Source organism: Acinetobacter sp. 228, assembly GCF_048147885.1.
Map to the genome: position 1 here is coordinate 1 of NZ_JAYWYV010000015.1, position 57,671 is coordinate 57,671.

The 57,671-nt window shown below is 41.3% G+C and carries 49 protein-coding genes and 1 pseudogene; 20 read left to right on the forward strand and 30 right to left on the reverse strand.

The window, feature by feature from the left end; translation table 11 throughout:
- The first annotated feature begins 213 nt into the window (after positions 1 to 213).
- Positions 214 to 486: a hypothetical protein gene (locus VXQ92_RS11380; RefSeq protein WP_416681725.1), complete on the forward strand. Its 273-nt coding sequence runs from the start codon at positions 214 to 216 to the stop codon at positions 484 to 486.
- A gap of 64 nt (positions 487 to 550) precedes the next feature.
- Here VXQ92_RS11380 and VXQ92_RS11385 read toward each other — a convergent pair whose 3' ends face one another.
- Positions 551 to 1,741, reverse strand: a complete 1,191-nt coding sequence (locus tag VXQ92_RS11385; protein WP_416681728.1) for a phospholipase D family protein — start codon at positions 1,739 to 1,741, stop codon at positions 551 to 553.
- 224 nt (positions 1,742 to 1,965) lie between these two features.
- Between VXQ92_RS11385 and VXQ92_RS11390 the strand changes: the two genes are divergently transcribed.
- The 3 genes and pseudogenes from VXQ92_RS11390 (at position 1,966) to VXQ92_RS11400 (ending at position 3,687) form a co-directional block, all read left to right on the forward strand.
- Positions 1,966 to 2,832, forward strand: a complete 867-nt coding sequence (locus tag VXQ92_RS11390; RefSeq protein WP_416681730.1) for a DUF2971 domain-containing protein — start codon at positions 1,966 to 1,968, stop codon at positions 2,830 to 2,832.
- A 42-nt stretch (positions 2,833 to 2,874) separates the two neighbouring features.
- A pseudogene (xseB, locus tag VXQ92_RS11395) lies at positions 2,875 to 2,982 on the forward strand (exodeoxyribonuclease VII small subunit); the annotation flags it as partial.
- 15 nt (positions 2,983 to 2,997) lie between these two features.
- Positions 2,998 to 3,687, forward strand: coding sequence for a hypothetical protein (locus VXQ92_RS11400; protein ID WP_416681732.1), 690 nt, complete (start codon positions 2,998 to 3,000; stop codon positions 3,685 to 3,687).
- Between the two features lie 20 nt (positions 3,688 to 3,707).
- Here VXQ92_RS11400 and VXQ92_RS11405 read toward each other — a convergent pair whose 3' ends face one another.
- The 7 genes from VXQ92_RS11405 to VXQ92_RS11435 form a co-directional block, all read right to left on the reverse strand.
- Positions 3,708 to 4,841, reverse strand: coding sequence for a hypothetical protein (locus VXQ92_RS11405; protein WP_416681733.1), 1,134 nt, complete (start codon positions 4,839 to 4,841; stop codon positions 3,708 to 3,710).
- 124 nt (positions 4,842 to 4,965) lie between these two features.
- Positions 4,966 to 6,048 carry an ImmA/IrrE family metallo-endopeptidase gene (locus VXQ92_RS11410; protein ID WP_416681735.1) on the reverse strand — a complete coding sequence of 361 codons (1,083 nt, stop codon included), beginning with the start codon at positions 6,046 to 6,048 and terminating at the stop codon, positions 4,966 to 4,968.
- Between the two features lie 20 nt (positions 6,049 to 6,068).
- Positions 6,069 to 6,689, reverse strand: coding sequence for a hypothetical protein (locus VXQ92_RS11415; protein WP_416681737.1), 621 nt, complete (start codon positions 6,687 to 6,689; stop codon positions 6,069 to 6,071).
- Between the two features lie 649 nt (positions 6,690 to 7,338).
- Positions 7,339 to 8,466, reverse strand: coding sequence for an ABC transporter permease (locus tag VXQ92_RS11420; RefSeq protein WP_064095703.1), 1,128 nt, complete (start codon positions 8,464 to 8,466; stop codon positions 7,339 to 7,341).
- Position 8,467: 1 nt separating this feature from the next.
- Entirely contained in the window at positions 8,468 to 11,224 is a 2,757-nt protein-coding gene (gene rbbA, locus VXQ92_RS11425; protein ID WP_416681739.1) for a ribosome-associated ATPase/putative transporter RbbA, read from the reverse strand.
- The gene (locus tag VXQ92_RS11430; RefSeq protein ID WP_064101585.1) at positions 11,221 to 12,282 is read right to left on the reverse strand and encodes an HlyD family secretion protein; all 1,062 of its coding nucleotides are present in this window, start codon (positions 12,280 to 12,282) and stop codon (positions 11,221 to 11,223) included. Before VXQ92_RS11430 ends, rbbA begins: the two co-directional genes overlap by 4 nt.
- Before the next feature lie 123 nt (positions 12,283 to 12,405).
- Positions 12,406 to 13,824: an efflux transporter outer membrane subunit gene (locus VXQ92_RS11435; protein ID WP_228138643.1), complete on the reverse strand. Its 1,419-nt coding sequence runs from the start codon at positions 13,822 to 13,824 to the stop codon at positions 12,406 to 12,408.
- 1,013 nt (positions 13,825 to 14,837) lie between these two features.
- On the opposite strand from VXQ92_RS11435, the gene VXQ92_RS11440 reads away from it, so the two are divergent.
- Together VXQ92_RS11440 and VXQ92_RS11445 are read left to right on the forward strand one after the other, a co-directional pair.
- Entirely contained in the window at positions 14,838 to 16,127 is a 1,290-nt protein-coding gene (locus VXQ92_RS11440) for an OmpP1/FadL family transporter (protein ID WP_416681741.1), read from the forward strand.
- A 314-nt stretch (positions 16,128 to 16,441) separates the two neighbouring features.
- Entirely contained in the window at positions 16,442 to 17,623 is a 1,182-nt protein-coding gene (locus VXQ92_RS11445; protein ID WP_416681743.1) for an OmpP1/FadL family transporter, read from the forward strand.
- Between the two features lie 72 nt (positions 17,624 to 17,695).
- Here the strand turns inward: VXQ92_RS11445 and thrH are convergent, their stop codons facing one another.
- A complete protein-coding gene (thrH, locus tag VXQ92_RS11450) occupies positions 17,696 to 18,313 on the reverse strand; it encodes a bifunctional phosphoserine phosphatase/homoserine phosphotransferase ThrH (protein ID WP_004646225.1) in 618 nt (205 codons plus the stop codon).
- 203 nt (positions 18,314 to 18,516) lie between these two features.
- On the opposite strand from thrH, the gene VXQ92_RS11455 reads away from it, so the two are divergent.
- Both VXQ92_RS11455 and VXQ92_RS11460 read left to right on the forward strand, forming a co-directional pair.
- A complete protein-coding gene (locus VXQ92_RS11455) occupies positions 18,517 to 19,251 on the forward strand; it encodes a phosphoadenylyl-sulfate reductase (protein WP_064101588.1) in 735 nt (244 codons plus the stop codon).
- A 172-nt stretch (positions 19,252 to 19,423) separates the two neighbouring features.
- Positions 19,424 to 20,806: a WS/DGAT/MGAT family O-acyltransferase gene (locus VXQ92_RS11460; RefSeq protein WP_416681745.1), complete on the forward strand. Its 1,383-nt coding sequence runs from the start codon at positions 19,424 to 19,426 to the stop codon at positions 20,804 to 20,806.
- A 208-nt stretch (positions 20,807 to 21,014) separates the two neighbouring features.
- Here VXQ92_RS11460 and VXQ92_RS11465 read toward each other — a convergent pair whose 3' ends face one another.
- The 6 genes from VXQ92_RS11465 to VXQ92_RS11490 form a co-directional block, all read right to left on the reverse strand.
- Positions 21,015 to 21,188 (reverse strand): PA1571 family protein, encoded by a 174-nt coding sequence (locus VXQ92_RS11465; protein WP_005096185.1) that lies wholly within the window; start codon positions 21,186 to 21,188, stop codon positions 21,015 to 21,017.
- Positions 21,189 to 21,320: 132 nt separating this feature from the next.
- A complete protein-coding gene (gene rng / locus VXQ92_RS11470) occupies positions 21,321 to 22,775 on the reverse strand; it encodes a ribonuclease G (RefSeq protein ID WP_064095710.1) in 1,455 nt (484 codons plus the stop codon).
- 39 nt (positions 22,776 to 22,814) lie between these two features.
- Positions 22,815 to 23,381, reverse strand: a complete 567-nt coding sequence (locus VXQ92_RS11475) for a Maf-like protein (RefSeq protein WP_144724652.1) — start codon at positions 23,379 to 23,381, stop codon at positions 22,815 to 22,817.
- Complete coding sequence (gene mreD / locus VXQ92_RS11480) at positions 23,369 to 23,860, reverse strand: rod shape-determining protein MreD (RefSeq protein WP_064101591.1); 492 nt, start codon at positions 23,858 to 23,860, stop codon at positions 23,369 to 23,371. The genes VXQ92_RS11475 and mreD overlap by 13 nt, the downstream gene beginning before the upstream one ends.
- The gene (mreC, locus tag VXQ92_RS11485) at positions 23,847 to 24,704 is read right to left on the reverse strand and encodes a rod shape-determining protein MreC (protein WP_064101592.1); all 858 of its coding nucleotides are present in this window, start codon (positions 24,702 to 24,704) and stop codon (positions 23,847 to 23,849) included. Before mreC ends, mreD begins: the two co-directional genes overlap by 14 nt.
- A 16-nt stretch (positions 24,705 to 24,720) precedes the next feature.
- Positions 24,721 to 25,767, reverse strand: a complete 1,047-nt coding sequence (locus tag VXQ92_RS11490; protein ID WP_064095714.1) for a rod shape-determining protein — start codon at positions 25,765 to 25,767, stop codon at positions 24,721 to 24,723.
- Positions 25,768 to 25,899: 132 nt separating this feature from the next.
- Between VXQ92_RS11490 and gatC the strand changes: the two genes are divergently transcribed.
- The 8 genes from gatC to yddG all read left to right on the forward strand — a co-directional run bounded on the left by gatC (position 25,900) and on the right by yddG (position 33,565).
- On the forward strand, positions 25,900 to 26,214 hold the full coding sequence (gene gatC, locus VXQ92_RS11495) for an Asp-tRNA(Asn)/Glu-tRNA(Gln) amidotransferase subunit GatC (protein WP_064095715.1): 315 nt from the start codon (positions 25,900 to 25,902) through the stop codon (positions 26,212 to 26,214).
- A 52-nt stretch (positions 26,215 to 26,266) separates the two neighbouring features.
- Positions 26,267 to 27,745: an Asp-tRNA(Asn)/Glu-tRNA(Gln) amidotransferase subunit GatA gene (gatA, locus tag VXQ92_RS11500; RefSeq protein ID WP_416681748.1), complete on the forward strand. Its 1,479-nt coding sequence runs from the start codon at positions 26,267 to 26,269 to the stop codon at positions 27,743 to 27,745.
- A complete protein-coding gene (gene gatB / locus VXQ92_RS11505; protein WP_416681750.1) occupies positions 27,745 to 29,226 on the forward strand; it encodes an Asp-tRNA(Asn)/Glu-tRNA(Gln) amidotransferase subunit GatB in 1,482 nt (493 codons plus the stop codon). The genes gatA and gatB overlap by 1 nt, the downstream gene beginning before the upstream one ends.
- Positions 29,227 to 29,337: 111 nt before the next feature.
- Complete coding sequence (locus tag VXQ92_RS11510; protein ID WP_416681752.1) at positions 29,338 to 29,742, forward strand: hypothetical protein; 405 nt, start codon at positions 29,338 to 29,340, stop codon at positions 29,740 to 29,742.
- Positions 29,742 to 30,347 carry a hypothetical protein gene (locus VXQ92_RS11515; protein WP_416681753.1) on the forward strand — a complete coding sequence of 202 codons (606 nt, stop codon included), beginning with the start codon at positions 29,742 to 29,744 and terminating at the stop codon, positions 30,345 to 30,347. Before VXQ92_RS11510 ends, VXQ92_RS11515 begins: the two co-directional genes overlap by 1 nt.
- Positions 30,337 to 31,482, forward strand: a complete 1,146-nt coding sequence (locus VXQ92_RS11520) for a hypothetical protein (RefSeq protein ID WP_416681755.1) — start codon at positions 30,337 to 30,339, stop codon at positions 31,480 to 31,482. Before VXQ92_RS11515 ends, VXQ92_RS11520 begins: the two co-directional genes overlap by 11 nt.
- Complete coding sequence (locus tag VXQ92_RS11525) at positions 31,475 to 32,155, forward strand: uracil-DNA glycosylase (RefSeq protein WP_416681756.1); 681 nt, start codon at positions 31,475 to 31,477, stop codon at positions 32,153 to 32,155. The genes VXQ92_RS11520 and VXQ92_RS11525 overlap by 8 nt, the downstream gene beginning before the upstream one ends.
- 474 nt (positions 32,156 to 32,629) lie before the next feature.
- Complete coding sequence (yddG, locus tag VXQ92_RS11530; RefSeq protein ID WP_416681757.1) at positions 32,630 to 33,565, forward strand: aromatic amino acid DMT transporter YddG; 936 nt, start codon at positions 32,630 to 32,632, stop codon at positions 33,563 to 33,565.
- Between the two features lie 43 nt (positions 33,566 to 33,608).
- On the opposite strand, the gene VXQ92_RS11535 is transcribed toward yddG, so the two are convergent.
- The 5 genes from VXQ92_RS11535 to sbmA all read right to left on the reverse strand — a co-directional run bounded on the left by VXQ92_RS11535 (position 33,609) and on the right by sbmA (position 41,838).
- Complete coding sequence (locus VXQ92_RS11535) at positions 33,609 to 34,103, reverse strand: hypothetical protein (RefSeq protein ID WP_416681759.1); 495 nt, start codon at positions 34,101 to 34,103, stop codon at positions 33,609 to 33,611.
- A 164-nt stretch (positions 34,104 to 34,267) separates the two neighbouring features.
- Positions 34,268 to 36,319, reverse strand: a complete 2,052-nt coding sequence (locus tag VXQ92_RS11540; protein WP_416681761.1) for a M13 family metallopeptidase — start codon at positions 36,317 to 36,319, stop codon at positions 34,268 to 34,270.
- Positions 36,320 to 36,510: 191 nt separating this feature from the next.
- On the reverse strand, positions 36,511 to 38,517 hold the full coding sequence (locus VXQ92_RS11545; RefSeq protein ID WP_416681762.1) for a M13 family metallopeptidase: 2,007 nt from the start codon (positions 38,515 to 38,517) through the stop codon (positions 36,511 to 36,513).
- A 463-nt stretch (positions 38,518 to 38,980) separates the two neighbouring features.
- The gene (locus VXQ92_RS11550; protein ID WP_416681764.1) at positions 38,981 to 39,955 is read right to left on the reverse strand and encodes a hypothetical protein; all 975 of its coding nucleotides are present in this window, start codon (positions 39,953 to 39,955) and stop codon (positions 38,981 to 38,983) included.
- 689 nt (positions 39,956 to 40,644) lie between these two features.
- A complete protein-coding gene (gene sbmA, locus VXQ92_RS11555) occupies positions 40,645 to 41,838 on the reverse strand; it encodes a peptide antibiotic transporter SbmA (protein WP_416681800.1) in 1,194 nt (397 codons plus the stop codon).
- A gap of 507 nt (positions 41,839 to 42,345) precedes the next feature.
- Here sbmA and VXQ92_RS11560 point away from each other — a divergent pair.
- From VXQ92_RS11560 to VXQ92_RS11570, 3 genes are all read left to right on the forward strand, one after another.
- Complete coding sequence (locus tag VXQ92_RS11560) at positions 42,346 to 42,540, forward strand: hypothetical protein (RefSeq protein WP_064095723.1); 195 nt, start codon at positions 42,346 to 42,348, stop codon at positions 42,538 to 42,540.
- A 1,008-nt stretch (positions 42,541 to 43,548) separates the two neighbouring features.
- A complete protein-coding gene (otsB, locus tag VXQ92_RS11565; RefSeq protein ID WP_416681766.1) occupies positions 43,549 to 44,412 on the forward strand; it encodes a trehalose-phosphatase in 864 nt (287 codons plus the stop codon).
- Complete coding sequence (locus VXQ92_RS11570) at positions 44,387 to 45,820, forward strand: trehalose-6-phosphate synthase (RefSeq protein WP_416681768.1); 1,434 nt, start codon at positions 44,387 to 44,389, stop codon at positions 45,818 to 45,820. Before otsB ends, VXQ92_RS11570 begins: the two co-directional genes overlap by 26 nt.
- 26 nt (positions 45,821 to 45,846) lie before the next feature.
- Here the strand turns inward: VXQ92_RS11570 and VXQ92_RS11575 are convergent, their stop codons facing one another.
- The 7 genes from VXQ92_RS11575 to katE all read right to left on the reverse strand — a co-directional run bounded on the left by VXQ92_RS11575 (position 45,847) and on the right by katE (position 52,826).
- Positions 45,847 to 47,094 (reverse strand): MFS transporter, encoded by a 1,248-nt coding sequence (locus tag VXQ92_RS11575; RefSeq protein ID WP_064101602.1) that lies wholly within the window; start codon positions 47,092 to 47,094, stop codon positions 45,847 to 45,849.
- Between the two features lie 205 nt (positions 47,095 to 47,299).
- A complete protein-coding gene (locus tag VXQ92_RS11580; RefSeq protein WP_416681770.1) occupies positions 47,300 to 48,013 on the reverse strand; it encodes a glycosyltransferase in 714 nt (237 codons plus the stop codon).
- Complete coding sequence (locus VXQ92_RS11585) at positions 48,010 to 48,624, reverse strand: class I SAM-dependent DNA methyltransferase (protein ID WP_416681772.1); 615 nt, start codon at positions 48,622 to 48,624, stop codon at positions 48,010 to 48,012. The genes VXQ92_RS11580 and VXQ92_RS11585 overlap by 4 nt, the downstream gene beginning before the upstream one ends.
- On the reverse strand, positions 48,614 to 49,399 hold the full coding sequence (locus VXQ92_RS11590) for a PIG-L deacetylase family protein (protein WP_416681773.1): 786 nt from the start codon (positions 49,397 to 49,399) through the stop codon (positions 48,614 to 48,616). Before VXQ92_RS11590 ends, VXQ92_RS11585 begins: the two co-directional genes overlap by 11 nt.
- Positions 49,387 to 50,373 carry an acyl-CoA dehydrogenase gene (locus tag VXQ92_RS11595; protein WP_416681775.1) on the reverse strand — a complete coding sequence of 329 codons (987 nt, stop codon included), beginning with the start codon at positions 50,371 to 50,373 and terminating at the stop codon, positions 49,387 to 49,389. Before VXQ92_RS11595 ends, VXQ92_RS11590 begins: the two co-directional genes overlap by 13 nt.
- Before the next feature lie 48 nt (positions 50,374 to 50,421).
- On the reverse strand, positions 50,422 to 50,631 hold the full coding sequence (locus VXQ92_RS11600; protein WP_004646201.1) for a hypothetical protein: 210 nt from the start codon (positions 50,629 to 50,631) through the stop codon (positions 50,422 to 50,424).
- Positions 50,632 to 50,702: 71 nt separating this feature from the next.
- A complete protein-coding gene (gene katE, locus VXQ92_RS11605; protein WP_416681777.1) occupies positions 50,703 to 52,826 on the reverse strand; it encodes a catalase HPII in 2,124 nt (707 codons plus the stop codon).
- Positions 52,827 to 53,590: 764 nt separating this feature from the next.
- Between katE and VXQ92_RS11610 the strand changes: the two genes are divergently transcribed.
- A complete protein-coding gene (locus VXQ92_RS11610) occupies positions 53,591 to 54,091 on the forward strand; it encodes a Dps family protein (protein WP_064095732.1) in 501 nt (166 codons plus the stop codon).
- Between the two features lie 349 nt (positions 54,092 to 54,440).
- Here the strand turns inward: VXQ92_RS11610 and VXQ92_RS11615 are convergent, their stop codons facing one another.
- Genes VXQ92_RS11615 through VXQ92_RS11625 form a run of 3 tightly spaced genes read right to left on the reverse strand, consistent with a single transcriptional unit; the run spans position 54,441 to position 57,599 of the window.
- A complete protein-coding gene (locus VXQ92_RS11615) occupies positions 54,441 to 55,157 on the reverse strand; it encodes an ABC transporter ATP-binding protein (protein ID WP_144724633.1) in 717 nt (238 codons plus the stop codon).
- The gene (locus VXQ92_RS11620; protein WP_191731118.1) at positions 55,150 to 56,373 is read right to left on the reverse strand and encodes an ABC transporter permease; all 1,224 of its coding nucleotides are present in this window, start codon (positions 56,371 to 56,373) and stop codon (positions 55,150 to 55,152) included. The genes VXQ92_RS11615 and VXQ92_RS11620 overlap by 8 nt, the downstream gene beginning before the upstream one ends.
- Entirely contained in the window at positions 56,370 to 57,599 is a 1,230-nt protein-coding gene (locus tag VXQ92_RS11625) for an efflux RND transporter periplasmic adaptor subunit (protein WP_416681802.1), read from the reverse strand. The genes VXQ92_RS11620 and VXQ92_RS11625 overlap by 4 nt, the downstream gene beginning before the upstream one ends.
- Positions 57,600 to 57,671 lie beyond the last annotated feature (72 nt).

Below are 57,671 nucleotides of genomic sequence, written 5' to 3' on the forward strand. Positions count from 1 at the left end.
GTTTTAGGTGCAGGCTTCTTCATCTGGAAATTATATTGCTAAAGAAGCCCTCAAGAATAGCTTTGTGCAACAAAGCCCCTTAAAACTAACACTAAATTTAGAAGTCAATATGTCATTAAAACAATTCAAATTGCTTTTATCAGACCTAGGAGTCTACATAAATATTTAGGAAAAGAATCAGATATACAGCTATGCCATAAGGTTTGTTATCGCTTGGCTGAGTTGGTCATTACTGGGGTAATCGGCCTAAGTGAACAAGATATGAATTCTATAATGCAGAAAGAATATAGCCGAGCCATAAATGGAGGCAAAGCTTTCACCAGACAATTGGAAGTGTGTGCTGCTGATATTCACCAGGTACAAAGATCCAGCCTACCGAAAAAGAATCTGGGCCAAATAAAAAGCTCATTTTCAGTAAAGGAAGTTAAAAAAAATAACAGTAAAATATCAATCAAATTGAAAGCATGGAATTATTTATATTCGTAACCCACTTAATTGATAGAAAGATCCGAGGACCTTTCTTATATTGTAACTAGGCACTTAACCAGTTTTATTGCTCATAATAGATAGCATCAAGCATAGCTACTCGATATTTCCATAAAGCATAGTCTGGATGGTTCTCATCTAATTGTGTGGTGTACCAAGGTTGTTGGTGAATTAACTGCAGTAGATCCCAGTAACTTTCGACCGATGGCTTTTGATCAAAGTTCAATGCTTCTGCAAGCTGGGTGAAATTTTTATGGTTAATCGATACAAAAAAATCAGGACGTTTGATCCCTAAGAAACGAGTTAAAGTGAAGATAGTAGGTGTACGGGCAAACTTATACTTACTGAATTCGTTTTCGAATACCTGGATAAAACGATTAAAGCATTGCTTTGTGATATCACCAGTTAATGGGATCTCGTCAAGAGGCTTAGAAAACACCTCCGGATAGTTCTTAATAATTTGTCTAGCTACACCATTTGGATTCAAACTACCAAACCAACCGCTATTCATAGTCGCTTCTATATCACTTAAGCCTGAAATCAACCTCCTATCCGCATAGCCCATATCATTTAATGACTGACAGGTAAGCAAATCCTGGCAATGATCCAATAACTCGATACGCTCATCCAGCCCATTTACGTCACGATTAAGCTTAATAAGGTCGCTAAACTTATCCCATTCAATACTCACGTTTAAATCTGGTAGGATCTTTTCAGCACTATACGTGCTATCAGCATCTTGGATCTTTTTCACTGCGCGGTTATATGCTTTGGCTTTTTCTGTATAGAGCTCTAACCACTCATCATCAACTTTAACCAGATTCAGTTCCGAATAAGACTCAATGGTATCAATTAATTCCTGAACAGCTTTATCGTCTTTATTTGCGTACCAGTTAAGGCAAAGCTCATCATTAGTAGTTAAGGCCCCATTTGTCATATTGGCACTACCCAGCACCACCGCATATAGACTACCTAGATCAAATACATATACTTTAGGATGGAATACGCCTTTTTTAGATGAATCAACAAAGTAAACAGATCCATGGTTCGAAAATTGTTCGATAAATTCCGGACTGGTCTGGAAAAAGTGCAGACCTATATAGCCTGCCTCGATCTTATCTTGATGTTCTACCAGTTCTTTAAAGAACTCATGCTGGTGTGTAGCCCAAGCAACAGCAAAATGCATTTTTTCGCACTGTGACAGCAAGTCAGAAAGTTTTTGTCTAATCAGTTTAGGACTATTCAGAATATTCATAATAGACAACTCTTATAGAAAGAAAATTTTGTTTTTTAAGGAATTTTTGATATATCAAGCCACACTTTATGCATGAGTAAGCCGCAAGTAAAGTGCAAAATTTAAATTTTAAAAATTCATTTTCATTGTCTTTTATTTTTATATTTAATAAGGAATAAACCTTACAAAAAATATCTTATACTAAGCATCGAATATTAATAACAAATCTAATTAAAGAGGTTTACTTGAACGATTTGAAATCCGTAGCAATGGGACTGTTATCAATAATAGACGCTGATGAGGCGTTTTCAGACTATGAAAACTTGAGATGTGACAAAGATTTTTACTACATATATAAACATCTAAGCTTTGACCAATATTTTAAAGTATTAGAAATATTCACAGACTGTCATTTAAAGTTTACTCCTCCTGCTCGTTTCAATGATCCTTATGACTGCGTAGCAGTAACTGAAATTGAAGGTGACAAAACTACTGACTTACTTCAAAAAGCTCTCACTGAAAAATTAGCAGTTACATGCTTCAACAATAATCCTTTAAGTATTCTAATGTGGTCGCATTATGCGCAATCACATCAGGGATTCGTTATCGAATTTAGAATACCGCAACCTTTCATTTACGGTCCCGCTCCTGAAGCCCTTACTCTATTAAAAGTCATATATACGGATAAATTTCCTAAAACAATCTTACCATCTGTCCCATTTACGCCATGGTCGAATGATTTTTTTAGAATTATGGATAAAATGGTAAAAAATCAATTCTTGACGAAATCTATTGAGTGGGAATATGAAGAAGAATTTCGGGTGCTTAAACATGATTATGATCCCAACAATGAAAATTCATTGTTAGTAAAGTTTCCACCCTTAAGCATAGCGTCAGTCATTTTAGGTGCTAAATTAAATTCAGATGATGAAAAATACAACAGGCTCTCAAACGCTATAAATCAATATAACGTATCAAACAAATGTAATTTACCTGTGTACCAAGCCCAGTTACAGCCAAATAGTTTCAAATTAGCAGTTCCTGATCATCCACGCCTTAGTAAAGAAGCTTTTACTATTCGTCATTTCGAGGAAAGCTTAAGAGCACAATAATCAAATATAGTAATGTGGAAATTCAATAGCGGTTTTCGAAAAATTGATAATTTTATGAAAATCGTTGAAGAATCCATGTCTGCTTACAAAGCTTGTAAATCACGTGTGGATGCAGTACAGCAGGCTTTGAATGAGACTTTTAAGGAATAATTTTGGATAGAAAAAATGGTATCTGAAATAGTTGAATTGACTAAATATCTAACAGAAAAAAACTCATCATCTGTAATCATTTTATGTATTATTTTAATCTTGGCATTTAAATCTCGTTCACTTGTGCATTTCTCTTTAGAATTAAAGGATTTAGGCAAAAAAAGACTTTTAGAGAAATTTGAGCGTGAATCAAAACTAAAAGATCATACATTTTTATCTCAAGACCTAAATAATGACTACCTTCGTTATTGTGAAGAGCTCCAACTTCATACAATTATTGGGGATAAAGATTGCATACCTGCAATGGCAGCATATATTCTCTCCAGAGAAAACATCTCGGGTGCAATCTCTAAATATCTTAGAATTAAAGATATTATAAAATATGATGATGTAAAAAAAAGGCCTGTGACTTGTACAAATTTTAGTAAAAAAAGAGAACAGTTAAATGCTTTTGGGGGATTTATTTTTTATTTGGTGTTTGTATTTTTAGCAGTATCACCTTACTTTCTATTTACTTTACTTTCGGAAGAAGAACAGCAAATCTTAATTAACAAGTTAACTGTTTCTCAGGTAATAGTTTTAATATTGCTATTTATTACTTTCCTTTACTTTGCTGTATCAACTCTAATTAGTGGGTTAAAACCTACGATTGCTAATAAGTTTTGTAGTCTGCCAAGTAAAAATGAAATTTTCATTGATATGTAAAGCACCCTAAGGTGCTTTTTTTAGTCAATATTTACGTCTAATCTTAGGGCACACTCTCTACAGATATAAGGTTGGAATCCGCGATCAAAATCTAGCCCTTTTTTATATTTTGTTTTTCTTTCTTGTGGCTCAAAATCTCTTATGCATTCATCACATCTAGAATCCAAAATAGCCTGATGTTCATCTATTTCTTTTTGTTTTATTCTCGCCTTATTTAAAGCAATATCTATTTTCTGTATTTCACTGCCATAATCAGATATATATTCTTTCAAATCATTGATTTGATTAGAAAGTGTTACAGCATATTCTTTATATGCTTCTAGTTGATTCTTTGCTCTACTAAACTCTTGTTTATGCTGTTCTAATCTTTCTATTGGTGAATATCTATATATACCTGATGAAAAATTATGTTGCCGACTCTTCATAAACTCAACAACTTCATTATATTCTCCCCATGTACTTACAAACTTAATATTTCTAGAAAAGCTCCCTAATTGTTCTTCTATAGCTGATTTCTCTGATGGGGGGCAACATATAATTTCTATATCTTCATATGAAAACTTAAATCCCATCGACTCTGCATTAAAATAGCGCCATTCACGTTCCCATGTATAACCTTGTCTATTTTCATCTTGAAAAACCGGTGTGATAAATGGAATTAAATTATCTAAAAGCCGTTTAACTTTTATATTTTCACTAGTGAAATTCTCAATGGATTCAGGAAGATTAGCTTCTAAAGAAGCTAAATCTCCAATTGTATTTTTATCTATATATAAAGCAGGCCGGATTCTCTCATGAAGTGCTAATTTTTCTTTCGAAAACCCTATTCCATAGAAAAGATTAGATTTAAAACGGTTGAATGCGATATATCGAAAAGAATCTATAGAATGTAATACAGATTCTGTAAAACAGACTACTTCTCTCTTATACCATGAAGATTGCGATTGCGATGGTACTGAAGATTTTATCAACCCATGTTCGTCATCTTCACCAGACTTTAGAATTTCTAAAATTTGATTCTTTCCTGTCATATGAACCAAGAATGGAGACATATCAGGCTTTTCTATCGGAGAAAGTTGTAATGATTTTTTTAAAACTTTAAAATAATTCCAAATATTATTATTTAGGCCATTATATTCAGGAAGTCGCTTCATAATTTATTTTAATAAATCAAATTGCATCAATGATAATTGAATTCTTAAATTTTGCATTAAATTAATATGCTATCGCATAAATATCCCAATAAAAATTGAATAGTTGAATATAAAAAAAGCGCCATCAGGCGCTTTCTTCCAAAACCCTTAACTTAGGTCTCTTTGGTATATCTATTCCAACCAAATTTTTAAGAAAACTCACATTAACATCTAAAGCAGCTGCAACATCTTCAGCAAAGATTTTCTTTTTTGCCAGCATGGTAAAGCAAGCTTGAAGTAGCTCAGGCTTCTCCTTTGAGATTAAATGGTCTTCTTTTTCAGTAATTGACTCACTACTCTTCCTTAAAGCTATTACACCACTAGTGTATTGCTCTTGAGTAAGTAAACCTAAGGACTTTGCTCTATATAGAATTGCAGCCTTACTCACCTTCCAAGTTTGTTTAAACTCACTTAGTTTTGCCCAATTATAGCGCCCACCTCTAAACCATGTTGGGAAATGAGTTCGCATCATCGTCTGAGGAATCAATAAAGCTGATGCAAATTGATTTGCTTCAGATTCAGTAAGGCGATCTCCGGTGACCATTCCATCATGAAGTACAAGATGGCCAAGCTCATGCGCAAGATCAAAACGCTGTCGACATTCACTCTCTTTTGCTTCATTACGTACAAAAATTGGACGTACTGTGGCTAAAGAAAGAGCATCAACTTCTGTCGACACAGATTGGAAAGTTGTAACGACTACCCCATGTGACTCACATAATCGAATCATATTACTAATTGGACCTAAACCAAGCCCCCAGTCAGCACGACATTGCTCCGCAATTGCTTCAATAGAACCAGAGCGATTTGGATCATGAATATCATATTTAGGTAATCTAAGCTTAGAATCCAAATACTCAGTTAAACGTTTTATGTATTCACCACGGGCCATCACAACCTGCTTGGTCGCTACCTTGGTAGTTCGGTTACTTCTAAAATGGATTTGTTCTTCCTGTAAAACTGGTTTTACATTTGTAAACAGTGCTTCGGGAACATTAAAAAAATTGGCGATTTGTTCAATGAATTGAGGACTAGGAATACTCTGCCCAGTTTCAACTTTGTGAACATATTGCCGTGTGCACTCAAGGTGCTGACCTAACTCCTCTAAAGACAGTTCATTAAACTGTCTAAGAAGCTTTAGTTCTAATCCATTAAAAGGCGTGTTCATAATGACATTGCTTGTTACTACTAATTAAACTTGGTATCCAAATCTTCATTTTCGAGATCATCTAAATCAGGATCTTCAATAAATGGAGCATTTAGCTCAACAGATTCAGGTGTAATTGGGTCTATTAAATGTAGCTTATTGCCATCTAAATTGTCATTAGATCGCCAATAAGCAACTGGTACAGTAGCTAAATTAAAACCAACAAACTCAACAAATGCTTCATCCTCATCCGTTTTAGGTTCGTTAAGAATAAATTTCCAAATAACTGGCTGGTTATCATCCATTTGGAATAGGTCGTAATTTGTAGGTGTATATTTTCTAAGTTTTAATGATTTTGGATCAGTAGAGCTTCCTTTGCAGAAACCAATCTGAGCATAGCCAATTTGAAAAATGAATCGGAATGTTCCATCTTTAAGATGAACTTTTACAGGGCAATCCTGTGATGCAATTAATTTTTTAAACTGTTCGTATGTTCGACCAAATATTGCTGTACCACGTGTATAGTTATCATCATTTTCACTATTTAGAATCGAGTGAACATCACAATAAATTTCAAGCATAGGTATGGCGAAATACTCAAGTACTTCATTTGTTAATTGAGGTTCAAATACGGAGGGAGGATGTAGCTTTTGTTCATTCATCAAAATAAGTCCAAATTGAATTTGAGATGTTGGTTAAAAACCAAAATAGGACTAATTTTAAAATTTGTCAACCAACATTTGCGACTATATTTATGATTTGTCAACCAATCTAACTTTATGCGATTTCTACTTATACTCAATAAACCTATAAGTACTATTTAAAGTTACTCAAGACTGTTTACTACCTTCTCAACAAATACCTCAATACAGCAAGCAGACTTGAATCATAATTGAACTTTATCATTCTTCCAAAATCAATTCACCATACTCTTCAGTTCGAATCCCTGTTTAGAATTCGAACCCACGTCCCTAATGATATTTCACCACTACAAAGTACTTAAGAAAATGAGGATACAAATAGGGATACAATTCAAAAACATGAAAGCTAAAACACAATATCTACAAGTATTTTAGCTTATAGTTCTATTCGCGCAGGGCGTACCATTAATTTTCATTTTTTTAGATTGGCCCGTTATTTTTATAGAATGGCCTTCCCCGACACTGCTCTATCAAGTACGCCCAGAGTCAGTGCTATTGGTTTAGAGTACAATTAAGCAAGACAAGTCCACTGGTCTGCCCTCCCTATACAATATCCGCTTGCCCATAGCCCCCAGATACTTTTTCAAGATATGACATATTCGATGTATGGCTAAGCCATGGTATGAATAGTGTCCTTAAAGCGTTTCCATGCTACATAGAAAAATACCGTGCCAATGCCAATGAGCCAGAGAAATGCCGGCCAGACCACACTCAGCCCGGCATTTCTATACAAAATGGCCTGAGCAAGTTCGACAAAGTGTGTGGTCGGAGCAATCAGCATCACATTTTGCAGTACTTCAGGCATACTTTCACGTGGCGTCATTCCACCAGACAGCATTTGCATCGGGATCAGAGTCAACATCATCAAAAGGCCAAATTGCGGCATTGACTTGGACATGGTCGCCAAATAAATGCCCATCGAAGTAGTCGCGAACAAGGTCAATAATGCTCCGAAAAAGAACAGCCACAGATTTCCCTCTATCGGTACCTTCAAGATGATCTGTACCACCAGTTTCAAACCTAAAAATGCTGCAAGCAAAACCACCAGGCTCATCGACCAGACTTTGGACATCATAATTTCAAATACGGTGACCGGCATGACCATCAGATGTTCTATCGTACCGTGTTCACGTTCACGGATTAAAGCTGCGCCAGTTAGAATAATGGACAGCATTGCCACGTTATTGATGATTTGCATCACACTCCCAAACCATTTCTGGTCAAGCACAGGGTTAAAACGTGCCCGCATTTCCAGTTCTACTGGCAGGGTGCTTATTTCACGGTGACGCAAAACGTATTCATTGACTTCGGACAGTATAATCTGCTGAATATAACCCGCCCCGACCATGGCCTGAGTCATCCGCGTGGCATCAACATTGACCTGAATCGTTGCCTCTCTTCCTGCCAGTATATCTTCCTGAAAATTGACCGGAATATTCAGGGCGAAGGTAAATTCTCCGGCATCCATTCCGGCATCCATATGATTCAGTTCAGTCGTCTGGGGCAGAAAGTAGGGAGGATAAAAAGCCGAGCTTATCCGCTCCGACAAGGTTGAATGATCTTCATCCACAATCGCGATGGGTGCCATATTCAGACTGTCAGGCATAGCGGTTGCAGCCGTATAGACGGCGACGGTAAAAGTATAGACAATCAGAATCAGCATGACCGGATCACGCCATAGACTCCACAGTTCCTTGCAACCGAGCAGATAGATATTCTTTATTTTCTGGCTGACCATGCTAGGACTCCTGTTTCTTCAGGGCAAGAATTGCTGCACCCATAATCACAGGGACTGACAGCAGAATCACCCAAAAATCCTGATGCAGTGCATTAAAGCTCAATGCCTTGTTAAATACCCCGCGGCTGATATTCACCATATGCGTAGTAGGATAGATTTCACCAAACCAGCGACCAAAACCTTCCAGAGAGGAAACAGGATTGATAATACCGGCGAACTGCACCGCAGGTATAAGCGTACCGATCAACACCAGAAACATCGAGGCAATCTGGCTTTTGGTCAATGAAGATGCCAGCAGTCCCAAGCCGGTAGAAAAAATAATAAACAGGAAGGATGCCAGGGTCAGCGTTATGAAACTGCCCTTGATCGGCACATCGAATATCGCCACAATGATCAGGCACATCAGGAAATAGTTCAGCATGGCCAGAACTACATAAGGAATTTGCTTGCCAATCAAAAATTCACTGCGGGTCACCGGAGTTACATACAGGTTCACAATTGAACCGAGCTCTTTTTCCCGCACCACAGACAGTGCTGTCAGCATGGCAGGAATCAATAAAATCAATATGGGAAATACAGCGGGCGCGATTGCAGGCAGGCTCTTGATGTCGGGATTGTAGCGGAATCGGGTTTCTATATTTATGGTACTCGAGGTTTTATATCCACTTCGCTCTAGTTCCTGCTGCATCAACCAGTGAGTATGAATTCCCTGTACATAGCCCTTCACTGTTTCAGCACGCTGTGGCATGGCACCATCAATCCAGGCGCCAATCTTAACCTCTTCTCCGCGATTAACATCCCGGGCAAAATCAGGTGGAATTTCAATGGCCAAAGAGATATCGCCACTTCGCATGCGTTGATCCAGATCCTCATAATTTTGCAGCGGTGGCTTTTCAACAAAATAACGTGAACCCGCAATGCTCATGCTGTAATTCTGGCTAAGACCACTCTGGTCACGATCCAGTACTGCAAAGGTCAGATTATCTACGTCCATGGTGATTCCATACCCCATCACAAACAGCAGGATAATCGACCCGACCAGCGCCATGGTGGCACGTATCGGATCACGTGCCAGCTCCAGCGATTCACGCCAAGCATAGCTAAGCATCCGTTGCAGGCTAAATCGGCTGGATATCCTGGTTTCTTCTTTCACTGTCTGGTCATTGGAAATACTGCCTTCTAGCTCCTGTTCAGGTGGCGTCTGGCTGGCTGCTCCAGCATCCATTAGGTAGCCAATAAATGCTTCTTCCAGAGTGGCAGCCTGCCTATTTTTGATCAACTGTGCGGGTGCAGCACTGTCCAGAACCCGGCCGGCATGCATCAGGGAAATCCGGTCACAGCGCTGTGCTTCATTCATGAAATGCGTTGAAATAAAGATGGTGACCCCGTCCTTGCGAGACAAGGAGATTAAAAAACGCCAGAAATTGTCACGAGCAATCGGGTCTACCCCCGAAGTCGGTTCATCCAGAATCAGGATTTCCGGGTTATGTACCAGTGCCACAGCAAGAGACAGACGCTGACGGATACCCAGCGGCAAGTCATCAGGCAGCTTGTTTTTCACTTCGGCCAAGTCAAAACGCTGCAGCATCTGCTGTACACGCGTGTCAATCTGTTCAGCCGGCACATGAAACAATTTTGCGTGAAGTACCAGGTTCTGGGTAATAGTAAGTTCACTATAAAGAGAGAATGACTGTGACATATAACCAACACGGCGGCGGGTCTCAATATTACTGCCTTCCACTGGCTGGCCAAATAGCCAGGCTTGCCCTTCCGAAGCTTCGAGCAATCCGGTCAGTACTTTCATGGTGGTGGTTTTACCACAGCCATTCGATCCCAGAAAACCGAAGATTTCACCCTGCCGAATCTGGAAATTGACGTGATCTACAGCGGTAAAATCACCAAACCTGACCGTCAGATCCTTCGCTTCCAGCGCATAGCCATCTGAATCGTAATCTGGTAAAGGCGGAATCACTACAGGGGTATAGCCCTGTTTCTTTTCTTCCGGTAATAGCTTGATATAAGCATCTTCCAGACTGTTACTTTCTGTCTGCGTTAATAGTTCTTGCGGAGTTCCGGTTTTCAGGATTTTGCCTTCATCCATCATCGCCAGCCAGTCGAAGCCTTGGGCTTCATCCATGTAGGCAGTGGCGACAATTACACTCATCTGGGGACGAACCTGACGGATACGGTTAATCAGCTCCCAGAACTGTGCCCGTGCCAAGGGATCGACTCCCGTGGTGGGCTCATCCAGAATCAGAAAATCCGGATCATGAATCAGGGAGCAGCATAATCCAAGTTTCTGTTTCATGCCTCCGGACAATTTTCCTGCCGGCCGATCAAGAAATTCATATAGTCCTGTACTTTTAGTCAGATCATCAATGCGTTTACGGCTTTCTGTACGACTATGCCCAAACAATCGCGCAACGAACTGCAGGTTTTCCTCGACAGATAGGTTTTTGGACAGATTGCTGCCCAGACCTTGAGGCATGTAGGCAATATGCGGACAAACTTTTCTGCGATGCTTCGGGTCAGCAATATCTCCACCAAGCACGATCAGGCGGCCCGCCTGAACGACCTTGGCACCGGCCAGTAAGGCCAGCAAACTGGATTTCCCCACACCATCCGGTCCGATCAGTCCAATCATGCAGCCCGCAGGAAGCGACAGGGAAATGTCCTGTAAAGCTTGGGTCTTGCCATATTTCAGACTGACCTGCTGGATTTCGGCAACTGCCGCTCCGGCAACAAATTGCGGCATCATGATTTAACCTGATTTCTTAAGAACGCGGGCCAAGGCAGATTGGAATCAAGTTTGATATAGGCCACGCCTGGAAGACCGGTTTTGACTTGCTGGATATGTTTTCTCAGCAATTCAGGATCAATTTTTGCCTTGACACGGAACATTAATTTCTGGCGTTCACTTTCAGTCTCCACGGTTTTTGGAGTGAACTGGGCCGTGTCGGCAACAAAAGACACCCGAGCAGGAATTACCAGATTTTTGGCCACATCCAGCACAATCCGGACTTCAGTACCGATTGCGATACGGCCAGCCACGGTTTCCGGCAGGAAAAACGTCATATAGACATCGGACAGATCAATCAGGTTCATGACCCGCCCCCCCGCAGCAATCATTTCGCCTGGTTGTGCGACCAGGAACTGCACCCGTGCCTTCAAGGGTGCCTTAAGCTGGGCATCCTCAATATCGAAATTGATCCGGTCAATGGTTGCTTTGATAGCATCGACCTGAGATTGTGCGCTCGAAACCTGGCTGCGTGCGGCCACGATAGCTCCTTCAGCGCTGTCCACTTGCGCCTGGGCTGCGCTGAGTACTGCTGCTACACGCTTGGCATCTGCCCTCTCATCATCCAGCTGCTGCCTGGAAGATGCGCCTTCCTTGGCTAGAATTTCCGTCCGTGCCAGACGGTTTTTTGCTGCAATAAGTTCTGTTTCACGTTGCAGCACCATCGCTTCGGCGGCTGATTTTTCACTTTTACGCATTGCCAGTTGCGCTTCTGCGGTCGCAATACCATCTTCAGCCTGACGTTGTTGGGCCTGGATTTCGCGCAGTTGAGCTTCGAGGGTAGAAACTTTTATTCGCGCCAGAATCTGCCCTGGCTCGACAAAATCTCCTTCCCGCACCAGAATTTCTTCTAACTGGCCAGCGAACTTACTGGAAATATTGACTTCAGTCGCCTCAATCCGTCCATTCCCACTGACCAACCCATCGGTATCAGGCTGATTCATGTTTTTCCAGATCAGGTAGCCCACCAAGATGGCGACAACGACTGCTCCCACAATGGATATTTTTTTTATATTCATAGATCTGCTTACTCAACATATTCAATCGGGCTGTTACTCACCCTTTTTATAATTTTTAGTAAAATCAAAACATTAATTCTTTTATTTTGTTCAATTTATAATAAGTGTATTCAACAAATAAATTTAGCCTGGCTGTACCAGTCTGCTATCACCGCCCAGTGCAAAATACAGGGAAATATAAGACTGCATTAAGGCACTTTGGGTTTCAATCCACTGCTGTTCTGCCGTCAGCAAACTTCGCTGTGCATCTAGCACATCGAGATAACCCACGGCACCATTATCATAGCGTAACTGTGCCAGTCGTGCTGTTTCCCGAAAAGCAGCCAGTCCCTGATCCTGTATTTGCAGTTGCTGGCTTAAATAGCGCTGATCAACCAAAGCATCAGCCACTTCCCGGAAGGCATTCTGTACAGTTTTTTCATAGTCAGCCACAGCAATATCCTGTCTCACCTCCGCCAAGATGACATTATTTTTTAACTGACCTGCGGTAAATATGGGCAAAGTGATACTGGGAGCAATCGACCATACTGAACTACCGGATTTGAACAGACCCTCCAGTTCTGTACTGGCTGTTCCAAAACTCCCCGTGAGCGCAATACGCGGAAAAAATGCAGCACGGGCAGCCTGGATATTGGCATGCTGGGAATACAGTAAAGCTTCAGCAGCCCGAATATCTGGCCGGTTCAGCAGTAACTCCGACGGAAGTCCGGTCTGTAATACGACTGGCTTAAAATTCAGCTGATCCAGGCCTAATCTTGGGACTTCTACAGGCTGACCTATCAACTGGATCAAATAATTGGCTGTCATGTCCTGAACATTTTGCAGCTGGGTTAGCAACGCCCGGCCATTACTGAGCAAGGTTTGTGCCTGCATATATTCTACTTTTGAACCTGCCCCAACCTCGTAACGCCGTTTAAAGATACGTACAGATTTTTCATAATTTTGCACAGAACCTTCGGCATAATAAATCCGTTTTTCTAGTTCAGCCAGGGTCAGATAGGTCTGAATCGACTGCTGAATAATGCTGTTTCGTACCGCCAGCTGATTATATTCAGAAGCGAAAAACTGCTGTAATGCTGCTTCATTCAGGCTGCGTATACGTCCCCACAAATCCAGTTCCCACTGGCTTATTCCCACACCTACCGTATACTGTTCTGTGGTTACAGCACGGCCCACAGGAGATAAATCTGCTGGTACCCTGCTGCGTTCATAACTACTGCTTCCCAATATACTCGGCCACAATTCTGAACGCTGAATACCGTAGGCAGCCTGGGCTTCACGAATCCGGAGTGCTGCAATTTTCAGGTCATAATTATAGGTCAGGGCAAGACGGGCAATTCTCACTAAAGTAGGATCACCGACATAATCAGACCACGGCAAAGCATGATATGTACCGCCCTGCTGAAATGGATAGTGTGCTGGCAAGACAGGCTCTGGTTTGATCAAAGGGGCTGTATTCTGACAGCCTGTCAATAGAGCTAAAATGGGAAGTATCGCCAGACTGCTATGTAGATAAAATCTGCAAAAAATATTCAGTTTCAACAATTGACCCTCCTGTCAGCTGAGCCTTTTCTAAAAATATGCATGACTGTCTGAGATAAATATCTGCTTAAGTCATCAGAAAAAGGTGGCGATATCGTTCGCCTACCCGGTCACATTGCTTTTAATTCTTTTGAATTTCTAGTCAGCATCATGACCTGATATCAGGACTTATCCGATATTATGCACTAAGTATTTATTTTATTTAGTTTTTATATTATTCTTTTAACCTGTTACAGGCTTAAAACCTGACTTCTGAATCAGGCCATTTCGTCTCCTTATTTCAAGGATTAAATATCTAACTTCTAACCATCATTATATGGGCAAGACTTTCTGCAATCTGCAACGTGTGTTTGCCTATTGCAATCGTGTATTTCTACACAATACACGGTTCAGTCTAAGCTGCACATATCCCTCTCTGTATTCACGCATCTAATGTAGTAACAAATTGAAACTGGCTTTCATGGTAGAAGATTTAAGGTACCCTATCGCACTGTTACCCCTGAAAAAATCAATTAATTAGTCCAAGTATTCCTTTGATTCTAATAAATATATTATATAAATTTCACCCTAATGAGCTACTTTATCTATCTTAAACACTCTTCTTCATACATTTTGGAGGTGCGTATATGTAACGCTCATGTAACAGAATTTTGTCGTTCTCGCTCAAACTGAGCGGAACACAAGGGTAGAAATATGCGAATTAATTAACAAATTAGTTGTGCAATCTTTCATTAAATTTAATTTTTTTAAGAATCAATTTATCTGTAATTAAAAATAATAATTTCAATCACTTAAATTTTAAATTAAAGCCACTAATTAGTACTTTTACTCTATTTTGATGTTTTTTTGAACTGTCTATTTAAACTAGAGCATTTACTCTTATTTTATTTGTGGTATTTTTGGCACATGGAGTAACAAATGATTGCGGTTTAGTAACCAAACTCTCCAAAGAATTAAATTTAAGTGCAAACAACAACGCTAGATATAAATTTGTACCTCAAGGAAAGACGTAAATGAAATTAAAGACATTAACTACTGCAATGATTCTCGCGACTGTACCTATGACAGGTGCATTTGCTGCTGCAATGGATCGTTCGGGGCAATCTATCGCAGCGTTTTTACAGCCAGGTAATTACTTTGAAGCGGGTATTACTGTATTAGATCCTTCTGTATCTGGTACCACTTCTAACGCACCATCCCTAAACTCACCTACACTAGGTGTAGGTACCAATAAGGCAACAGGTGATATGGCGGGTGATTATCATTCTGTATCAGCTGCGTTGAAGCTCCAGTTAACAGACAACTTTTCTTTTGGTCTTATTTTTGATCAGCCATTTGGTGCTGAAGCAGACTATAAAGACCGCTCTGTTGCCTTTAATCCTACAGGTAATGATGGCACCCGGGCTGAAGTGACGACAGAAAATTTAAGTTTCGTGTTTGGTTTCCAGCCAACTGAAAACTGGAATATTTATGCAGGCCCAGTTTATCAAGAAGCTAAAGGTAATGTATCTTTACGTGGTACCGCTTATGGATTATTAACTGGATATGATGCCACCATGAAAAAAGATGGTGGTACAGGCTGGTTAGCAGGTCTGGCTTACCAAATTCCTGAAATTGCCTTGAAAGCATCTTTGACTTACCGTTCAGAAATCGAACACCAACTTGCTTCAAGAGAGAATGTTAATACAGTAGTACCAGGCTTCGGCATTCCTGGAGTATTACCTACTCAATTATTTGCTTATGCTCCTGGCAAAACTGATGTTACTACTCCTCAATCTGTTAACCTAGACCTACAATCAGGGATCATGGCTGACACGGTTGCCTTCTTAAATGTTCGATGGGTAAATTGGGATGGATTCGCAATTCGACCAACTCAATTCGGCCAAGCTTTAGATCAACTTGCTGCTGCGGGAAATGCTCTTCCTGCTTTACCAGCATTAGCTCCAACTAAAGCTCTCTTGACCTCGTTAGAGGGTGGGAATCTTGTTGAATATAATGAAGATCAATGGTCTGCTACAGCGGGCGTAGGCCGTAAATTCAATGCAAAATGGGCAGGTAATGTCTCTGTAGGCTGGGACTCTGGTGCAGGTAATCCTGTTACAACACTTGGTCCAACAGAAGGTTACTGGAATGTGGGTGTAGGGGTTCAGTTCTCTCCTGCTCCAAACTATTTCATTGCAGGCGGAATGAAATATTTCTGGCTGGGCGATGCTGATGCTCTGACTGTAGCAAATCCAAATGTAGGTAGCTTTAAAGACAATGACGCAATTGCTTATGGCTTGAAAATGGGTTACCGCTTCTAAGTTCTCATAAAATAAAAAACCACTTTCGGGTGGTTTTTTATGTTTGAATCCTAATTTTATACATTTGCATAGCATTTGTTTATTTTACCGCCAATCAATATTTTACTCACTTTCATTTCTATAGAAATTTTTATCTTTTTTATTTTGTTATTTTTCATCTATTTAATCTTAAAATTCTAGTATAAATACTCTAAGCAATCCCTATATTTAACCGCTCTAGTTCATTTCTCATGCGAACCTGAGTATTTACTCTTTTTAAATTTATGTTACTTTTCCTGCACATTTTTGTTACAGATGGCATCAGGGACCGTACCATGAAGCTCACTAAAATTTCTTCAGCTATTTTACTTAGCACTTTCTCCCTCTCAGCAGTTCAAGCAGCTGGCCTAGATCGTTCTGGTCAGTCAATTCATGCTTTTTTACAACCTGGTAATTATGCAGAAGCAGGTATTTCTGTTTTAGATCCAACGGTAAAAGGTAAGGATGTATTAAAAAATAATGTCGATGACATGGGTGAAGATTATTATTTTCCATCTGCAGCAATCAAAGTCCAAGCAACAGATCAAATATCTGTCGGTCTCCTATATGATCAGCCTTATGGTGCAGATGCCATCTACTCAACAGCTGCAAGCGTTTTCACAGATGGAGTTGAAGGTACTTCTGTAGAGGTAGATACAAATAACTTAACAGCATTGATCGGCTACCAACCTAATAAAAACTGGAACTTTTTTGCTGGTCCAGTCTGGCAAACCGTAGAAGCAGATATCCATTTACGTGGTGCTGCATATGGCAATACAGGCTACAACATCAAAGTCGAACAAAAAGAAGCATGGGGTTGGCTCGCTGGTTTTGCCTATCAAATTCCTGAAATCGCATTAAAAGCTTCTGTGGCTTATCGCTCTGAAATTAGCCACAATGCAACTGCTATACAATCATCAAAAATCACAGTGCCAAGCGGAATGTTACCGCATCTCCCAAATGGTATTGAATCTCATCGTACAGATGCAGTAAATGCAACTACTCCTCAATCTGTAAATATCGACTTACAGACAGGGATAGCTCAAAATACTTTAGCCTTTGTTAATATGCGCTGGGTACATTGGAGTGAATTTGCAGTTAAACCAACACTATTAGGGGATATCTCAATTATCAAGAACCCTAATGGCACGCGTCAGAATCTAATTGACTACTCAGATGACCAGTGGTCAGCAACTGTTGGTTTAGGTCATAAATTCAACAATAAATGGTCAGGTACTGCTGCTGTTGGCTATGATTCTGGTGCCGGCAACCCGGTCACTACACTTGGACCAACTGAAGGTTACTGGAGTGTAGGCGTGGGTGGTCAGTATAGCCCTGCTGAAAACTATTTCATTCAAGCCGGTGTGAAGTATTTCTGGCTTGGTGATGCACACGCACAAACTGGAGGCAATGTAGTAGGTGAATTTGAAGATAACCATGCTCTAGGTTATGGCATGAAGATCGGCTATCGCTTTTAATTACTGGATTCGATAAAGAAAGAGCGCTATAAGCGCTTTTTCTTTATTTCGGTTAACTTAAAATCTTAAGTCTTAAGCTGGAATATCACGGACAGATGCATTACGAATCGCTTCTTTCAAGGCATCATAACCACGAATTGGCGGGAATTGCGGAAATTCGGCAATAACGTTTTCAGGTGCGTCAAATAAGAAACCATGATCTGCTTCACCTAGCATCGTGGTATCGTTATAAGAATCTCCTGCTGCAATCACACGGAAGTTCAAGCCATGTAATGCTTTTACGGCTTGACGTTTTTGGTCCGGCTGACGAAGTTTATAAGCAGAGATCATTCCTGCTTCATCTGTTTCCAGTTTATGGCAGAAAATAGTTGGCCAATCCAGTTGTTTCATCAGTGGATGTGCAAATTCATAGAAGGTATCTGAAAGAATAATCAATTGAAAATGTGTGCTCACCCATTTCACAAATTCTTTTGCTCCTGGAAAAGGACCCATTTCTGCAATCACTTCCTGAATATCGTTCAAGCCTAAACCGTGCTGTTTTAAAATATTCAGACGTTGAGTCATCAGTACATCATAGTCAGGAATGTCACGAGTCGTCGCTTCAAGCTCTTTAATACCGGTTTTTTTTGCAAAGTTAATCCAGATTTCTGGAACCAACACGCCTTCTAAATCTAGACATACGACTTCCATGAACATCCCCTCTGAGTTGTATTGAAAAAATTTGCATTATGATAGCTGAAGAAACAGATTTTGCACCGTACTTTTTTAAATCTATTTTTTTCATAACTATTTATTTTTTAGTGATAAGTCTGGTTAATCAATTCTATTAAAATAAAGGTGAAATTAATTTATATAGGCCATGTCTTTTCCAAGCCTATATCGCCAGGACTCTCATGACCATTATTCCTACTATTGATCGTATCGATGCACTTGCTTCCGAATATGCAGACAAATCACCTAATGAAATTTTGGCACTTGCCCTGAGCCAGCAAGGTGAAATCGCGATTTCATTTTCTGGTGCCGAAGATGTGGTATTGATTGATATGGCCTCTCATCTGGGGAAACCGTTCCGGGTATTCAGTCTGGATACTGGCCGTTTACATGCAGAAACCTATCAGTTTATTGAAAAGGTTCGTCAGCATTATAATATTGATATTGAGATCTGTTTCCCGGAAACTGAGGCTATCCAGCAACTGACTACTGAAAAAGGCCTGTTCAGTTTTTACCGGGATGGCCACCAGGAATGTTGTGGAATCCGCAAGGTGCAGCCATTACGTAAAAAGCTGGCCACGCTGGATGGATGGATTACCGGTCAGCGTAAGGACCAAAGTCCGGGAACACGCAATGAAATTCCTGTAGTTCAGGCAGATCCAGGTTTTTCCGGTCCCGGAAAGCAGCTAATCAAATACAATCCTCTGGCAAACTGGTCCAGTGCTGATGTCTGGAGTTATATCCGCATGATGGAAGTGCCTTATAATGCCCTGCATGAAAAAGGTTTCGTTTCAATTGGCTGTGAACCCTGTACCCGCCCTGTCCTGCCAAATCAGCATGAACGTGAAGGTCGCTGGTGGTGGGAAGAGGCCACCCACAAAGAATGCGGGCTGCATGCCGGCAACTTGAAAAAGTGATCTAGCATAACCACCGACTCATCGGTGGTTTTTTTGTAAACGAAACATCTACAGAAAAATCAGTACCTTTCCACGACAAAACCGCTATACTTTGTAATGTCTATATTAATAATTCTAACAAGGTTGTTCGGATCAGAGCAGCTGAAGAAACTGCAGTGAGGCAATTTACGCTATGCGTCCATTACACCCGATTGATCTTATTTTCTTGACTTTAGAAAAACGACAGCAGCCTATGCATGTAGGTGGGCTATTTTTATTCCAGATTCCCGATAATGCACCCACTTCTTTTATTCAGAATCTGGTGAGGGATATTCAAAATTCAAAATCTACCCCTATTCCACCTTTTAACAACTATTTAAACGGATTATTTTGGGATGAAGACCAAGAGTTTGATTTAGACCATCATTTTCGTCATATTGCGCTACCAAAACCGGGCCGTATCCGTGAACTGCTCACCTATATCTCACAAGAGCATAGTGCCTTGATTGATCGCGCCAAACCTTTATGGACCTGCCATATCATTGAAGGTATTGAAGGTAACCGTTTTGCCATGTATTTCAAGATCCATCATGCCATGGTGGATGGAATTGCCGGCATGCGTCTGGTAGAAAAATCACTTTCATTTGACCCCCATGCCAAGAGTATTGTACCGCCGTGGTGTGTAGAGGGGCCACGTGCCAAACGCTTGAAAGCACCCAAAGTGAGTGGCTTTAAAAATGTCTTGCAAGCCATTAAAGGACAACTGGAATGCGTGCCGCGAGTCGCTTATGAGCTGTCGCAAACCGTCATGAAAGATATGGGGCGTAATCCAGATTATGTGTCCAGCTTTCAGGCGCCAAGCTGTATTCTGAATCAACGCGTCAGTGCTTCTCGTCGTTTTGCCGCCCAGTCTTTTGAGTTTTCACGTTTACGCCATATTTCCAAGACATTAGGCGTGACCATTAATGACATCGTCCTCGCCATTTGCTCTGGTGCATTACGTGAATATTTATTATCACAAGATGCCCTGCCGAAAAAACCTTTAATTGCTATGGTTCCGGCTTCGCTGCGCAGTGATGATTCCGATATATCCAACCGTATTACCATGATTCTGGCCAATCTTGGTACCCATGAAGAAGACCCGCTGGAACGGCTCAAGATCGTACGTCGCAGTGTACTCAGTGCCAAAGAACGCTTTAAACGTATGAATGCCAATCAGATTCTAAACTATAGTGCCTTTGTTTATGGTGCAGCAGGTCTAAATATTGCATCCGGTTTAATGCCGACACGTCAGGCTTTTAACGTGATTATTTCCAATGTGCCAGGACCACAAGAACCACTTTACTGGAATGGTGCGCGCCTTGAAGCGCTGTATCCTGCCTCCATTGTGCTCGATGGTCAGGCACTCAATATCACCATGACCAGCTATTTAGACAAACTGGAAGTCGGCTTGACCGCATGTCGGAATGCCTTGCCGAAAATGCAGAATTTGCTAACGCATCTTGAAGAAGAAATTCAGCGATTTGAATTCATTATACAGGGCGAACCCGCCCCAAAGTTACAGGCGGTGAGCTAACCGCAGATGAATAAATAAAATAGCCAGGCTGACAAAGGGAATGATAATTTTTGCCAGTCCTTGCCAAAGAATAAAGGGACCAGATTGGTCCCTTTTCTTTATTTTTTAAATCTTTTTGATTTTTTTAGAATTTTTTGAGGATTTTCCTAGGTAGAAGAAAATCTCTTCAAATGATTTTTGCCCGCTTAGAAACCCGAAACCAAGGTCATCAGCTTTTAATGGTACGGCACTGTTGCAGTAATTGATGACAGGCATTACGAATCATACTCGCGGTAATCTGAACTTCATTACCGCGTTCATCTACGATATAGCCTGCATGTACAGTCTTTGGTTCTAATACGTGTTTTAGGCCTTTATTGATTACTGCTTTACTCATATTCATCACACACTCCTTTTGCTAAGCCTGAAACTGGGAGAAACGGCTTTGGCTAATTCATACATCTAGTATTGTAAATAAAGACCCCGTTGTAAAATTTCAGATGTAACAAGTGTTTAACGATATTCTGTTACAATTTCAGCTGAGAATGATATCGTATTGCTCTTGCGTATAGAGATTTTCCACCTGGAACTTAATCACGCGATTAATAAAATGCTCCAGATCAGCGACAGCCGGCGCTTCCACTGTTAACAAGCGATCAATAACAGCTGGATGCGCGACAACAGTAAAGCCACTCTGTGACTCATAAGCACGGGCATAGCGTAGAATTTCCCTGAATATTTCGTAACATACTGACTCGGCTGTTTTGACATACCCCCTCCCCTGACAAGTCGGACAAGACTCACACAGCAGATGCTCCAGCGATTCACGGGTCCGTTTCCGGGTCATTTCCACCAGGCCCAGTTCTGACACCTGAGTAATCTTGGTTTTGGCATGGTCACGTTCCAGCATACGTTCAAACTGTTTCATCACTTCTTCACGATGCTGCGCTTCCTGCATGTCAATAAAATCAATGATGATAATGCCACCGAGATTACGCAAACGTAACTGACGTGCGATAACCTGCGTTGCTTCCATATTGGTTTTAAAGACGGTGTCTTCCAGCGAACGGCCACCAACATAAGAGCCGGTATTGACATCAATCGTAGCCATGGCTTCGGTCTGGTCAATCATTAAATAGCCACCAGACTTGAGTGCAACCCGGGTTTGCAATGCCTTCTGCAGATCTTCTTCAACATTATACAGGTCGAAAATCGGCCGTTCCCCCGGATAATGCAGCAAACGGTCTTTCATGTTCGGAACGAATTCTTCGACAAATTCCTGCAACTTGGCATGAATCTCTCGTGAATCTACATAAATTTTGGCCGTTTCTTCATTGGCCAGATCCCGAATGACGCGTTGCGGCAAAGGCAATTCTTCAAAAATTAAAGAAGGTACCGCAATAATCTTTTGCTTGCGCTGGATGTATTCCCAGAGTTTGGCCAGATAAGCCATATCCTGCGCGATGGCTTCTTCTTCAATCCCTTCTGCCGCAGTACGCACAATCACTGAGCCCGGCAGCTTGTGCTCCACCTGAATCCGCTCAATGATAGAACGCAAACGATTACGCTCTTCTTCGGATTCAATCCGTTGCGATACCCCAATATGATTGCCATATGGCATCAAGACCAAATAGCGTGAAGGAATAGACAGGTCAGTAGACAGGCGTGCGCCTTTGGTACCGAGCATATCCTTCATGACCTGAACAGTGAGGGTCTGTCCCGGTTGCAGTAGCTCAAAAACATTCGGGGTTGGCTGATTGCGTGGCCAGACCATATCATTGATATGCAAAAATGCAGTACGCGAGAGTCCGATATCTACGAAAGCGGCCTGCATCCCGGGTAAAACCCGCACCACTTTTCCTTTATAGACATTTCCTACCAGGCCACGCTTGGCGGTACGCTCGACAAACAGTTCATTGACCGTGCCGTTTTCAATTAACGCGACCCGACATTCCATCGGTGTGACGTTAATCAACAACTCGTCAGACATAAATACACTCAAAACATTATAAGAATTCTTTTTCAGCAGTTAATTTAGTGCCTTAACCGTCTGTAATAACTGTACTGTTTCATATAAGGGCAAGCCCACCACATTGGAATAACTGCCCTGTATTTTTGGAATATAACGTGCAGCAATTCCTTGAATTGCATAAGCCCCGGCTTTACCCAAAGGCTCACCTGTCGCCCAGTAACTTTCCATATCTGCAGCGCTCAGGATTTGAAATTCGACCTGTGTACGCACCACTATACTGTATTTTTCACACTTTGTACGAACACAGACGCCACTATACACATCATGCCATCGACCAGAGATTTTTGTCCATATTTCAATCGCATGTTCTTTAGATTCAGGTTTGCCCAGAATCTCCTGATCGACCCCTAAACTGGTATCCGCAGCAATAATGATGGCATCCGGATAGCGTTCGGCCACGGCATCCGCTTTGGCTCGTGCCAGACGCTCGACATAAGCAGCGACTGTCTCGCCCTCTTGTACCGATTCGTCAATTTCTGGACTATAAATATCAAATTGTAGCCCGAGTTGCTGTAACAACTCGCGACGTCGTGGTGAGCTGGAAGCTAGAACTATATGCGCCATTTTTTCAGCATATAATAAATTACTGGCCAGACCAGAATACTGGTGAGCATCGGAATCCAGTGCCGTGCAAAAGAAAATTGCATCCCGGCCATAATCTGGGCAAAAAAGATTATCAGCAAATACGCCACAATCGCCAGCCCCATAATCACCCAGAGATTATTGAAGGTCAGGATACGGCGTTCGCGGGTCAGAAAACGGGCTAAAAAGGCGATAATGATAAAGCTGAGTGCATTCAGACCCAAGGGGGCATCTAGCAGCAAATCCATAAAAATACCGGTGCCGAAGGCAAACCAGATTCCGCACCAGGTTGGCTGGCACAGCACCCAGAATAGCATGATCATCAGCATGAACAGCGGACGCCAGCCCGAGAGATTATAGGAAAGTGGATAGACCATTAAAATGGAAGCTACAATCACCGAAATGACAATAGCCATTAAAGGATCACGATGCTTTCTAGACTTCATCCTAGCGATTGACATGCGGTTGCTCCATCGCTAATGAATCGGAAAATAACACCACCACGTGATGTCCACCGGCCAGCTGGGCGGCAGGTGTGACATCAATCTGGGCAAACTCTCCGGAATTATGCCGTTGTACTTTAGACACCTGCCCCACCAGATAACCTGCCGGAAAATGTTGTCCCAAGCCCGAACTATAGACTTTTTCACCGACCTTGATATTGGCACTGGTCGGCACATATTCCATTTTCAAACGTCCCAGATCACCTGTGCCCGAGACAATGGCACGCATGCCCGTACGTTCCAGACGCACTGACAGTGAATGCTCTTTATCAGACAGCAGCATGACCCGGCTACTATGCGGATAGACATTGATAATCTGTCCCATGATACCCTTGTCGTCCAGTACCGTTTGCCCGACTTTTAGCTGGCTTTTAGCACCCCGGTTGATCACGATAATATGCCGCAATGGATCGGCATCGGTGCCAATCACTTCCGCAATTTCGATACGTCCATCAATGATTAGCGGTGTGTCCAATAGACCGCGCAAACGGGTATTTTCGGCAGAAAGTTCAGAGATTTTTTGTAAGCGTACCTGTGCCTGTAACAGCTCGGCCTGCATCGCGGTATTTTCCCGGCGCAACTGAGCTTCAGACTTGGTTTGTTGATTTAACCACTCTCGCGACAATACCGGATAACTGGCCACCGCATAAATAGGATTATAAGCAGCGTACAAGACATCCCTTGCAGGTTGAACAACATGTGGCATGCGCCAATCAAAGAAAAGCACCACCAGGCATGTCACCAATGCAATGATAAAAGAGCGAAAAGATGGCGGTTGTCGAGAAAACAGATGTGCTTGCACCCGCCGGATCCTTTTCTTAGCCTACGAATAACATGTCATGATTTGGGTTGTCGAAAAATTCGAGGACCTTGCCGCCACCGCGTGTCACACAAGACAGTGGATCTTCTGCAACCACAACAGGCAAACCGGTTTCTTTAGCCAGCAGCTTGTCCAGGTTACGCAGCAATGCACCACCACCGGTTAACACGATACCGCGTTCGGCAATGTCCGAAGAAAGCTCAGGAGGCGTGTGTTCTAGTGCCGATTTCACCGCAGCAACGATATTTTGCAATGGATCAGAAATGGCTTGGGTAACTTCGTCAGAATTAACCACGATTGCGCGAGGCACACCTTCTGCGAGGTTACGGCCACGAACTTCAATTTCAAGCGGTTTAGCGCCTTCATCTGGCAACGCCATACCCACTTCTTTTTTGATCACTTCAGCCGTGGTTTCGCCGATCACACAGCCATGCGCTTTACGCACATAGTTAATGATCTGCTCATCAAATACATCACCGCCAATACGTAAAGAATCGGCATAAACACAACCCTGCAGCGAGATAATTGCAATTTCAGTGGTACCACCGCCCACATCAACCACCATCGAACCACAAGCCTGCTCGACTGGCATCCCTGCACCAATCGCTGCTGCCATTGGCTCTTCGATTAAACGCACATCACGTGCGCCCGCATTAAACACGGCTTCACGAATGGCACGGCGCTCAACCAGGGTCGATTTACATGGCACACAGACCACGACACGCGGTGCCGGAGTAAATAAACGGTTTTCATGTACTTTGCGAATGAACTGATTCAGCATGGTCTCAGTGACTTCAAAATCCGCAATCACACCGTCTTTCATCGGACGGATCGCTGAGATATTGGCTGGGGTACGACCTAGCATTTGCTTCGCTTCAAGACCGACTGCCGCAACAATTTTATGTGAACCACTATGACGGATGGCTACAACCGTCGGTTCATTTAATATAATGCCTCGTCCTGGCGCATAAATAAGTGTATTTGCTGTACCTAAATCAATGGCAAGATCGGGCGAAAACAAGCCTATTAGTCGTTTTAGAATCACGGGGACGTTCTCAGTTAAACTTTATATGGACGCAAGGTGGCCACTTTAACTAAATGTGATGATTTGGACAAGTCAATCGCTTATCATAACGCATGATAATTTGAATTTTTTTAATACTGATTAGGTAATATTATGTCTACATCGGATGCACAGCATTCTGCAGATTTAAGTGCAGAAACAGTTTCAGCTATTGCCAACCTTGCACGGTTATCTCTCAATGATACGCAATCTGCTGAATATGCTCAAAGTTTAAATAAAATTTTAGGCATGATGGAAACCCTGAAAGGCATCAATACCGATGGTGTTGAACCCCTGAAAAGCCCTTTCGACCACCCTCAGCCGCTACGTGATGATGTGGTTACCGAAACCAATCATCGTGAACAATACCAAGCAGTTGCACCAGCTGTTCAGGATGGCTTGTACCTCGTACCGCGCGTGATTGAGTAATTACTACCCAGTTCATTCTTTTTATTAAATTAAACGTAAAGAATTATTTCTCATGACAGATTTACACCGCTTATCCATTCGTGAACTTAGTGAAGGTCTGGCAAATGCCCAGTTTTCATCTCGCGAATTGACTGAACACTACTTAAAGCGCATTGCAAAAATTGATGCACAGGTCAAGGCTTATGTGACAGTAACTGCTGAACAGGCGTTGGCTGAAGCTGATGCTGCCGATGCTGCAATCAAAGCTGGCAATGCCTCTGCCCTGACTGGTGTGCCAGTTGCCCACAAAGACATTTTCTGTACCCAGGGCATCAAGACCACTGCCGGTTCTAAAATGCTGGACAATTTTATCTCTCCTTACGATGCAACCGTAGTAGCGAAAGGCAAAGCTGCGGGCCTGGTCACTTTAGGTAAAGTGAACATGGACGAATTCGCGATGGGTTCGACCTCTGAGAACTCATATTACGGCGCAACGGCTAACCCTTGGAACTTGGGTCATGTCCCTGGCGGTTCTTCTGGTGGCTCTGCAGCAGCTGTGGCAGCGGATTTAGCACCATTTGCAACTGGTACTGATACTGGTGGTTCTATTCGCCAACCTGCGTCATTCTGTGGCCTCACCGGCCTTAAACCGACCTATGGCCGTGTATCGCGTTTCGGTATGATTGCTTATGCATCATCACTGGATCAAGGCGGTCCGATGGCGCGTTCGGCAGAAGACTGTGCTTACCTGATGAACGTAATGGCAGGTCATGATGCCAAAGATTCAACCTCAATGGACAAAGACGTTGATGACTATGTGGCAAATCTGAATGCTACATCTGTAAAAGGTTTGCGCATCGGTATTCCAAAGCAATACTTCAATGTGGAAGGTCTGGATGCAGACGTAAAAGCACGGGTTGAAGAATCCTTAAAAAAACTGGAAGACATGGGCGCAATTCTGGTTGAGATTGATCTCGATATGACAGAAAGCTATGTGCCGACTTACTATCTGATCGCGCCTGCTGAAGCCTCTTCGAATCTGTCACGTTATGACGGCGTGCGTTATGGCTACCGTGCAGAAAACCCGGTGGACCTGATGGACCTGTACAAGCGTTCACGTTCAGAAGGATTTGGTGCAGAAGTGCAACGCCGTATCCTGATTGGTACGTATGCCCTGTCTGCAGGTTATTACGATGCTTACTATGTAAAAGCACAGAAAGTACGCCGCCTGATCCAGCAAGATTTCCTCAAAGCATTTGAATCTGTTGATGTCATCGCAGCACCTTCTGCGCCAACGACTGCCTATAAAATTGGTGCGGATTTAACGCCAGTTGAAATGTACCTGGGCGATATTTATACGCTTGCGGTAAACCTGGCAGGTCTTCCTGCGATTAACGCGCCTGTCGGTTTTGACCAGAACAACTTGCCAGTTGGTTTACAGCTGATTGGGAATTACTGGTCAGAATCTCAATTGTTGTCTGTGGTACACCAGTATCAGCAAGCAACAGATTGGCATACAAAACGCGCTGCAATTGCTGAGGAGAACGCATAATGGCTCAAGCTCAAAAATCGGCTAAACCAAAATCCAACCTGATTGATGGTTGGGAAGTCGTTATTGGTATCGAGATTCACACTCAGCTTGCCACCAATACCAAAATTTTCTCAGGTTCATCGACTGTTTTCGGTAATGATCCAAACACCCAAGCCAGCCTAGTTGATTTGGCCATGCCGGGCGTGCTTCCTGTATTAAATAAAGAAGTGGTTGATCTTGCGATTCGCTTTGGTTTGGGCATCGATGCGTATATCGACCAAGCCTCTGTATTTGCACGTAAAAACTATTTCTACCCTGACTCGCCTAAAGGCTACCAAATTAGCCAAATGGACAACCCGATTGTGGGCTTGGGTCATATCGACATCCAGCTTGAAGATGGCACAGTGAAGCGCATTGGTGTAACCCGTGCGCACCTTGAGGAAGATGCTGGTAAATCGATCCATGACCAGTTTGAAGGTATGTCTGGTATCGACTTAAACCGTGCCGGTACGCCGCTGCTTGAAATCGTCTCTGAACCGGATATGCGTTCAGTTGAAGAAGCGGTTGCATACATTAAAGCGATTCACACGCTAGTGCGCTGGTTAGGCATTTCCGACGGTAACATGGCGGAGGGTTCGTTCCGCTGTGACTGTAACGTGTCTTTACGTCGTCCGGGTCAACCGTTTGGTACACGTTGTGAATTGAAAAACCTCAACTCATTCCGTTTCATTGAACAGGCGATCAATGTTGAAATTGAACGTCAAATGGAAATTCTGGACTGGGATGGCACCATTGATCAGGAAACACGTTTATTCGATCCTGTGAAGATGGAAACCCGTTCAATGCGTTCTAAAGAAGAAGCCAACGATTACCGCTACTTCCCCGACCCAGACTTGTTGCCTGTGGTAATTGCTGATGAGCAAATCGAAGCAATTAAAGCGACCATGCCTGAGTTGCCTGCTGCACGTCGTGCGCGTTTTGTGGCGGGCTTTGGTGTGACTGAGTACGATGCTCACGTTCTTACATTGACTCGTGAAATGTCAGAGTTTTATGAAGAGGTTGTTAAAGCTGCTGGCGGTGCTGCACAAGGTAAGATTGCGGCAAACTGGGTAATGGGCGAATTCTCTGGTGCTTTAAATAAAGCAGGCTTAGATTTGGCGGACTCTCCTGTATCTGCGGAAAAACTTGGCGGTATGATCGCGCGTATTGTGGATAATACGATTAACGGTAAGATTGCGAAACAAGTATTCGGCTTTATGTGGGACGAAGGCAAATCTGCGGACGAAATTATTGCGGAAAAAGGCTTGAAACAGGAAACTGATACAGGCGCAATCGAAGCGATTATTAAAGAAGTTCTTGCTACCAATGAGAAGATGGTTGAAGAATATAAATCTGGTAAAGAGAAAGCGTTCAACGGTCTTGTCGGTCAAGTGATGAAAGCTGCAAAAGGCAAAGCAAATCCTGCTCAAGTGAATGAGTTGATGAAGAAATTGATTAATTAAGTTTATCTTTCTTTAAAAGAAAAACCCGCTTTAGAGCGGGTTTTTTATGATAATAATTAAATAAATATGATAATATACGTACATAATTTCTTAAAATAATAAGGTAATCCAATGAACATAATTCTTTCTCAGTCTGACTCTAGATTAAAAAAGAAAATTATAAATGAATTGAATTTGGAATTTTCAGAATACCAATACAATGCAAAGTTAGATGAAGATACTACAAACTTATTGATTGTAATTGATCAAAATCTATCTAATTTTGAGGAAGATATTCTCTTAAAAATGAGAAAAAGCACACAGAGTATTGGAATTTGGTCTAAAAATGCAGATAGAAGCTACTTACCTAAAAAAATTCATGACCTTTTAGACTCTCTTGTGTGTGAAGATAATCTTGTCTTTATTCTTAAGATAATTAAAGAAACTACACAAAATATTTTTCAACATCCGGATTGTTCAGAAATAGAGATAAAAGATATCCCAAGAGTGAATTGTCGCACCGGAAAAAAAATCTAATGAAAACATTTTCCTATATTGTAGATCGTGATTTTGGTTTCGCACCAAATCCATTTCATGGATATTGCACACTTGCTGATTGTAAACCTAGAACACGCAAATCCGCCCAAATTGGTGATAGAATTTTTGGTCTAGCTGGTAAAAAGTACAGAAAAAATGGGGCTCATAGATTAATTTATGCTATGGAAGTTACAGAAATTTTAACATTTAATGAGTATTTTAATGATCCCCGATTCCAATGCAAAAAACCTATTTTAAATTCTAGCCTTAAACGACAATATGGAGATAATATTTATTATAAAACTGAAACATCTGAATATCATCAACTTAATTCACATCATTCTTTTGCAAACGGTATTATGCATAATGGTAATAGAGATCATGATACTAAAGTAGACAAAGTATTAATAAGTAATAATTATGTATATTTCGGAGAAAATAAATCGTTTATTCCAGAATATTTATTTAACAATATTGAGAGTGACAAAAACATTATAGTGAAACGTCATCATAAAAATAGATTTCATAAAGATTTTATTAAATTAATAAATAAATATTGGGACAGTTTACCTAGAGGAATTTATGGAAATCCAAATGAATGGTGATAACTTTATTACAGAGTATGAATTCCTTGTGCAACAAACATGTAAAATTGAAAAAAATCGTTTTGATTATGCTTTGTTGGGATTGTATGGGGAAATAGGTAGTCTATTATCAATATCTAAGCGTAAACTTAAAGAGGAAGCTTTAGGTGAGATCACTAAAATAACTCAATTAGAAATTGAAGAAGAACTTGGAGATATTCTTTGGTATTTTACTATGGCAATTAGTGAGTTAAATTTTAAATTAGAAGACCTTATTCAAAAAACTAGTCAGATACTTTATAAACCTGAATTTCTTGAAAAAATTGAACCTAAATATCTTCCGTATATTATAGAAAAAGACTCATTAGTAGATCATCAAAACTTTAAAAACCAATTACTATTTAATTTAAATGAAAAATCGAAAGATCTAAAAGAAAAAAACGAAGATAATTTCACTGCTTTTCTTAAAACATTTTGGAGAGTTTTATTTTTTTATCAAAAAGATTTAAAAAAAATAATAAATACAAATTCTAAAAAAATTAAGAATGATAATTTTGAATGGGATAAAATAAAACAAGATTATCCAAAAATTGAAAAATGCTTTGATTATTACTTTCCAGAGGATGAAAGATTTCCAGAAAAAATAAAAATTGAATTTGTTCAACGCTCATCTGGAAGAATTCACATGAAATATGGAGATGTATTTCTTGGTGATCCTCTAACTGATAACCATAAGGATAAAGATAATTATCGTTACCATGATGTATTTCATATTTCCTATACCGCAATACTCCATTGGTCTCCTGTATTCCGAGCACTTTTAAAAAGAAAAAGAAAAAGTAAGCCTGATTTTGATGAAAATGAAGATTCGGGCAGAGCTATAGTTGTCGAAGAAGGAATTTCTGCTTGGATTTTTAATCAAGCTAAAGAATACAATTATTTTGAAAATCCTAAGGATATTTCTACAAAATTAATTAAAAATGTTCAACTTTTTGTAAAAGGATATGAAGTAGAAAATTGTCCCCCTGCCTTATGGAAAAAAGCTATTTATGAAGGTTTCAAAGTTTTTAGAGAATTAACAACACATAAAGTTGGAATTATTAATATAGATTTAGCTCAAAGAACTATTAAGTTTGAGAAAATAGAAAATGAATAATAAATTAAAATCTCTCATTAATGAATTATCTGATCGATCTTTTATTGATGCTTTCAACCCATATAAAGATTATTGTGAAATCTATGATACTACTAAATCCAATTCAGTAAGAAAAAAAAATCTAGAGTCTTACTTAGAATATTTTTCTAAATTGGAATCTGTTGATTTATGGATTGGACGAGACTTAGGTTATAAAGGTGGGCGAAGAACTGGCATTCCATTTACCAGTGAAATCAATATAAATAATCTGAACTCCAAGCTAGGTCTGGACTTAAAAACTGAATCAATCAATAAAGTTTTATCTTCTGAAGTTTCAGCCAATACAATTTGGGAAATTTTTAACAACCTTTCGAATAATATTATTTTTTGGAATATTTATCCCTATCACCCATATAATATAGGTAATCCTCTTTCTAATAGAAAATTTAATAAAGAAGAAGAAATTTTTGGTTTAACTATACTCAAAACTCTAATCGATTCTTTAAATATTAATAGAATTGTTTGTATCGGTAATGACTCAGCTAATTCTTTAAAAAAAATAAAGATAAAAAATATACCAATATCTTCTGTACGTCACCCTAGCTACGGTGGAGTTAATATTTTCAAGAAGCAAATGGCTGAAATCTATAATATTGATAAATATTACCAAATAGAACTATTTAAAAATAATTGAAAAATCAATTAAACATGAGAAGTATGATGGTAATTTTGAAATTAACAACTAGATTTTAACTAATAAATAGTTAAAACATATTATACTATCAAACTACTTTAAGTAGAGGTTAGCAAATTAATCAATATTTATACTATAAAATCAAAATCAAAAACATGTCAAATTACATTATCTTTCTTAGCATTATCTTGATCACTCTTGTATTCATCATTGGCGCATATCAGTCAAGAAAACGCAAACCCATCAAACCACGTACACTCACAGCCAGAGAAAGCAAAATTGCCAATCTTGCCGATGGTATCGAGCTAATTTTCACACCCATTTTCTGGATCATTAAACTCATGATCGGGATATTCAAATCATAAAGCGGTTGTTAACGATTTTTTTGAATTTGATCATAAAATCGTGTTTGTCCCATATTGAAAATCACTCAACAGGAATACAATCTGCACATTCTCCCATCCCGCCCTTATCATGTCGAAAAACCTCGCTACGCTGATTGGCTTAAGTGCCATTTTACAGTGGTCATCTATCGTAGGATTGCTCAAAAAAATCAGTTTTAGTATTGGACCTGATCTTGCTGTACTCATGATGTATAGCTTAAGCACCCTGCTCTTACTGGCTGTTTTTGGTGTTCCCAAACTCAAAACCATACCTAAATTTTATCTGCTGAGTGCAGCTGCATTATTTCTGGTGTATGAAATCTGCTTTGCCTATGCCGTAGCACTTGCACAAACTGCACAGCAAGCCATTGAAATCAGTCTGGTGAATTATTTGTGGCCGAGTATGACCATTGCCATGCTGATTTTATTTCATGAACTAAAATTTCATAGCTTAGTGGTGGTGGGGCTCAGTATTAGTCTGGCAGGTATTTTTTATATCCAGACTGGCAACGGTGATATTCATTTAGCAACCGTCATTCACAACATGCAAGCCAATCCAACCAGTTACATATTGGCATTTATTGGGGCAAGTTTATGGTCGTTATATTGTGTATTTACCAAAAAATACAGCCAAGGACATAACCCGATCGTGTTCTTTTTCGCGATGGTAAGTGTGGTTCTCTGGAGCAAGACGCTGCTGTTAGATCACGAACAACTGCCACAACTTCTTAATATTGACTTGAATATTATGCTGTATATGTTGCTGGTTTCTGTCGTAACTGGCTTGGGTTATGCAGCGTGGAATATCGGAATTAACCAGGGTAATATTGCGATGCTGGTCGCGTTATCTTATTTTAGCCCGATCTTTTCGTCTATTATTTCGATGTGGGTACTGAATACCAGTCTGTCCCACACCTTTTGGATCGGCACGATGATGGTCACCTTAGGTTCTTTTATTTGCTGGCTGTCGACCAACTGGGAGGAAATTCGAGACCGGCTGTTTCCAGGCAAGCTTTATAAAACTTAAACCACATTTTTGCGGTTTAAGTTTTATTTGTATCTGCAATCCATTAACGGGTGATGCCTAGTTTATTCCACACGTCAGGTGTCAAAAACGTCGTGACCAGTTTGCTCATATCGATATATTTGAGTACACCATTCAGCTGACTTTTGATTTCGGGATTTTTCAGTATTTCCTCGCCCGTGACCTGCCCAAGCTCCTGGAAGCTTTCGCCTACTGCTTGTACCCCTTCAGCCTGAATCACCGCTTTGGTTTGGGTTGGACATTGCTCAACCAGAATCCGCTGTAAAACCGAAGCTAAATTTCTGTCGAGTGTTTCCTTTTGAGTTGCAGTTACATTGCTAAAAGCTTTCAGATCGGGATGATTACCCAATGCCACAAAGGTCCATTGCAAGACTGTGGTTTTATCAGTGGCTGTCGTCGATTTCATCAAACAGTCACTAAGCTGATCAACCGTTGGGCCAGCTATTGCAACCTGAGTCGCCCCAAGCAAAGTCGTTGCCAAGAATACTGCACGAAGACAAGATGAACCTTTCAAATTCATATCCATTTCCCTTTTCATCAGCTCAAGCTGCTTAAACAAAACAGCTTCTTTGTATCATGTAAAAGGCAGGCAAGCCTGTTATGACTCTGTAACCTAAAATCATGAACAAAAAAATCCCGACATCAGTCAGGATTTTTTCAGAATCTATTGATTCAATAACATGATTACCAAATTTTGATGCGTTTTTCTTCCGGTAAATACATGCCATCGCCCTGCTTCACCCCAAAGGCTTCATAGAATGGGTCTTGGTTCAGTAAGGTTGCACGCCCCCGAATAGCTGATGGTGAATGTGGATCAGTTTTAACCAGCTGTAATGCCATTTCAGGACGCATTTTCGCACGCCACGCTTGTGCCCAACCCAAATAGAAACGCTGATCGCCACTAAAACCGTCGATCTCAGGTGCAGGTTGTCCATTTAAAGACAATTTATATGCTTCGTATGCCACCGCTAAACCGGAATTGTCGGCAATATTTTCACCTAAGGTTAATTCACCGTTCACCTTATAGCCAGGCAAGGCATCATAGGCGCTGTATTGTTCCACCAAGGCTTTGGTTTTGGCTTTGAACTTTTCATTATCCTCTTCCGTCCACCAGTTTTTCATATTGCCTTCAGCATCAAAACGACTCCCCTTATCATCAAAACCATGGCTAATTTCATGCCCAATCACGGCACCAATCGCACCATAATTGACCGCATCATCGGCTTTCATGTCAAAGAATGGTGGCTGCAAAATGGCAGCAGGGAAAACAATTTCATTCGACAACGGATTGTAATAGGCGTTTACGGTTTGTGGCAGCATATGCCATTCTTCGCGGTCAACTGGCTTGCCCAGCTTGTTCATTTCGATGTCATAAATAAAACTGTTGGTACGCTGAATATTACCGATTAAGTCGCTATCTTTAATATCTAACTTGCTGTAATCACGCCATTTGTTTGGATAGCCAATTTTCACACTGAAACTTTTCAGTTTACGATGTGCCTGAACTTTGGTGGCATCGCTCATCCAGTCTAATTTATTGAGATTTTGCTCAAATGCCAGCAATAAATTGTCGACCAATTTCTCCATACGCTGTTTTTGTTCAGGCTGGAAATGTTTTGCCACATACACTTGTGCCAGACTTTCACCCAGAATCGCATTGGTCAAATCGACACCGCGTTTCCAACGCGCACGTTGCTCAGTCACTCCACGTAAGGTTTTGCTATACATGTCAAAGTTTGCATCGGCATAAGGTTGGCTTAAATATGCTGCATTACCATTAATCAGGTGAAATTTAAAATAGGTCTGCCATGAATTAATCGGTGTTTTTTCTAAAATTTGATTGAGATCTTCAAAATAACTTTTTTGCGCCATAATCACGGTTTTGGTTTTTTTATCTAGGCCTGTGGCTTTAAAATAGGTTTTCCAATCAAATGCCGGCACTAAAGTTTTTACATCTTTGAGTGCATAGACATTGTACATTTTTTCTATATCGCGATTTTGCACGCTGTCCCATTGCACTTTGGCAATGTCGGTTTCTAACTGCAAAATTGTCTGCGCATGTGTGCTTGCTTCAGCTTCTATTTCACCAGAAAGCATAAGCAGTTTTTCGATATATTTCACATACGCTTCACGTGCTATTTTTAATTTTTCATCGTCTTTTAAATAGTAGTCACGATCAGGTAAGCCTAAACCGCTTTGTCCCATCATTACCGCCATTTGATCGGACTTTTTCAAGTCTTGCATCACACCAAAATCAAAAGGTGTGGTGACTCGAGTTTTCGCAAATTCCGCGACCAACAACGTAAAGTCTTTTGAGGTTTTCATAGCTGAAATTTTGGCTAAATCTGCTTTAAGTGGCATTAAGCCTTTAGTATCTAAAGTCTTAGTGTCCATAAAGCTGGCATATAGGCTACCGACTTTTTGTTCATTGGTTCCATAAGCGGATTTTGTTTTGGCCAGGTCTTCGACAATGGCATGCAACTGCTGAGTCGAATTTTCACGTAACTGGGTAAATGCACCCCAGTTTGGCATATCAGCAGGGATTTCTTCATTGTCTAGCCAGTGACCATTCACATGCTGATAGAAGTCCTGTTGTGGAGCGATTTTTTTATCAAAGTATTGCTGGTTTACACCTGAGCTTAATTGTTGCGCCACAACAGTTTGATCTGAAGCATAATTTGCAGAGGAAACTGCCAGCAAGGCACTTACCAGGGCGGATTTTAGAAAAACTTTCAAAGCTTGTTATCCTCGCGCTTCATTGCGCAGTTGAGTTATCAATATGTGTGGATTTCATCATCGAACACTTAAGTCTTTATAAGCAGCATATATGCCAGTTTTGAAACAGGTTTTTGCTCTACATAATGTTCTTTTTCAAGAAAAACAGGCATGTTTCTTTTCAGGTTGACAGACCTATTTTTCTCATTCTGTTACCAGATGGATATCCGTTTTTCTGGAGGTAAATACATCTTGTCACCTTCTTTAATTTCGAAAGCCTCATAGAAACTCTGTTGATTACGTACAGCGCCATTTCCACGCACGGGTTCCGGGGCATGGAGGGCAAGATTCAGACTATTCAACAGATATTCAGGATTACTCTTGCTGCGCCATACCTGTGCCCAACCCATATAAAAGCGCTGATCCCCACTAAAGCCATCAATGACAGGTGCTGGCTGACTTTTAAGGGATAATCTATAAGCCATATGTGCGACACCTAACCCCAGGTTATCTGCAATATTTTCACTTGTATTTAATTCAGCATTTACCTTGTATCCGGGTAATGCTTCATACTGTTTATATTGCTCGACCAAGGCTTTGGTACGTTCATTAAATTTTTTACGGTCATGCTCGTTCCACTTTTCTCCACCCTTACCTTTTGCATCAAAATGACTGCCCTTATCATCAAAACCATGACTAATCTCATGTGCAATCACAGCGCCTATGGCCCCATAATTGACCGCAGGATCATGGCTTGTATCATAATAAAATGGAGGCTGCCAGATTGCCGCTGGTAGCACGATTTCATTGAGTTGGGCGTTATAGTAGGCATTTGCCGATTGCGGCAACATGTACCAGGTTTCCGGATCAATGGCCTGTCCTACCTTGTCCAGTTCACGTTGAAAATTTAATATTCGGGTACGCTGGATATTTCCGATCAGATCATCTTTACGAATTTCCAAGGCTGAATAGTCGCGCCATGTTTTTGGATAGCCAACTTTGACATTAATACTATCCAGTTTATGGCGCACTTCTCTTTTGGTATCCGCTCCCATCCAACTGGCCTGATCAAGTTTTAGATGAAATGCTTTACGGATATTTTCCACCATTTCCAGCATGGCCGGGCGTTGTGTTTCATCAAAATACTTTTCTACATAAAGCTTGCCAAGAATATTCCCTAAAATGCCGTTGGTCAGTTCAAGAGCAGATACATCACGTGGAGAACGCGTTTGGATTCCATTTAAAGCAGTATAATAAAAGTCAAAATAATGTTTCTGAAAAACTTCAGTTAAATATGGTGAATAACTGTTGATCAAATTAAATTTCAAATAGGTTTGCCAGGTTTCGATCGGAATGACCTTCCATAATTCGTCCAGTTGTCGTAAATAATCAACCTGAGAGATAGCAACCTCTTTTCCTATACCTTTTAGGCCTAGTTCTGAAAAATAACTCATCCAGTCAAAAGAAGGCATGAAGGTAATAACATTTTTAGGTGCAAAGATATAGGTTTTCACCTCATCATGGCGTAACTCCGTGGCTGACCAGCTAATTTTTGCCAATGCCTTTTCCAAAGCCAGGATGGTGCGTGCATCTTCAATCGGCTTGGGCTGACCGGCAAAATTTAAGGTATTGGCAACATACAGCAGATAAGTATTCCGAAGTTCTTGGTGGCGTGGTTGCTCGCTCAGATAAAAATCACGGTCAGGCATGCCCAATTCACCCTGCCCCACAAACATCAAAGCCCTTGAAGACGCTTTTCGGTCCTGATGAAAATCGGTAGAAAATGGCAAGTTCAGGTCAATTTTTTCTGCATAGGCAAAGAATTCTGCCAGATCTTTTTTAGTCCTGATATTTTCAATCCGCTGCAAGTCTTGTTGTAATCCTGCTAACCCAATGTGCTCCAGACGTTTGCTATCCATATAACTGGCGTATAAATCTGCGACTTTTTGTTCATTGCTGCCTTGCGGATGCTGCTTTTTAGCCAGTTCATTAAAAATGGTAAATAACTGATGACTTGACTTCATACTCAATTCGGCAAATGCACCTGATAGGGCCTGATCTTCAGGAATTTTTGCAGTTTTCAGCCAGTTTCCATTTACGAACTGATAAAAATCCTGCTTTGGGTCTACTGTCCTATCAATAGAGCTAAGATCAATTGCTGACTTTAAGTAAGTCGTAGTCACTGCATGATTCATTGGTGAAGCTATAAATGCACCCATAAAAATCAAGTGACTTAAAATATATTTTCTCAAGCGATAAATCTCATTATTTTATATGGTTGAAATCAATTGGTTTTTTATTTTTTAACGCATTGTCCTCTATATTCAAAACTGAATAGTTTTAAGCAAAGGATGTACCAATATAACTCATTATATATGGTTGAATAATCTTAAATTTAATCAACAGAAATAATAAATAAATTCCCGATAATGACTACTACCTGATATGAAAGCTTCTTTTTATTTCTGGCCTGCTAAATTTTTTAATATCACCATAGCAGTCATTATTCATTTTTCTAACCCCATAAAAGCAAAATATTTTATCAGTTTTAGAGCTATTTTTAATATTCTCTATCTTGGTGCTTATAAGCATAAATCAAACTATTTTTCATTTCGATCGCCTGAAAAAGAGATACACGCTCTCTTTTTCAGGCACTAAAATTTTCACGAAAAGATCTTAAAGTTACTTGATCTGTCTTAACATATTTTTTGCACCACTATGATTATAGTTATTGGCTAAATTTTGCAGAATCCGCTTGGATTGAGCTTTAGCATTCGGGAAACGGCTGGCATAGACCGGAATACTGTTCAGGCAGCGCGCGACCAGCATCCCTGATTCAGTATAGACACGTGTCCCTTCTGTACCCTGCAATTTTCCATAATTATAGGCACGCTGTGCGTTGTTACAGGCATTGTTAAGATTCTTGCCGCTGTTAATATCACGACGTGCCGCCACATAACTTTTCATCTGTTGTTGCTGAGGTGTTTCTGCCACCACAGCGCGAGCTGATGCTGCCAGCTGTCTTTTTTCTGCTTCTCTTTTCTCCAGCTCTCTTCTTTCTAATTCTTTGCGCTCTACTTCTTTTCTCTCCATATCTTTGACCGCTAATTCCTTAAGTTCCTTGGTATTCTTTGCAGCAGAAGCTTTATTAGTAGTGGTATTTTTGAGCAAGGAAGCCATATTTTTTTCAGCTGCAAGCTTGGCTTTAGGACGATAAAAATTTTGGGCTTTGGAAAGACTCATAAGTTGGGTGAGTAATCGAACACTGCGCGTCTGGCTGGTTTTATCAACCTGCCGCTCAGAAATCGGCTCAATCGAAACAATCCAGCTTTCTGTCAGATCATCCATACGACACTGATAGGCACCACTTCCCTGGACAACACCTCGATTGCTGCTCAATCGTTTGCGTTGAGCCACATCTGCTACAGCATTAAAAGTACTTTTGTACAGCAGAGAAAATTTACCGCCCTGTTCATGACAATATTGCGTCAGTATGGACCGAGGATACATCGCCTGAGTGGTATTATTTTTCTGTGCTTGCCCCCAAAGATAAATATAATCTTTTGCACTACCATCACGTTGATTTAAAGCCCGTTTGGCAATTAGCTCGTCAGGACTGGCAAAAGGATGTAAAACCTCTGTTTTCAACCGGTTCATGCTATTACAACCGACTAAACTCGCTACCCCTATTATTAGAATAATTACTTTTAGCTTCTCAGCAAACATCTCAACCCCAAACCCCTGTATAACAAAGCGAAAATAGCACAAAACCATAAACACAAGATATTGATAATTATAAAATTTAAACGGTAAAAAAATACATATCCGTCTCAAGTCTGCTAATTGTGCCAAGCTTCACATGATAAAAATTGACACAAGTATCATTATTAACCCAGATCAAATAATAAACAATACTATATAGGACTCAAGAAAAAGAAAGAAAAAACACATAAAAAACCGAAGAAGGCGGTGATTCCTTCTTCGGCGGCTTATTCAGATAACGCTACAGAGCTTTATTATTATGTGTAATAAAAATTACCTTTTATCCACTATAGCATTGCCTGAACAAGATCAGCATAAGAATAATTTCCTCAACGTACATTTTTTATTTTTATACGTGAACCACTGGAAATTAAACACCATCTTGGCTGGCCATTAGGATTCTAGCCAAGAAAAAAATAATTGAATACCCCAATATTGGGAGGTTCTACAACTATTTTTCCGGTTCATTCAGATAGGGGGTAGATCGTTATTTTCCATTGGATTTTGTGAACTAAATCACAATAAACAAAAGCCAAAATTAAATCTGTTTGGCTGATAAAGTACACCAATAATATAAGAAAAAATTAATCGATATGTGATTCAAATGCTTTCAAACGTTTATAGATTGACATGAGCTCAATAATGGTAGGCCATGACAATATCAAATACTGGAAAGATTCGCGGACTTTGCCAAACACGTTCAGGATTTGCATCATCAAACCCAGCGTAATAGCACCCGCTGCAATACTTGGAAACAGAATAAATAATCCGTAAATATTGTCTAACTGCAAATACCAGATCCGGACCATATTGAAATAAGCATAATGAAAATACAGCCTGAAGTAATTCCAGCGTACCCGGCTAAACAGTTCTTGTAATGTCAACGGATGTGCCCGATCAGCATAATCTTCGCCATATACCAGCTCTTTGCGATATGCTGCCTCAACTTTCTGGTTATTGAACTCCAGTCCGGGCAGTTTCATTCCTACAACCATTAAAATGATCGTACCCAAGAGTGCCCAGCCGATTGAGGCCCACATTAAAGCATGTGGTATTTCTCCCACAATTGGCAAGACCTTCACGTGACTAGATAGCTGATACAAGATCGGAAGGAAGGCCATTAGTAACATAAGTGCTTCAATCAGCGAAACACTCAACTGTTCCGTAGTTTTAGCAAAACGCATGGTATCTTCCTGGATACGCTGCGATGCACCTTCAATATGGCGTAATTGCTCCCAATGCGCGGTATAATAGTTATTCATCGCGGTACGCCAGCGAAAGACGTAATGGCTGACAAAAAACAGGTTAAATACAGCCAAAGTGACATAAACTATTGCAATATAAATAAAGGTTAATGCCCCTTGATAAAGCAATGACACATCACCTCCGCCTTTGGTGAGCATCTGTTGGATCTGGTCATAAAACGGACTGTACCATTCGTTTAATACCACATTTACCTGCACCCCGAACCAGATATTAAACAGGATAAATGCCGACCCCCAGACTGACCAGCGCTGCCATGGATGTCTGGCTTTCCAGTACCAGAACAGGGCAAATATAGCAGTCGCAATGCAATACCAGAGATAGAACCAGATAAATTGGTCCGACCAGAAACGACCGATGCCTATCGTAAGTTTTTCATCAGGAGATCCTTCAGGGAAACCCAGATAAACGCCCCATCCTGATCCGCCACTATGCCAAAGCACAAGATTAATGATAAACCACAAAATCAGACTACTAAAAAACCAGATGGGTTGTGGGAAAAATGACTTAAACATACCGACACAGTTCTCCTTATGTCTTTTGGTCATTCAAATAACCCATATTTTATTCTTATTGAGGATTTTTACTGTTATAAAGCATTATTTTTAAATTTAGTGTAAAAGACAGGAGGATACTTGTTCTCTGAAAGCTTATTTTTAGCTGTCAACTCTGCATGATAATTCTTTTTCGTATATTCTCAGTTACTACCCGCTAACTCTTCATAGTAGGGGAGTAAAAAGCACAAAGATCATAATTTTTTTGAACTTTTCCCTCTGCGCAAATTTTTTATTTTTATTATTTGTCGGGTTTCTGTAAAAAATCTAATACATCTATACTCTGAAAAAGTAGATTGAAAATCATGTATACCGCATGTCTTCTGGAGATTCCTCTCTGAATGGCCGTATTTCTCTTTACTTAAACAAGTCATTGATCGAGTTCTCAGTTTTTTGAAGAAATGGTTAAATTTTCAAAAATCATGCTATGATTTAATTATCGAAAAGTAATCTTATTTTGGAAAAGCTATGGAAAGTTCGGTAATTGAATTACTCAAACCAGTGACGCTAAGAAAGGAAAACTGCGATCCTATTATTTTTGAAGCTGGCACTGTTTTGAAAGTTGTCATGCAGACTCCAACCAGTCTTCTGGTGAGTAATGATGATGACTTTAACTTTACAATTCCTTTAAAAGACGAAAATGAGGTCTGGAGAGAAATCTGAGTATTTCCCCTCCCCCCATGTTGATGATTGGGTTGTATCAGGTATTGGCGCTTTAATTTAAATGGTACGACCCCCCAACTTAGCCTCCCTCTCATAGCTTATTCATTATTTCTTAAAACTTATTCTCTCGCTTGTAATGCCCTGCATATACTCATTCTAAAGTTATTCATTCCTTCAAAAAATATTTATGAAATTCATTTATTTATTAATAGTAAAAAATTAGAAATAGTCATTTTTTGATCTTTTTTGTTAACTTTATTTTCCTAAAAAGTCCATTGCATCACTCCTGTCTCTTTAGCACAACTTTATCCAACTGCTTTTCCTCATCTAAAGAATGAGAATTTTCAAGTTATTTATGGTCGACAAATAACAGTTTACAAACTTGCCTTTTCTCAAAATATTTATACCTTATGGTAAAATACATAGACCAGAATGAAAAAATCAACCTTGACTCTCAATTTACCAGGCTGCTTCAGCTAAATAAATTTAAAAAATTAATCTGTAAAAATTTTATAATGAAATCTTCTTCTATGATTTATTTCAGTAAATAATCTTTTTCTAGATTATTCATTAACATATAAAATCTTTATTTTTCATAAACTTAATCAATAAACTATTTTAAATAAAAAATTTAAAAATATTAATACTTAAAAAAATAAAAATATTTAAAAATAAAATATATCCTTGAATAAATATATTTATTATCCAAACAATACTCATTATTAATATAGTAGGAACAATTATTAAAATACAACAAAAAACCATCCTATTTAAATAAAAGCATTAAAAATTCCTCTTAATCCATTTTTAAATTTAATTAAAAATAATAGCACCTCATCTAAATATTTCTAAATCTTACAAAGTAACAATATTTGTTAAAAGTGTTTCGTTTCTGCACTTAAAGCCAGAATTTTAAATGAAATATGCTATAAATTTAATTAAACCAATGACAATTCAAATGGTTTTAAATTTTAATTAAATTTAATTTCAGAGGCTTAGGTAATATTTATGTCAACTCCAAAGGCAGATCAAGACCAAGAAGATTCACTTGTAAGCCCTTCTTATATATTACCTCATATGATTTTAACCCAGCTCAAATCTTTTATTTATTCACATAAAGTAGTTTTATTTCTTGATATTGACGGGACCATTTCTGAATTTCACCCTGACCCGGAAAAAAGTATAATCAGGAACGAAACTTTAAATATCTTAAAAGAATTACAAAAATATATTAGCTTGGTATTAGTGACAGGCCGCTCAATTGCACAAGCACAAAAACTCATTTATCCATTCACCTGGAATATTGCCGGCTCTCATGGTCTGGAATTATGCTATCAGTCAAATTTAACAAATTTAGTTAATTTAAATTCTAGACAGTTTGAATTATTAAAAAACCACATTAATGAGCGGTGCCTTGATTTTCCTAAGCTTCGGATAGAAATTAAAGATTATTCTATCGCCCTACATTTTCGTGAACATCCTTATTTAGAACAACAAGTACACACATTTGCCCTAGATTGTCTCGCTCACTTTCAAGATTTTGAACTTAAGGCTGGAAAGTTTGTATTTGAACTGGTACCCAAAGGTGCAAATAAAGGTGCAGCCATCCAAAAGATTATTCAACATTATCATTTAAATGATTATTACCCCATTTTTATTGGAGATGATCTGACTGACGAAGCCGGTTTTAAGGTCATCAATACTCTTAAAGGCTGCTCCATTAAAGTCGGCCCAGGCAAAACCCTGGCACACCATCGCCTTGAAAAGGTAACCCAGGTGCAGGCTTTTCTTGCGGAATTCTTAGAAATATTGAAAGCACAACAACAATTATTATTGGAGAAATTACATGTCAAAACTCATAGTGTTATCTAATCGTGTAAATCTACCCAAGGCAGACAATACCCAGGCAGGTGGATTAGCGGTTGCTTTGCAGGATGCTTTGCATGATATAGGCGGTATCTGGGTTGGCTGGAATGGATCCCGAGTTGAACAAACGAAAGAACAGAAATTCCAAATCCTGAAACATCAGAATGTTGAATATCATACGAGCCCTTTGACCGAGTCCCAATATCAGGGTTTTTATTGCGGTTTCGCCAATAATGCATTATGGCCACTAATGCACGATCAACATCAACTGGTAGATTATCAGCCCCAGGATTTTAAAATTTATCAGGATGTTAATTTACGTTTTGCCAAACACCTGAAACAGGTGGCCTCTCCTCATGACATCATCTGGATCCATGATTACCATTTTTTAAGTGTGGCGCATTATTGTCGTAAGCTCGGCATGCGTAACCGTATTGGCTTTTTCCTGCATATTCCTTTTCCTGAACTGAGACTCTGGCAGACTTTACCTGCTTATCGCGATCTGGCCCATCATTTAGCCAATTATGATGTAGTGGGTCTACAAACTTCTCGCGATCAGGAAAATTGTCTGCAGTTCCTTGAACAGACCTTGAAAGTCCAACATCGTCATAGTGAAATATTGAATTATCAATCTCGAAAGATTCATGTGAAATGCTATCCAATTGGTGTGCATCCTGTGCAACTACAAAATCAGGCCTCAGATACCCATCTAGAAAAGCTGCCCTTTAGTCTCGACACAGCGCCGCCTTATAAAACCATCATTTCGGTTGACCGGATTGATTATAGTAAAGGCTTATTGGAAAAAATCGGATCTTTGCAGAGCCTGCTAGAAGATCAGCCAGAATTTAAAAATCAATTCCAGCAATTACAAATTGCCTGCTCATGCCGGCTGGATGTAAAAACCTACCAAAATCTGTATGAGCAATTTAAATCTGCCGTGCAGGAACTTAATACCCAGCAGGGTACAGCGGACTGGTTACCTTTTAATTGCAGCTATGACACCTTGGGGCATGAAGCCTTGATGCAACTCTATCGCAAGGCAGATATCTGCTGGGTAAATTCGATCCGGGACGGTATGAACCTGGTTGCCAAAGAATATATTGCTGCACAGGACCCTCTAGATCCCGGTATCTTGATTCTGTCTAAATATGCAGGCGCTGCCGAACAAATGAGAGAAGCTTTACTGGTGGATCCATATGAACACGACAGTATGGCCAAGGCCCTGAAAAAAGCGCTACGCATGCCTAAATCAGAACGTTTAGAGCGTTATCGGTATTTAAATCAGGGCTTGAAAAACTTCGATATTATTCGCTGGCGTGATCAGTTCATTACTGACCTGAAAAACTCGCAAAGTCTGCGGATCTATCGCCCTGTGGCTACCGGAGCATCAACCCAGTTTAGCGTAACTGCTTAAGTTTTGAGCCTAAAAAAACACCAGCATTAAGCTGGTGTTTCATTTTGAAGAGGGGCAACTGCATCTCCGCCTTGGTGAACTTCTCTTGGCTCTGCAGTGAGATGATTCAAAATCGTAATACCCAACAGGCCAATCGCAATGACGCTAAATACCAGACTTAATCCAATCATTTCACTGCCAAATCCTACCAATGCTGGTCCAATCAATGAACCTGTATAAGCAAATACCGATACATAAGACAATGCTACATGTGAAGCCAAGGTTTTTTGACGTCCTGCACGGGAAAACATCAGCGGTACAATATTGGCACTACCTAAGCCTAAAATTGCATAACCTACCAATACTACCTGCCAGACTGGCGCAAACACTACTGTCAATAAACCAGTGGTCGCCAGGAGTGCACTTAATAAAATCGTATTTTTTTCACCCAACTGGTTAACAATCAAGTGTCCGCTAAAACGTCCCAATACCATCAAGCCAGCAAAGAAACTGTAAGCTAAACCGGTTTGCGCAGCTGGTAAACTGAACTCAGTGCTCAGATAAATACCACTCCAGTCCATGGCGGCACCCTCAGAGAGGAAGGCAACAAAACAGATCAGACCAATGCCTAAAATCGCCAAGGTCGGTGCTGCTTTTTTCACAGGCTGTTCTGGTGACAATGCTTCATCTGTCACTGTTTTAGACTCAGCACCCAAGCTAAAAGGAACAGCAATTAAGGCAATAAGCAGCAAAATGCCACTGACAATGATCGCACCGCTTAAAGGTGCCAGTCCGAATCCCATCAACATGGTCATACCCAGCACCCCAGCCAGACCACCTAGACTACATACCCCATGAAAACCAGACATTAAACTTTTACCGAGTTTTTTCTCAATCTGTGCAGCCTGCATATTGACAGTAACACCCAAAGCGCCAGCACTTGCACCAAATAAAAACAGGCTGACAGCCATCATTATATGATTTGGGCTATAAGCCAGCGCAGGGAGAATGAACATCAATGCACTCAGAATCACTGCTAAGACTGCACGGCAACCCAAGGCATTGGCCAGTCGGCCTGCCAGTGGCATAGCCAGCATCGAACCGATCCCGGCACAGAGCAATAGCAGACCGAAATCAGCATGATTTAATAACAGGCGCTGCTGTGCATATGGAATTAACGGAGCCCAAGCCGCAGTACCAAAGCCCAAGCAGAAGAAGCACAACGCAGTCGCTATTTTCTGCCATAAATATGGTGATGGAGACTGAATTCGAGAAAGCAGTGTTTGATTGAACATTGTATTACCAAAAAAGAGGGTTCAGGCATCCATTACCGAGCATCCATATAAAAACCCCACAGACTTATAGTTAAAATATATAAGTATGCAGGGCTGAATTTGTGTGAATTATAAACAGAATAATTTTAAATGGAATACTTTTTAGACACAAAATTTGAGATTTTTTACAAGTCTCTGATTGTATAAAATTTATAGTTTTATGTTTTTATTTGCATAGGCTGATCGTTTTTTTTGTAGCCTGTTTAAGCTCAAGGTTTTGTAAAAAATGGGCAAAACCTGCAGTAATTTTTGAACTGAGACGACTGCTAGTCGTAACTCTGAGCTGATTTGACCAGACAATCTGGGCGCCAGCTTCTTCTAAACGATGGATGAAGTCAACATCTTCATGACACTCCATTTGCTGAAAACCGTTAACTTTCACATAAGCTGAAGCTTTAAAACACAGGTTTGCGCCATGAATATGCCGATGCCCCATCCTGTCCTGATAATGTCTCAGGTAAGCCTGACGGGTCTTGTGACTTAAATGATCCCATTGATCCAGCTCCACCACGCCACAAATCGCATCGGTCGGTTGATGCTGAGACATGACCTGAAACCAGTCACATTGTACGTATGAATCGGCATCGGTACAGCAAATCCAGTCACAGCCCTGTCCGATCATCTGCTGAACACCCAGATGACGCGCCTTGCCTACATTTCGAAAGTCGCAGCTGATGGCCTGAATACCCATTTGCTGAACTTTAACTGCGGTATTATCGGTACAATTGTCCAGGACCACAAGAATCTGGATTTCAGGAAGATTTTTTATTGTTTTAAAGTATTGAAAAAAATAAAGTTGGGCTGATTTTAACGCCAGCAGGCAGCGTTCAATATAAGCTTCCTCATTACAGGCCGGAATCACCACACCGATTTTTTTCATCTTAAACCCTCCAGCTCTGCCACGGATTGCGCTGTATTTAACCAGAGATCCACTAAAAAATCGGAGTCCTGTAAACTTAAATGATGTGTATAGTTTAAATGCGCATTGAGATATTGATGGATATCTTCACCATTAAAACTATATCCTGAGATTGGCGTACGCCAATGACAGCTCAAGATACATCCCCCGGGTTCCAATGCAGTATGCAACCATGTCAGTACCTGGTCCAGTGCAGTGGGATTCAGATAATATAAAATCTCACTGACCACAATGAGCTGAAATTTCTGTTTTGGCAGGTTATCGGGCACGATACGCTGTAAAACCTGTACATGCGGATAAGTGTGTAAACGTTGCCGGGCTAACTGGATCGCAGTATCGTTAGCATCCAGACACATTAAGCTATCGGTGCGCTGCGCCAGTTCCTGACTAAAGACGCCATTGCTACAACCAATCTCAATTGCAGATTCAAAGCGCAACTGCGGCAATAGTGCCAGACAAATCTGCCGTTTGCGCTGTTCATACCAACGCTGTTCATATTGCCAGGGATCTCCCTGATTCAGGGCATATAGAGCATCGAAATATTCCTGATCATAGGCTGCGTTACTGTTCATACAGATACACCTCCCAGGGTTGTAAAAGACGTTGCAATGCCTGCTCTGGCAGAATAGCGGCTTGTTCTGTGGTAGGATCAAGCTCGAGCTGACTCTTAAAACATCGCGCAGCTATAGATTTATATTGCAGTTCTTCTTCAGTTAATCTGAGTTGGTGAGCGACGCTCCAGGGAATTCTGGTATCTCCAGGTGTTGCCCAATGCCATGCCCAAATCAAGACCTGAATACAGGGCAAATGAAGTTCAGTGGCCAGCTGCTGTGTGACCTGCCCTGTAATTTCATGATCTGGATGCCCATCATGAACAAATGTGGTAATTAACACGTCATTCGGCTGCAGATAAGATTGCAGGTGCTGCAGCAACAAATCCCGCTGTTCGGCCACCTTGCCATCCTGAATGTCTAAAGCGATCCGCAGAATATTCTGTTTTAAAGGTAACGCTTCTAAAGCTGCTCGCGTTTCAGCAGGACGAATCTGGTTCAGCTCTTCGGCAGTATACAGACTAGAGCCGGGATGACTGGCTGTCCCGTTGGTAACGGCAAAAAGTACGATTTGATATCCAAGTTTGTCCAGGCGCTGAATCAGACCTCCACAGCCCAAAATTTCATCATCAGGATGAGGGGCAATAATGCAGATTCTGGCATCCGGTGGAATAACCTGAGGAATATCGAATTCCGGCATCTGTTGCAAAATTTCACAGGTACGCCATTCTTCCAGCCTTGTGCCTTCACCATGGATGACACGATCACCCACAATCTCATGTCTTATAATGTCCATAGTGCTTCCTCCTGTGCGCTTAATTCACCAATTCGCTCCAAATCAAATGCGGCATGACTTTGACGAATAAATACCGGAAGATCTGCTGCAAGCCGGGCGAAATGCGGATGCTCACAATACGGCGCAGCCCCAAGAGCCTTACCCACATGGGTAAGCACGTTTAAAGCCGTTGCTTCAACCTGAGCACGCAGACTGCGAATGTTTAATTCATGTGAGTATTGTGGCTGCTGATCAATTAATTCAGCAACTTGATAAAATAAGGCTTGTGTTGCTAGAAGCTCCCGACTGATTTCACCAAGATACATGGCTTTATAGGCATGCGGTTTGACCAAGAATGTCTGCCTTAAATACTCAGCCAAACGGACAGTTGCGCCATACCAGCACGCGGCCACACCTGCGGCACCATGCCAGAATCCGGGCCGATCCAGATAGGCATCCGGAGCTGCGACTTTTTCTACCTCGACCTGATCCAGTTCTAGTCTGGCAGTTAAAGTATGCTGCATGCCCACTGCCTGCCATGCATCCTGATAATGCTGAATGCCTTCTTGCTGCAGATCCAGAATCAGTAACTGGGATTGTTGTTGCTCATCACGGTAAGTGAGCAGGCCGTGTTGCACCCAGACCGATGCAGAACACCAGGGCTTAATTCCGGTGAGATTTCCTGCTTCCAGCTTTAAAGGTCGGGGGCCACCTTCTGCTGCCCATACTGCCCATAAGCCTTTTTTCATGACTGGAATATTCAGTTCATGCAAAATGGCCAAAGCATCTAAATGCGATTCAAACAGTTTTCCCAAGCTCAGATTACTGGCTGAGACCTGGCTGAGTATCTGCCAGCGTTTTAAGGTGGCTCCGGAAGCGGGATAAGGCACCTGATCGGAAATCGCCACCAGTTCCATTAAAGTGTGCTGAATTTTTTCTTGTAGCTCCAGAGGAGAGTTTTCAAATCTTTGTAATATTGAACCGAGGTTCTGCATGCGGTTCCTCATAAAATACGGATAATGTTGTTGTGTTTTTAAAGTCAGTTAATGAGAAAGCTTGCGCATTTGTTTTAAACGTGTGGTCAGCCCTAATACCTTACGCCGTGTATTAATCTCTTCTTCATTGAAACAGAGCTGTTGCATCAGTTCAGTTAGAGGCAAATGATTATGCTCAATGAGATAGATATCCTGCTCTCTGCTCCATTTGGTTTGTTGTGCTTGAGCCAACAACTTTTTGACATCCGGTCTCACCATCTCTTCATCCATTTTAAAACCATCAGGATAGAAGCCGGAGCCTCTATCCTCTAAAATATAAATTAGATCGTTTAGGCAGGAATTGCTTCTGCAATCGCTTCACGCGCCCAGACACGATGGTTCAGGATCAAAGTCTTGAAGCTATCTTGTACTGCTGCAAACTGTCCGTTTGCCAGAGTTCCTTCATCGCTAACCAAGCGTAAATGTTCAATCAGCTTGCCTTTATCGCCCAGGAACACGATTGGTTTTAAATGCTTGTAGGCTTCCAGCAGATAATGAGTCGCCACACCATCTTTCATCACCACATCGTAATTATCACCGTCAGCAATCACCACAGCATCATAGGCGATGGATGGCTCGGCTTTTTGCATACCATCGGAAGGAATCACCCCACCTTGCAGACCCAGTACCGGACCCGGTTTTGGAGTCAGTACATCGACCACAGCCCCTTCTGATTCTGCCCAGGTTTGAACAGCTTTGATACTGGCCTCATTGGCTTTATCGTGTACCAGCAGGGCAATTTTTCGTGCCTTAATATCTTCAGGTTTAAATGCCTCGAAAGATAAGCGTGGTGAAATCTGCACATCCGGTAATTTCGCAGCTTTTTTCTCTGCCGGAATTTCAATACCCAATTGATCAGCCACTTGTTGAGCCAAGTCCAGATCGATATTGCAGAGCACTTCCAGAACTTCACGCTCACGAATATATTTGCGCTCCACCTTGCTCAGCTCAAAGACATAGGCATCGACAATGTGCTTTTGCTCATGTGGCGCCTGGCTGCGGTAGAAAAGACGGGCCTGACTAAAGTGATCGCTGAATGATTCGCTACGCTGACGGATCTTGTGTCCATCAATACGTTCCTGATAACTTTCAAAGCCACCGCCTTGTGCTGCAGGCGGAGTTTCAGCCGGCCAGTTATTATCAATCGAATTCGGCTCATAACTGGCTTGACCGGTATGTACAATACGCTGATGTAAACCGTCACGCTGGTTATTGTGGAATGGACAAACCGGCTTGTTAATTGGGATCTGGTGGAAGTTCGGACCACCTAAACGGCTAAGCTGAGTATCGGTATAGGAGAACAGACGTGCTTGTAATAATGGATCATTGGTAAAATCCAGTCCTGGCACAATATGTCCCGGACAAAATGCCACCTGCTCGGTTTCACCGAAGAAATAATCGACATTCCGGTTCAGCACCATTCTGCCAATCGGCGTCACCGGCACCAGCTCTTCCGGAATAATCTTGGTTGGATCCAGTAAGTCAAAGTCATATTTCATTTCATCTTCTTCTGGAACGACCTGTACACCCAGCTCCCATTCCGGATAGTTACCGGATGCAATCGCTTCATATAAGTCACGACGATGGAAATCCGGATCTTTACCTGCCAGTTTTTGTGCTTCATCCCACACCAGTTGGGCGAGACCCTGTTTTGGGGTCCAGTGGAATTTCACAAAAACTGCTTTATTCTCGGCATTGATAAAACGGAAAGTATGCACACCAAAGCCTTGAATGGCTCTTAAATTACGTGGGATGCCTCGATCCGACATGGCCCACATGACCGCATGTGCAGATTCAGGAACCAATGAGACAAAATCCCAAAAAGTATCATGCGCAGTGGCACCGGTAGGAATCTCGGTCTGTGGTTCAGGCTTGACGGCATGCACGAAATCCGGGAACTTGATGCCATCCTGAATAAAAAATACCGGGGCATCATTCGCCACTAAATCAAAATTACCTTCTTCAGTATAGAACTTGGTGGCAAAACCACGAATATCACGTACCGTATCTGCTGAACCACGCGGGCCCTGTACGGTAGAAAAACGCACAAATACTGGCGTTTGCACACTGGTATTGGTCAGGAAGCCTGCCTTGGTCAGTTTTTCATTCCCCGGATAAGCCTCAAAATAGCCATGTGCGCCGACACCGCGGGCATGCACAATACGTTCTGGAATTCGCTCATGGTCAAAATGGGTAATTTTTTCCCGAAGAATAAAATCTTCGATCAAGGTCGCACCGCGAACGCCTGCCTTGAGACTGTTCTGGTTATCGGAAATTTTAACCCCTTGATTGGTGGTGAGTGCCTGCTCGGTCGCATCACTACGATATACATCGAGCTGCTCACTTTTTTTATTGGTATTTTGTTTGTCTAAACCGTCTTTACCAGTCGCGGGGCTATTGGCCTTAATTTTCATGATGTATTCCTTGCTGAGCTTGAGTTTAGTGCAGATATTTTTGGTCTATCTCAAAGTCGCTTGAGCTGATATTTTGCATGGCTTGACCAGTTCATCTTCATCCGTAAGTTAATCGTCTACAGCTTGTCGCAGTCTCACATTTCATCTACTAAATGTACTGACTGGAAGATTTTTGACTTTTAGAGATTTGACTTGCAGAAATGCTCATTGGTTTCGCCTGTGTCCTAACATAACTGTATTTAGAAGCGAGATTTATTATTGTTTGTAGTCACTTATTTAATTAAGGCAGTGTTGTGTTATTTTTTTATAAACTCTCGCTTTATTTATGTTTTAAATTTTCACATAAACCATTTATTTAAAATAAGATATTAGAAATACTCCAATGATGTGGGCAAGTCGGATTAAGTATAAGAATACGTGATTTTACTCATAAATCAGCACTCTAGATTATTATACTTCTGAAATGATAAAGACTTTTTAAAGCATCCATTTGCTTTAAAGAATTAACTCGTTAGCTAGTAAACGTGATCAAAATGGTCATTTTTAAATGGTTACACTCCTACGTCTCACTTATACATAATGACTAAACTTTATGTCTGCATACTCATCTAATATCTATAACTTATAACCACTTAAATCGATCTCCTCATAGAGAGATCAACTATCCAGTTATAGGGATGACTTCATCTTCTGACTCAGGTTTTTGAATCCATCCGAATTTATTCTCATACACCATATCGCATTAAGTTTTAAGGAGTAAGAGCATGGCCTCTTCTAAAAAAGAATCTAAAGCAATGAAAATTGATATCGGGATTTCTCATGATGATCGCGCCAAAATTGTCGACGGTTTGTCCAGACTCTTAGCAGACAGTTATACCCTGTATTTGATGACTCATAATTTCCACTGGAATGTCACCGGCCCCCAGTTCAACAGTCTGCATAACATGTTTATGACGCAATACACTGAGCAGTGGAATGCACTGGATATTATTGCTGAACGTATCCGTGCTTTGGGTTTCGCAGCACCAGGCACCTATAAACAGTTTGTAAAACTTACCTCCATTCAGGAAGTCGAAGGTGTACCCACTGCTGACGAAATGTTGCGTTTACTCGTAGATGCACATGAAACTGTGGCACGTACCGCCAGAAGTATTTTTTCAACGATTGAAGAGGCAAATGATCAGCCGACAGCTGATATTCTTACGCAGCGTCTGGAAGTGCATGAAAAAACGGCCTGGATGCTCAGAAGCAGTCTGGAGCAATAGAGCCAGACTGAATCAAATGAGAAGCCCGGCTTATTTCACAGGATGAAGTAGATATTTAACAGAGCACCCTAAGTGCATAGGTATGCTCTAACGTTTTTATTAGTTAGATTTATTGATCCTAAGTGACTAAAGCGGCTGAAAAGAAAGTAGCCTAAAACAAGGTGATCAAAATCAAACCGTCAAAATCTTAAGGATAGGATGTAGGCACTCGCCTGCATCCTTTTTAACCAGTAGGTTGTTTCCAGATTATTTCATTCTCAGCTATGGCGATCATTTTTTGAAAGCTATAAATCTGAAATATCTTTTCTCGCTTCAAAAAATTAGCTCTCCTGGTTCCTTGCAGTACAGCTTAATCTTGAGGAGAATTGCTCGAATCACTTTCAATCCGGCCATCGACCAGATTAATGGTACGGTCACAAGTGGCTGACAGGCGCGGATCATGCGTCACCAGAAGTACAGCACAACCACGTTCACGATGCACTTTACGGAACAGCTCAAACATGTCAGCCGCAGTCTGGGTATCCAGATTGCCTGTAGGTTCATCTGCCAATAATAATGCCGGCTCAGTGATCAAGGCTCGCGCAATGGCTACCCGCTGCTGCTGTCCTCCCGAAAGTTCATTCGGTTTACGTTCAGCAAATTTTTCCAGTCCTACTGCGGCCAGCAAATCTCGTGCGCGTTGCAATGCCTGCTGATTCGGCTTGCCTTGCGCCATCATTAAAGGCATTAAAATATTATCCATTGCACTAAAGGCTTGGATCAGGTGATGAAACTGGAATACAAATCCGATGCTGGTGCCACGCAATGCAGTACGGGCGGCATCATCCATCGCGCTGGTAGGCTGTCCCAATAAATACAGTTCACCACTTGTCGGTTTATCCAGCAACCCCAAAATGTTTAATAAAGTACTTTTACCAGAACCCGAAGGGCCAATGAGTGCAGCAAAGTCATTGCGATCAATGCGCAGATCAATGCCATGCAAGATCTCCACCTCATTCGGCTGGCCAATATTATAAGATTTTCGTAGTGCTTCCAGACGTAGGACTTCTTCAGCTTGATTAGACATGACGAATCGCCTCCACCGGATCAAGTGCCGCTGCCCGACGTGATGGTACTGCCGCAGCCAGCACCCCTGTTAATGTCGCCAGCAATAGGGCCAACAAGACCAGTTCAATCGAAATTGGAATATAGAATAATCCCGGACCAAAGTTATTAAATACCCAAACCAGACCATAACTGACCACGCTTCCCAGGACTGAACCAAGCAAGCCAAAGATTGCCCCCTGAAACAAAAAAACCCTCAAAATTTGTGATTGGGTCGCGCCGGTTGCTCGTAAAATACCAATCTCCCGGGTGCGCTGTACCACACTGACAGACATGACGCTGGCAATACCGAACGCAACCGAAATCGCCACAAAGACAATAATCATATTGGTGGATAGACTTTGGGCAGTAATTGCATTCATAAGCTGCGTATTGGTTTCAATCCAGCTTTCCGTCTTCAACGAAGTCAGGCGCGCGACTTGTGCTGCAACCTGGTCTGCCTGAAAAATATCATCAATGGTCAGATCGATGACTGTTATTCCGCCCGGCAGGGAGAGCAAAGACTGCGCCTGCTTTAAATCCAGATAAACATAGCGAGCATCCAGATCACGAACCCCGAGTTCGAATATACCGGCAATATTGACCACAGCGCTGTTCTGCTGACCGGTATCCAGTCGCAGCTTGCTGCCGACCTGTACACCCAGATCTTTGGCCAACTGACTGCCAATCAATACATCATCTGCACCCACTCGCAACTGTCCGCTAATCAGATATTCTTTTAAGGGAATAATCTGCTGATAACGTTCCAGATTCATTCCGACCAGTGCCACCGACTCAATCGCATCACCGCGCTGAACAAAGGCAGGCCCTGACACAACCGGTGAGACAGCAGTCAACACAGGTAACTGGTCCAGAGTTTCGGTAATCTGCTGCCAGTTATTAATCGAACGCAGTCGCTGTGCCCGTTTATCTTCTTGCAACAATTGCACAGTACCCGCAGGAGGCGACACCACCTGATTGACTTCATCTGGTGACAGCAGACGGATATGGGCCTGGGTGCCTAGCGTACGTTCAATAATATTTGCTTGCAGCCCCTGAATCAAAGCAGTAATGAATACAATTACAGCCACGCCTACCGCGACACCAACAGTGATCATCAGAGATTGTGCCCGGCCCTCGCGCAAAAAACTGACCGCGATTTTCCATTCGATCCAGAGCCGCCCAAGAAAATTTTTCAATCGAAATTCACCGGTAATTCATTTTTACTATCTGTATTATCATTAGCAGAATTCATCACGGAGGTTGTTTGCGGCTCTACCCGAACTCTAGCCCCATCCTTTAATGAAGAGTCTGCATTCACCAATACTTGGTCACCTGCTTTCAAGCCGGAAACTACTTCGGACATGGTCAGGCCACGCAGGCCTAAACGGACCTGCTGATGCTTTATTTTTTTATCACGAACCATTAACACCACTGCCTTATCGCCTTTGACACTGCTTAAAGAATCATTTGGAATGGCGAGTGCTCGCTCCCTTCTGGCAGTCTCGACATTGACCGAAACAGTCATATCCTGCCGAAGAAAATCAGGTACCGGATTAACAACTAATCTGACTTCTACTGTCCCGCGTTGCGGATCAATACTCGGTGCGATAAAGCTGATACGCGCCGGAAAACTCTGATCCGGATATGCATCTGCAATCACAGTAGCTGTTTGCTCTAAGGCCAGTTGTGGCAAGTTCCGTTCATCCAAGGGTACCCGAATTTCCGTATTGCCATTCAAGGCCACCGTAAATAGTGTTTGTCCAGGCTGAACCAGATCGCCAGGCTCTACATCACGTGTCAGCACTGTTCCTGCCACCGTAGAACGTATTTTTGCCTTGGCCAGTTGCGCCTGTGCCACCGCGAGCTGTTGGCGCAGTGAAGCTTCTTCAACTTGTCCGGATGCCAGGGCTTCTGCTTTCAGGCGCGCCGTTTCAAAATTGTTACGTGCGACCCTTTCTGTCTCTACCGCCTGTTCTATTTCTTCAGCCGAGAGTATGCCTACACCAGCAGCGCGTCTACGTGCTGCTTCACGGCTGGCCTGATCCAGTTGCGCTTTGGCACTGGCCAGTTCGGCCTCTGCCTGTGGGCGCTTGACCTTAGCCAAATCGGTGAGTGCCAGCTCGGCTTGCTTGACCTGGGCCAGAAGCTCATCAGATTTCAGTACCACCAACAGGTCACCCGGCTTGACTTTATCCCCCTCTTTGACTCTTGTTTCGAGAACCACCCCGGTAATTTCGCTGCCGATCTGAGTCCGTGCCACGGTCGTGACCCGCCCGCTCGCAACGACATTTTGTACCAGCGGCATGGCGCTTAAGGTATAACCAGGTACCTTTGGTCCCTGCCACCAGCGAAATAGAGCAAAAGCCAGTACCAGTATCAGCAAGACAATGATGATCAATAACTTATAACGGCCAACACGCAATTGCACATCTCCGGTTGAGAATTAAATAATTGTATATGAGTGAACAAGGTACAGGCATTTGTTTATATTTAT

Excerpts from the sequence above, each read along its gene's own strand:
- VXQ92_RS11385 (WP_416681728.1), bottom strand. The coding sequence starts at position 1,741 with ATGAATATTCTGAATAGTCCTAAACTGATTAGACAAAAACTTTCTGAC.
- VXQ92_RS11400 (WP_416681732.1), top strand. The coding sequence starts at position 2,998 with ATGGTATCTGAAATAGTTGAATTGACTAAATATCTAACAGAAAAAAAC.
- VXQ92_RS11405 (WP_416681733.1), bottom strand. The coding sequence starts at position 4,841 with ATGAAGCGACTTCCTGAATATAATGGCCTAAATAATAATATTTGGAAT.
- VXQ92_RS11410 (WP_416681735.1), bottom strand. The coding sequence starts at position 6,048 with ATGAACACGCCTTTTAATGGATTAGAACTAAAGCTTCTTAGACAGTTT.
- VXQ92_RS11415 (WP_416681737.1), bottom strand. The coding sequence starts at position 6,689 with ATGAATGAACAAAAGCTACATCCTCCCTCCGTATTTGAACCTCAATTA.
- VXQ92_RS11420 (WP_064095703.1), bottom strand. The coding sequence starts at position 8,466 with ATGGTCAGCCAGAAAATAAAGAATATCTATCTGCTCGGTTGCAAGGAA.
- rbbA (WP_416681739.1), bottom strand. The coding sequence starts at position 11,224 with ATGATGCCGCAATTTGTTGCCGGAGCGGCAGTTGCCGAAATCCAGCAG.
- VXQ92_RS11430 (WP_064101585.1), bottom strand. The coding sequence starts at position 12,282 with ATGAATATAAAAAAAATATCCATTGTGGGAGCAGTCGTTGTCGCCATC.
- VXQ92_RS11440 (WP_416681741.1), top strand. The coding sequence starts at position 14,838 with ATGAAATTAAAGACATTAACTACTGCAATGATTCTCGCGACTGTACCT.
- VXQ92_RS11445 (WP_416681743.1), top strand. The coding sequence starts at position 16,442 with ATGAAGCTCACTAAAATTTCTTCAGCTATTTTACTTAGCACTTTCTCC.
- thrH (WP_004646225.1), bottom strand. The coding sequence starts at position 18,313 with ATGGAAGTCGTATGTCTAGATTTAGAAGGCGTGTTGGTTCCAGAAATC.
- VXQ92_RS11455 (WP_064101588.1), top strand. The coding sequence starts at position 18,517 with ATGACCATTATTCCTACTATTGATCGTATCGATGCACTTGCTTCCGAA.
- VXQ92_RS11460 (WP_416681745.1), top strand. The coding sequence starts at position 19,424 with ATGCGTCCATTACACCCGATTGATCTTATTTTCTTGACTTTAGAAAAA.
- VXQ92_RS11465 (WP_005096185.1), bottom strand. The coding sequence starts at position 21,188 with ATGAATATGAGTAAAGCAGTAATCAATAAAGGCCTAAAACACGTATTA.
- rng (WP_064095710.1), bottom strand. The coding sequence starts at position 22,775 with ATGTCTGACGAGTTGTTGATTAACGTCACACCGATGGAATGTCGGGTC.
- VXQ92_RS11475 (WP_144724652.1), bottom strand. The coding sequence starts at position 23,381 with ATGGCGCATATAGTTCTAGCTTCCAGCTCACCACGACGTCGCGAGTTG.
- mreD (WP_064101591.1), bottom strand. The coding sequence starts at position 23,860 with ATGTCAATCGCTAGGATGAAGTCTAGAAAGCATCGTGATCCTTTAATG.
- gatC (WP_064095715.1), top strand. The coding sequence starts at position 25,900 with ATGTCTACATCGGATGCACAGCATTCTGCAGATTTAAGTGCAGAAACA.
- gatA (WP_416681748.1), top strand. The coding sequence starts at position 26,267 with ATGACAGATTTACACCGCTTATCCATTCGTGAACTTAGTGAAGGTCTG.
- gatB (WP_416681750.1), top strand. The coding sequence starts at position 27,745 with ATGGCTCAAGCTCAAAAATCGGCTAAACCAAAATCCAACCTGATTGAT.
- VXQ92_RS11510 (WP_416681752.1), top strand. The coding sequence starts at position 29,338 with ATGAACATAATTCTTTCTCAGTCTGACTCTAGATTAAAAAAGAAAATT.
- VXQ92_RS11515 (WP_416681753.1), top strand. The coding sequence starts at position 29,742 with ATGAAAACATTTTCCTATATTGTAGATCGTGATTTTGGTTTCGCACCA.
- VXQ92_RS11520 (WP_416681755.1), top strand. The coding sequence starts at position 30,337 with ATGAATGGTGATAACTTTATTACAGAGTATGAATTCCTTGTGCAACAA.
- VXQ92_RS11525 (WP_416681756.1), top strand. The coding sequence starts at position 31,475 with ATGAATAATAAATTAAAATCTCTCATTAATGAATTATCTGATCGATCT.
- yddG (WP_416681757.1), top strand. The coding sequence starts at position 32,630 with ATGTCGAAAAACCTCGCTACGCTGATTGGCTTAAGTGCCATTTTACAG.
- VXQ92_RS11535 (WP_416681759.1), bottom strand. The coding sequence starts at position 34,103 with ATGAATTTGAAAGGTTCATCTTGTCTTCGTGCAGTATTCTTGGCAACG.
- VXQ92_RS11545 (WP_416681762.1), bottom strand. The coding sequence starts at position 38,517 with ATGGGTGCATTTATAGCTTCACCAATGAATCATGCAGTGACTACGACT.
- VXQ92_RS11550 (WP_416681764.1), bottom strand. The coding sequence starts at position 39,955 with ATGAACCGGTTGAAAACAGAGGTTTTACATCCTTTTGCCAGTCCTGAC.
- sbmA (WP_416681800.1), bottom strand. The coding sequence starts at position 41,838 with ATGTTTAAGTCATTTTTCCCACAACCCATCTGGTTTTTTAGTAGTCTG.
- VXQ92_RS11560 (WP_064095723.1), top strand. The coding sequence starts at position 42,346 with ATGGAAAGTTCGGTAATTGAATTACTCAAACCAGTGACGCTAAGAAAG.
- otsB (WP_416681766.1), top strand. The coding sequence starts at position 43,549 with ATGTCAACTCCAAAGGCAGATCAAGACCAAGAAGATTCACTTGTAAGC.
- VXQ92_RS11570 (WP_416681768.1), top strand. The coding sequence starts at position 44,387 with ATGTCAAAACTCATAGTGTTATCTAATCGTGTAAATCTACCCAAGGCA.
- VXQ92_RS11575 (WP_064101602.1), bottom strand. The coding sequence starts at position 47,094 with ATGTTCAATCAAACACTGCTTTCTCGAATTCAGTCTCCATCACCATAT.
- VXQ92_RS11580 (WP_416681770.1), bottom strand. The coding sequence starts at position 48,013 with ATGAAAAAAATCGGTGTGGTGATTCCGGCCTGTAATGAGGAAGCTTAT.
- VXQ92_RS11585 (WP_416681772.1), bottom strand. The coding sequence starts at position 48,624 with ATGAACAGTAACGCAGCCTATGATCAGGAATATTTCGATGCTCTATAT.
- VXQ92_RS11590 (WP_416681773.1), bottom strand. The coding sequence starts at position 49,399 with ATGGACATTATAAGACATGAGATTGTGGGTGATCGTGTCATCCATGGT.
- VXQ92_RS11595 (WP_416681775.1), bottom strand. The coding sequence starts at position 50,373 with ATGCAGAACCTCGGTTCAATATTACAAAGATTTGAAAACTCTCCTCTG.
- VXQ92_RS11600 (WP_004646201.1), bottom strand. The coding sequence starts at position 50,631 with ATGGTGAGACCGGATGTCAAAAAGTTGTTGGCTCAAGCACAACAAACC.
- katE (WP_416681777.1), bottom strand. The coding sequence starts at position 52,826 with ATGAAAATTAAGGCCAATAGCCCCGCGACTGGTAAAGACGGTTTAGAC.
- VXQ92_RS11610 (WP_064095732.1), top strand. The coding sequence starts at position 53,591 with ATGGCCTCTTCTAAAAAAGAATCTAAAGCAATGAAAATTGATATCGGG.
- VXQ92_RS11615 (WP_144724633.1), bottom strand. The coding sequence starts at position 55,157 with ATGTCTAATCAAGCTGAAGAAGTCCTACGTCTGGAAGCACTACGAAAA.